General features: G+C 60.7%; 50 protein-coding genes, 1 pseudogene and 1 riboswitch (1 of these 52 running past the window's edge). Of the genes and pseudogenes, 25 read left to right on the top strand and 26 right to left on the bottom strand.

The window, feature by feature from the left end:
• Positions 1-219 precede the first annotated feature (219 nt).
• Together ACIQWP_RS24420 and ACIQWP_RS24415 are read left to right on the top strand one after the other, a co-directional pair.
• A complete protein-coding gene (locus ACIQWP_RS24420; RefSeq protein ID WP_402793173.1) occupies positions 220-2529 on the top strand; it encodes a Tex family protein in 2310 nt (769 codons plus the stop codon).
• Between the two features lie 145 nt (positions 2530-2674).
• Positions 2675-3934, top strand: a complete 1260-nt coding sequence (locus tag ACIQWP_RS24415) for a class I SAM-dependent methyltransferase (RefSeq protein WP_402793171.1) — start codon at positions 2675-2677, stop codon at positions 3932-3934.
• A 92-nt stretch (positions 3935-4026) separates the two neighbouring features.
• On the opposite strand, the gene ACIQWP_RS24410 is transcribed toward ACIQWP_RS24415, so the two are convergent.
• Positions 4027-4461: a hypothetical protein gene (locus ACIQWP_RS24410; RefSeq protein ID WP_402793169.1), complete on the bottom strand. Its 435-nt coding sequence runs from the start codon at positions 4459-4461 to the stop codon at positions 4027-4029.
• A 264-nt stretch (positions 4462-4725) separates the two neighbouring features.
• Between ACIQWP_RS24410 and ACIQWP_RS24405 the strand changes: the two genes are divergently transcribed.
• Together ACIQWP_RS24405 and ubiA are read left to right on the top strand one after the other, a co-directional pair.
• The gene (locus tag ACIQWP_RS24405; RefSeq protein ID WP_402793167.1) at positions 4726-5535 is read left to right on the top strand and encodes a MipA/OmpV family protein; all 810 of its coding nucleotides are present in this window, start codon (positions 4726-4728) and stop codon (positions 5533-5535) included.
• A 67-nt stretch (positions 5536-5602) separates the two neighbouring features.
• Positions 5603-6565, top strand: coding sequence for a 4-hydroxybenzoate octaprenyltransferase (gene ubiA, locus ACIQWP_RS24400; protein ID WP_402793165.1), 963 nt, complete (start codon positions 5603-5605; stop codon positions 6563-6565).
• A gap of 117 nt (positions 6566-6682) precedes the next feature.
• Here the strand turns inward: ubiA and ACIQWP_RS24395 are convergent, their stop codons facing one another.
• Positions 6683-7249, bottom strand: coding sequence for a DUF6101 family protein (locus tag ACIQWP_RS24395; protein ID WP_402793163.1), 567 nt, complete (start codon positions 7247-7249; stop codon positions 6683-6685).
• A gap of 317 nt (positions 7250-7566) precedes the next feature.
• Here ACIQWP_RS24395 and ACIQWP_RS24390 point away from each other — a divergent pair, with 317 nt between their 5' ends.
• Both ACIQWP_RS24390 and ACIQWP_RS24385 read left to right on the top strand, forming a co-directional pair.
• A complete protein-coding gene (locus ACIQWP_RS24390; protein ID WP_402793161.1) occupies positions 7567-10083 on the top strand; it encodes a DUF1217 domain-containing protein in 2517 nt (838 codons plus the stop codon).
• Positions 10084-10302: 219 nt separating this feature from the next.
• Positions 10303-13281: a DNA translocase FtsK gene (locus ACIQWP_RS24385; protein WP_402793159.1), complete on the top strand. Its 2979-nt coding sequence runs from the start codon at positions 10303-10305 to the stop codon at positions 13279-13281.
• A 301-nt stretch (positions 13282-13582) separates the two neighbouring features.
• Here the strand turns inward: ACIQWP_RS24385 and ACIQWP_RS24380 are convergent, their stop codons facing one another.
• On the bottom strand, positions 13583-14134 hold the full coding sequence (locus ACIQWP_RS24380; RefSeq protein ID WP_402793495.1) for an MOSC domain-containing protein: 552 nt from the start codon (positions 14132-14134) through the stop codon (positions 13583-13585).
• Positions 14135-14206: 72 nt separating this feature from the next.
• On the opposite strand from ACIQWP_RS24380, the gene phnF reads away from it, so the two are divergent.
• Positions 14207-14941 carry a phosphonate metabolism transcriptional regulator PhnF gene (phnF, locus tag ACIQWP_RS24375; protein WP_402793156.1) on the top strand — a complete coding sequence of 245 codons (735 nt, stop codon included), beginning with the start codon at positions 14207-14209 and terminating at the stop codon, positions 14939-14941.
• A gap of 4 nt (positions 14942-14945) precedes the next feature.
• Here phnF and ACIQWP_RS24370 read toward each other — a convergent pair whose 3' ends face one another.
• The 3 genes from ACIQWP_RS24370 to ACIQWP_RS24360 are packed head-to-tail and all read right to left on the bottom strand — an operon-like array spanning position 14946 to position 18057.
• On the bottom strand, positions 14946-16376 hold the full coding sequence (locus ACIQWP_RS24370; RefSeq protein ID WP_402793154.1) for an FAD-binding oxidoreductase: 1431 nt from the start codon (positions 16374-16376) through the stop codon (positions 14946-14948).
• A gap of 30 nt (positions 16377-16406) precedes the next feature.
• The gene (locus tag ACIQWP_RS24365; protein ID WP_402793152.1) at positions 16407-17381 is read right to left on the bottom strand and encodes an L-threonylcarbamoyladenylate synthase; all 975 of its coding nucleotides are present in this window, start codon (positions 17379-17381) and stop codon (positions 16407-16409) included.
• A 58-nt stretch (positions 17382-17439) separates the two neighbouring features.
• Positions 17440-18057, bottom strand: coding sequence for a DUF6656 family protein (locus ACIQWP_RS24360; protein ID WP_402793151.1), 618 nt, complete (start codon positions 18055-18057; stop codon positions 17440-17442).
• Between the two features lie 101 nt (positions 18058-18158).
• Between ACIQWP_RS24360 and ACIQWP_RS24355 the strand changes: the two genes are divergently transcribed.
• The 4 genes from ACIQWP_RS24355 (at position 18159) to ACIQWP_RS24340 (ending at position 22987) form a co-directional block, all read left to right on the top strand.
• Positions 18159-18590 (top strand): ACT domain-containing protein, encoded by a 432-nt coding sequence (locus ACIQWP_RS24355; protein WP_402793149.1) that lies wholly within the window; start codon positions 18159-18161, stop codon positions 18588-18590.
• Between the two features lie 199 nt (positions 18591-18789).
• A riboswitch (cobalamin riboswitch) is annotated at positions 18790-18995 on the top strand.
• Between the two features lie 96 nt (positions 18996-19091).
• On the top strand, positions 19092-20336 hold the full coding sequence (locus ACIQWP_RS24350; RefSeq protein ID WP_402793147.1) for an SRPBCC family protein: 1245 nt from the start codon (positions 19092-19094) through the stop codon (positions 20334-20336).
• Positions 20337-20338: 2 nt separating this feature from the next.
• Positions 20339-21427, top strand: coding sequence for a 2Fe-2S iron-sulfur cluster-binding protein (locus tag ACIQWP_RS24345; protein ID WP_402793145.1), 1089 nt, complete (start codon positions 20339-20341; stop codon positions 21425-21427).
• A gap of 252 nt (positions 21428-21679) precedes the next feature.
• Positions 21680-22987 carry a serine hydrolase gene (locus ACIQWP_RS24340; protein WP_402793143.1) on the top strand — a complete coding sequence of 436 codons (1308 nt, stop codon included), beginning with the start codon at positions 21680-21682 and terminating at the stop codon, positions 22985-22987.
• A 149-nt stretch (positions 22988-23136) separates the two neighbouring features.
• Here ACIQWP_RS24340 and ACIQWP_RS24335 read toward each other — a convergent pair whose 3' ends face one another.
• On the bottom strand, positions 23137-24141 hold the full coding sequence (locus ACIQWP_RS24335; RefSeq protein WP_402793141.1) for a glycoside hydrolase family 25 protein: 1005 nt from the start codon (positions 24139-24141) through the stop codon (positions 23137-23139).
• Between the two features lie 246 nt (positions 24142-24387).
• On the opposite strand from ACIQWP_RS24335, the gene ACIQWP_RS24330 reads away from it, so the two are divergent.
• Complete coding sequence (locus ACIQWP_RS24330; protein ID WP_402793139.1) at positions 24388-24858, top strand: BA14K family protein; 471 nt, start codon at positions 24388-24390, stop codon at positions 24856-24858.
• A gap of 68 nt (positions 24859-24926) precedes the next feature.
• On the opposite strand, the gene ACIQWP_RS24325 is transcribed toward ACIQWP_RS24330, so the two are convergent.
• Entirely contained in the window at positions 24927-25928 is a 1002-nt protein-coding gene (locus ACIQWP_RS24325; protein ID WP_402793137.1) for a transporter, read from the bottom strand.
• Between the two features lie 287 nt (positions 25929-26215).
• Here ACIQWP_RS24325 and ACIQWP_RS24320 point away from each other — a divergent pair, with 287 nt between their 5' ends.
• Positions 26216-27994 carry an acyl-CoA dehydrogenase gene (locus ACIQWP_RS24320; RefSeq protein ID WP_402793135.1) on the top strand — a complete coding sequence of 593 codons (1779 nt, stop codon included), beginning with the start codon at positions 26216-26218 and terminating at the stop codon, positions 27992-27994.
• A 9-nt stretch (positions 27995-28003) separates the two neighbouring features.
• Positions 28004-28756: a crotonase/enoyl-CoA hydratase family protein gene (locus tag ACIQWP_RS24315; protein ID WP_402793133.1), complete on the top strand. Its 753-nt coding sequence runs from the start codon at positions 28004-28006 to the stop codon at positions 28754-28756.
• Positions 28757-28839: 83 nt separating this feature from the next.
• On the opposite strand, the gene ACIQWP_RS24310 is transcribed toward ACIQWP_RS24315, so the two are convergent.
• The gene (locus ACIQWP_RS24310; protein ID WP_402793131.1) at positions 28840-30090 is read right to left on the bottom strand and encodes a class I SAM-dependent RNA methyltransferase; all 1251 of its coding nucleotides are present in this window, start codon (positions 30088-30090) and stop codon (positions 28840-28842) included.
• The gene (locus ACIQWP_RS24305; RefSeq protein WP_402793129.1) at positions 30087-30827 is read right to left on the bottom strand and encodes a TlyA family RNA methyltransferase; all 741 of its coding nucleotides are present in this window, start codon (positions 30825-30827) and stop codon (positions 30087-30089) included. The genes ACIQWP_RS24310 and ACIQWP_RS24305 overlap by 4 nt, the downstream gene beginning before the upstream one ends.
• A gap of 111 nt (positions 30828-30938) precedes the next feature.
• Between ACIQWP_RS24305 and ACIQWP_RS24300 the strand changes: the two genes are divergently transcribed.
• Both ACIQWP_RS24300 and ACIQWP_RS24295 read left to right on the top strand, forming a co-directional pair.
• Entirely contained in the window at positions 30939-31946 is a 1008-nt protein-coding gene (locus tag ACIQWP_RS24300) for a DUF4424 domain-containing protein (protein WP_402793127.1), read from the top strand.
• 323 nt (positions 31947-32269) lie between these two features.
• Positions 32270-34225, top strand: a complete 1956-nt coding sequence (locus ACIQWP_RS24295; protein WP_402793125.1) for a methyl-accepting chemotaxis protein — start codon at positions 32270-32272, stop codon at positions 34223-34225.
• Positions 34226-34357: 132 nt separating this feature from the next.
• Here the strand turns inward: ACIQWP_RS24295 and ACIQWP_RS24290 are convergent, their stop codons facing one another.
• Entirely contained in the window at positions 34358-35155 is a 798-nt protein-coding gene (locus tag ACIQWP_RS24290; RefSeq protein WP_402793122.1) for an NAD(P)H-dependent oxidoreductase, read from the bottom strand.
• A 95-nt stretch (positions 35156-35250) separates the two neighbouring features.
• On the opposite strand from ACIQWP_RS24290, the pseudogene ACIQWP_RS24285 reads away from it, so the two are divergent.
• Positions 35251-36176, top strand: a pseudogene (locus ACIQWP_RS24285) (LysR family transcriptional regulator).
• A 161-nt stretch (positions 36177-36337) separates the two neighbouring features.
• On the opposite strand, the gene dxs reads toward ACIQWP_RS24285, so the two are convergent.
• Positions 36338-38254: a 1-deoxy-D-xylulose-5-phosphate synthase gene (gene dxs / locus ACIQWP_RS24280; protein ID WP_402793120.1), complete on the bottom strand. Its 1917-nt coding sequence runs from the start codon at positions 38252-38254 to the stop codon at positions 36338-36340.
• A gap of 125 nt (positions 38255-38379) precedes the next feature.
• Complete coding sequence (locus tag ACIQWP_RS24275; protein WP_402793117.1) at positions 38380-39303, bottom strand: pirin family protein; 924 nt, start codon at positions 39301-39303, stop codon at positions 38380-38382.
• 140 nt (positions 39304-39443) lie between these two features.
• Between ACIQWP_RS24275 and ACIQWP_RS24270 the strand changes: the two genes are divergently transcribed.
• Positions 39444-39977 (top strand): hypothetical protein, encoded by a 534-nt coding sequence (locus ACIQWP_RS24270; protein WP_402793114.1) that lies wholly within the window; start codon positions 39444-39446, stop codon positions 39975-39977.
• A gap of 36 nt (positions 39978-40013) precedes the next feature.
• Here the strand turns inward: ACIQWP_RS24270 and ACIQWP_RS24265 are convergent, their stop codons facing one another.
• Both ACIQWP_RS24265 and ACIQWP_RS24260 read right to left on the bottom strand, forming a co-directional pair.
• Complete coding sequence (locus ACIQWP_RS24265) at positions 40014-40262, bottom strand: exodeoxyribonuclease VII small subunit (protein ID WP_169644658.1); 249 nt, start codon at positions 40260-40262, stop codon at positions 40014-40016.
• A gap of 2 nt (positions 40263-40264) precedes the next feature.
• Positions 40265-41206 carry a histone deacetylase family protein gene (locus ACIQWP_RS24260; protein WP_402793111.1) on the bottom strand — a complete coding sequence of 314 codons (942 nt, stop codon included), beginning with the start codon at positions 41204-41206 and terminating at the stop codon, positions 40265-40267.
• A gap of 168 nt (positions 41207-41374) precedes the next feature.
• Here ACIQWP_RS24260 and ACIQWP_RS24255 point away from each other — a divergent pair, with 168 nt between their 5' ends.
• Positions 41375-41776, top strand: coding sequence for an acyl-CoA thioesterase (locus tag ACIQWP_RS24255; protein ID WP_402793109.1), 402 nt, complete (start codon positions 41375-41377; stop codon positions 41774-41776).
• A gap of 6 nt (positions 41777-41782) precedes the next feature.
• On the opposite strand, the gene ACIQWP_RS24250 is transcribed toward ACIQWP_RS24255, so the two are convergent.
• From ACIQWP_RS24250 to ACIQWP_RS24240, 3 genes are read right to left on the bottom strand one after another with little or no spacing between them, the layout of a single operon-like run.
• Positions 41783-42340, bottom strand: a complete 558-nt coding sequence (locus tag ACIQWP_RS24250; RefSeq protein ID WP_402793107.1) for a biotin transporter BioY — start codon at positions 42338-42340, stop codon at positions 41783-41785.
• Positions 42341-42368: 28 nt separating this feature from the next.
• A complete protein-coding gene (locus ACIQWP_RS24245; protein ID WP_402793105.1) occupies positions 42369-42971 on the bottom strand; it encodes a CbiQ family ECF transporter T component in 603 nt (200 codons plus the stop codon).
• Positions 42971-43648, bottom strand: a complete 678-nt coding sequence (locus tag ACIQWP_RS24240; protein ID WP_402793102.1) for an energy-coupling factor ABC transporter ATP-binding protein — start codon at positions 43646-43648, stop codon at positions 42971-42973. Before ACIQWP_RS24240 ends, ACIQWP_RS24245 begins: the two co-directional genes overlap by 1 nt.
• Positions 43649-43755: 107 nt before the next feature.
• Here ACIQWP_RS24240 and ACIQWP_RS24235 point away from each other — a divergent pair, with 107 nt between their 5' ends.
• Positions 43756-44946 carry a winged helix-turn-helix domain-containing protein gene (locus ACIQWP_RS24235; RefSeq protein ID WP_402793100.1) on the top strand — a complete coding sequence of 397 codons (1191 nt, stop codon included), beginning with the start codon at positions 43756-43758 and terminating at the stop codon, positions 44944-44946.
• A 162-nt stretch (positions 44947-45108) separates the two neighbouring features.
• Positions 45109-45657 (top strand): GNAT family N-acetyltransferase, encoded by a 549-nt coding sequence (locus ACIQWP_RS24230; protein WP_402793098.1) that lies wholly within the window; start codon positions 45109-45111, stop codon positions 45655-45657.
• 114 nt (positions 45658-45771) lie between these two features.
• Here the strand turns inward: ACIQWP_RS24230 and ACIQWP_RS24225 are convergent, their stop codons facing one another.
• Positions 45772-46233 carry an Lrp/AsnC family transcriptional regulator gene (locus ACIQWP_RS24225; protein ID WP_402793096.1) on the bottom strand — a complete coding sequence of 154 codons (462 nt, stop codon included), beginning with the start codon at positions 46231-46233 and terminating at the stop codon, positions 45772-45774.
• A gap of 138 nt (positions 46234-46371) precedes the next feature.
• Here ACIQWP_RS24225 and ACIQWP_RS24220 point away from each other — a divergent pair, with 138 nt between their 5' ends.
• The gene (locus ACIQWP_RS24220) at positions 46372-47616 is read left to right on the top strand and encodes an argininosuccinate synthase (protein ID WP_402793095.1); all 1245 of its coding nucleotides are present in this window, start codon (positions 46372-46374) and stop codon (positions 47614-47616) included.
• A 173-nt stretch (positions 47617-47789) separates the two neighbouring features.
• Here ACIQWP_RS24220 and ribB read toward each other — a convergent pair whose 3' ends face one another.
• Positions 47790-48893 carry a 3,4-dihydroxy-2-butanone-4-phosphate synthase gene (ribB, locus tag ACIQWP_RS24215; protein ID WP_402793093.1) on the bottom strand — a complete coding sequence of 368 codons (1104 nt, stop codon included), beginning with the start codon at positions 48891-48893 and terminating at the stop codon, positions 47790-47792.
• 10 nt (positions 48894-48903) lie between these two features.
• On the bottom strand, positions 48904-50001 hold the full coding sequence (gene aroC / locus ACIQWP_RS24210) for a chorismate synthase (RefSeq protein ID WP_402793091.1): 1098 nt from the start codon (positions 49999-50001) through the stop codon (positions 48904-48906).
• 423 nt (positions 50002-50424) lie between these two features.
• Between aroC and ACIQWP_RS24205 the strand changes: the two genes are divergently transcribed.
• Positions 50425-50685: a DUF1344 domain-containing protein gene (locus ACIQWP_RS24205; RefSeq protein ID WP_402793089.1), complete on the top strand. Its 261-nt coding sequence runs from the start codon at positions 50425-50427 to the stop codon at positions 50683-50685.
• Between the two features lie 113 nt (positions 50686-50798).
• Here ACIQWP_RS24205 and ACIQWP_RS24200 read toward each other — a convergent pair whose 3' ends face one another.
• The 4 genes from ACIQWP_RS24200 to ACIQWP_RS24185 form a co-directional block, all read right to left on the bottom strand.
• Positions 50799-51395, bottom strand: coding sequence for a histidine phosphatase family protein (locus ACIQWP_RS24200; protein WP_402793087.1), 597 nt, complete (start codon positions 51393-51395; stop codon positions 50799-50801).
• A 17-nt stretch (positions 51396-51412) separates the two neighbouring features.
• Positions 51413-52231, bottom strand: coding sequence for an enoyl-ACP reductase FabI (gene fabI / locus ACIQWP_RS24195; protein ID WP_075855547.1), 819 nt, complete (start codon positions 52229-52231; stop codon positions 51413-51415).
• A gap of 122 nt (positions 52232-52353) precedes the next feature.
• Entirely contained in the window at positions 52354-53517 is a 1164-nt protein-coding gene (locus ACIQWP_RS24190) for a DnaJ domain-containing protein (protein ID WP_402793084.1), read from the bottom strand.
• Between the two features lie 317 nt (positions 53518-53834).
• The gene (locus ACIQWP_RS24185) at positions 53835-54293 is read right to left on the bottom strand and encodes an RT0821/Lpp0805 family surface protein (protein WP_402793081.1); all 459 of its coding nucleotides are present in this window, start codon (positions 54291-54293) and stop codon (positions 53835-53837) included.
• Positions 54294-54357: 64 nt separating this feature from the next.
• On the opposite strand from ACIQWP_RS24185, the gene pdxH reads away from it, so the two are divergent.
• Entirely contained in the window at positions 54358-54978 is a 621-nt protein-coding gene (gene pdxH / locus ACIQWP_RS24180; RefSeq protein ID WP_402793079.1) for a pyridoxamine 5'-phosphate oxidase, read from the top strand.
• Between the two features lie 3 nt (positions 54979-54981).
• Here the strand turns inward: pdxH and ACIQWP_RS24175 are convergent, their stop codons facing one another.
• On the bottom strand, positions 54982-56040 hold the full coding sequence (locus ACIQWP_RS24175) for a polysaccharide deacetylase family protein (RefSeq protein ID WP_402793076.1): 1059 nt from the start codon (positions 56038-56040) through the stop codon (positions 54982-54984).
• A 227-nt stretch (positions 56041-56267) separates the two neighbouring features.
• Here ACIQWP_RS24175 and ACIQWP_RS24170 point away from each other — a divergent pair, with 227 nt between their 5' ends.
• On the top strand, positions 56268-56478 hold the beginning of the coding sequence (locus ACIQWP_RS24170; protein ID WP_402793074.1) for a serine hydrolase. Its footprint extends 1076 nt past the window's final position; 211 of the gene's 1287 nt are visible here — the first part of the coding sequence; the start codon lies at positions 56268-56270; its stop codon lies beyond the right edge, outside the window.

Below are 56478 nucleotides of genomic sequence, written 5' to 3'. Positions count from 1 at the left end.
CGGTTAAGCGGGGTTGGGCCAAAGGTCAAGCGTCAAATCCTGTGGAGGTTTGCCTGGTAACATTGCCACGCCTTTTTCTATGGCTAAAGCGGAATGCGGTTTGGACGCGAGATCGCAGCTCCCCTGCCGGATGACATGATCCGCGTCGAAAACTGTTTCTTATACCAGCGGGATCGTGCTTATGGTCCCCTTTACGATTGTCCAGTTCAGAGAGTCACAATGGCCGCCGATATCCGTTCCCTTGCTGCAACCATCGCCGCTGAGATCAATGCTCGCCCGGATCAGGCCAAGGCCGCCATTGAGCTGCTGGACGAAGGCGCAACCGTGCCCTTCATCGCCCGCTACCGCAAGGAAGTCACCGGCGGCCTCGATGACACGCAGCTTCGCAACCTGGCCGAACGGCTTGTCTATCTGCGCGAACTGGAAGCGCGCCGCGCCGCGATCATCGAATCGATCACCGGCCAGGGCAAGATGACCGACGAGCTGATGGGCAAGGTCGCGATCGTCGCCACCAAATCCGAACTGGAAGATCTATATCTGCCTTACAAGCCGAAGCGTCGCACGCGTGCCGAGATCGCCAGGGAGCGCGGCCTTGGCCCGTTGGCCGATACGATCCTCGCCGATCGTTCGAAAGAGCCCGCCGTTCTTGCCGAAGGCTTCATCACCGCCGAGGTATCAGACGTGAAGGCGGCGCTGGAAGGCGCGCGCGATATCATCGCCGAAGGCATTGCCGAGAACGCCGATCTGCTCGGCAAGCTGCGTAATTACATGAAGACCACTGCGACCCTGAAAGCCGCCGTCGTCGACGGCAAGCAGGAGGCCGGCGCGAAGTTCTCGGATTATTTTGCGCATCAGGAACGTTGGGCAACGGCGCCGGGCCATCGCGCGCTCGCCATGCTGCGCGGCTGGAACGAAGAGGTCCTGACGCTGAATATCGAGGTCGACACTGATGCCGTCTCGCCCAACAAGCCGGTCGAGCGCATGGTCACCACGGCTTACGATATCGGCGCAAGCCGGCCCGGTGACCGCTGGCTGACCGAGGTTGCGAGCTGGACCTGGCGCGTGAAGCTTTCCATGTCGCTATCGCTTGACCTGATGCGAGAGTTGCGGGAGAGGGCGGAGGAAGAGGCGATCCACGTCTTCGCCCGCAATCTGAAGGATCTGCTGCTGGCCGCTCCCGCCGGTTCGCGTGCCACCATGGGCCTCGATCCCGGCATCCGCACCGGCGTCAAGGTGGCTGTTGTCGACGGCACCGGCAAGCTCCTGGAAACGGCGACGGTCTATCCCTTCCCGCCGAAGAATGATGTGCGCGGCGCGCAGGCGACGCTGGCGGCGCTTACCCGCAAGCACAAGGTCGAGCTGATCGCCATCGGCAACGGCACGGGCAGCCGCGAGACCGAAAAGCTGGTGGCCGATATGCTGACCGAGCTGCCAGCCCCGAAGCCGACCAAGGTCATCGTTTCCGAAGCCGGCGCATCGGTCTATTCCGCCTCTGAAACAGCGGCACTGGAATTCCCCGGCCTCGACGTTTCGCTGCGTGGCGCCGTTTCCATCGCCCGCCGCCTACAGGACCCGCTGGCCGAATTGGTGAAGATCGAGCCGAAGTCGATCGGCGTCGGCCAGTACCAGCACGATGTCGACCAGCTGAAGCTGTCGCGCTCGCTGGACGCAGTCGTCGAAGATGCGGTGAACGCCGTCGGCGTCGATCTGAACACGGCCTCGGCGCCGCTGCTTGCCCGCGTCTCTGGCCTTGGTTCGTCGATCGCCGATGCGATCGTCAAGCATCGCGACGGCGAGGGTGCATTCGCGACCCGCCGCGATCTCCTGAAGGTCGCCCGCCTCGGCCAGCGCACCTTCGAACAATGCGCCGGCTTCCTGCGCATTCCCAACGGCAAGGAGCCGCTGGATGCTTCCTCCGTGCATCCCGAAGCCTATGGCGTCGCCAAGAAGATCGTCGCCGCCTGCGGCCGCGATCTACGCGCGCTGATGGGCGATACGGTGACGCTGAAGGCCGTCGACCCCAGGCAGTTCATCGACGACAAGTTCGGCTTGCCGACCGTTCGCGACATCATCGCCGAATTGGAAAAGCCGGGCCGTGACCCGCGCCCGAGCTTCAAGACCGCAACCTTCGCGGAAGGCGTCAACGAGATCAGCGACCTGAAACCGGGAATGCTGCTGGAGGGAACCGTGACCAATGTCGCCGCGTTCGGCGCTTTCGTCGATATCGGCGTCCATCAGGACGGTTTGGTACACGTTTCGCAGTTGGCCGACCGTTTCGTGAAGGACCCACACGAAGTCGTCAAGGCCGGCGATGTGGTGAAGGTGAGGGTTGTGGAGGTCGATGCGAAACGTAAGCGAATCGGCCTCTCCATGCGCAAAGATGGCGACACTGTGGCAGCCCCATCCGGGCGGGAGTCGCGCGAACAGGGCGGTGCGCGCAACGCTGGCGCTAAAGGAACCCCCCGTCCGAAGACCGAGCAGCAGGGTAGCTTTGGCGCCGCCCTGGCCGATGCACTTAAACGAAAATAAGGACTTAGCGGAACTTCGTGCAAGAATGCCACACTCTGGCAGAGTTGTTGCCAGAGTGCCAATGACTGAGAGAAGGTGAGCTTGCCACAAGGCTGTGAGGCGTTAAAGTCTTCCTTAATGTCATGTCATAACATTCGGGGCGTCCATGGCGTCGACACTTTTTCCTCTCGTCAAGAAAATCATCCGTAAAGGTTCACTCAGGCTTACACTCGCGTCCGGCGAGACCCATATGGTCGGCGACGGAACCGGAGAGACGGTCGTTGCCCGCTTTGCCGATCAGCAGGCGGAAGATGCCGTTGCCCGCGATCCGACGCTCAAGCTCGGCGAAATGTACATGGAGGGCCGCTTCATCCTCGAGCAGGGGGACATTTACGAGTTCCTGTCGCTGGTGAAGCAGAATACCACCAATGAGATCTTCGATCTGCGCATGGCGGTGTTGCTGATCGGCCGCATCGCCTGGCAGCAAATCAAGAGCCGCTCGCCGATCAACCGCAACAGATACAATGTTGCGCACCACTATGACCTGTCGGCGAAACTGTTCGATCTCTTCCTGGATGAGGATTGGCAATATTCCTGCGCTTATTTCAATCCGCCCGGCATCAGCCTCTACGAAGCGCAGCTGGCCAAGAAACGTCATATCGCTGCCAAGCTGCTGGTCGAGCCCGGTCAGAAGGTGCTGGAGATCGGCTCCGGCTGGGGCGGCATGGCCATGTATCTCGCCGAGGCCTATCCCGGCCTCGACGTGACAGGCATCACGCTCAGCGAAGAACAGCTGAAAGTATCGCGCGAGCGGGCGGCCAAGCGCGGCCTTTCCGATCGCGTTCGCTTCGAGCTGCAGGACTATCGCTACATGACCGGCAAGAAGTTCGACCGCATCGTCTCGGTCGGCATGTTCGAACATGTCGGCATCGGCGACTACGGCAAGTTCTTCCGCAAGGTGTCGGAACTGCTTGACGATAACGGCGTCATGCTGCTGCACTCTATCGCCCGCCCGAAGCCGAGTTTTGCCACCAACGCCTTCATCGAGAAGTATATTTTCCCGGGCGGCTATATCCCGTCGATCGGCGAGACCACGCCGCCGCTGGAAAAGGCCGGGTTGCTCACAAGAGACGTCGAAACCCTGCCGATGCACTATGCCTATACGCTCAGGCATTGGCGCAACCGCTTCGTGGCGCGCAAGGCCGATGCGGTCGCGCTCTACGACGAGAAGTTCTTCCGCATGTGGGAGTTCTATCTGGCCGGCTCCGAAATGGGCTTCCGCTGGGATGAGCTGTTCATCATGCAGCTTCAGATCACCAAGAACCAGTTCGCCGTGCCGGATAACCGCAACTACATCGCCGAGCGCGAGGCGAAGCTGAAGGAATTCGAGGCAGGGCGCGCACCTTTGGAGAAGGTGACATTCTGAGCGCGGGTCGGGACGCGCAAACATAGATTGTTACGCCGGCGGCATGATAATAGGCGCCGGCGTTTCTCATTTACGGTTTATGTGGGTATCGCCTATTTGACCACGCGAATTTTCAGAGTGTGGTCGGCGACGCCGTTCGCCGCATTCAACCCTGTCATTCTAAGAGTGAATTGGTCATCGCCGGTGAAGCCGGCATCGGGCGTATAGTACACGATGGTGCCTTCGGCCGGCTTGCCGTTGCACATGTGCATGGGGTCATCGCTTGGGAAGTGAGCCTTGACGCTGCCGTGGATGATTTCAACCTTGCCATGGCTGCTGGGTTTGACGACGGCGGTATAGGGATAGGATGCAAATGTGCAATCGGGCTTCAGAAACGAAATCGATGTGACCTGGGTTCGCTTGCCGGCGCGGATGCTGCCTTTGCTCTCCGTCTGCTTTGCCCCGCCGATCGGCGCACTGACGCAGCCGGAAAGCGCGATGCCTGCACCCAGCAGCAGACCTAGGGAAATCACAGATATTGTCTTCATTCGATTCTCTTTTTGAAAATGGGGCCGCAAAACGGTCGGCAGCTACGTGCGTAACGATCATTACCTGTGATTGAATATCTCATTCAATAGTTGGATCGCCGCGACAGATCGGCGCACGCTCAAAGATGTTTATTAGAGCAACCTGAATTGGCATACTTATCGAATTCCGCGTCTTGTGGTTAAGAGAGCGGTAACGCGATCCGCATAATTTGAGGCAACTCTCGGGCCATGGGCCCTTTGTATTGCGTGTCATGGAGTTTCAGTTTGTTTACAAAGTTGCGCCCGTTCCTCACCCTCGGCCTTTTTGTCGCCTCTGCAGGCGCCGCCTCCGCCGGCGATGGCCAGTATTTCTGGTCGGGTAACTGGTACCTAAGCGTCGGCGCGGCTGGTTTCTCCGCGCCGAAGTTCGAAGGCGGCAAGCATAACAAGCTGCAGTGGTCACCGCTGGTCTCCATCGGCCGGCAAGGCCCAGGCCCGCGCTTCTCCTCGCGCAACGACAACCCCTCCTTTGCCCTGATCGAAAGCGACGCCTTTCGCGTCGGCATCGTCGGCAAGTTCGTTCCCAGCCGCGACAGCAGCGACGGCCACGAGCTGAAGGGGCTGAAGAAGGTCAAGTGGGGTGTTGAAGCTGGCGGCTTTGCCGAAGCCTACCCGACCGATTGGCTGCGCGCGCGTGTCGAAGTGCGCCAGGGAATTCGCGCCCATAGTGGCCTTGTCGCCGATGCTGCCGTCGATGCTTTCACCGACATCACCCCGGAATTTCGCGCCTCGGCTGGTCCGCGCATGACGCTTGCCACCAACGACTATTTCAACACCTATTACGGCGTCAATGCACGCGAGTCGGCCGCTTCCGGCCTCAGCCGTTACAATCCAGGCGGCGGCGTGAAATCCGTCGGTTTCGGTGGCGCGCTGACCTGGAAAGCCTCGCAGAACTGGACCACCAGCACTTTCCTGGAATACACCCGGCTCACCGGCCCTGCCGGCGACAGCAGCCTCGTGCGCGAGCGCGGCGACCGCAACCAGCTGCTGATCGGCATCTCCGCCAGCTACAAGTTCAACTTCACGATGAACTGAGAAATGAGCGGGGCTGCGGCCCCGCTGCCGCTTGACCTCCGGCGCCGGATGTCACTACTAATCGCCTATGCAAAAGACAGGTGACATCAACGGGCGCGTCGCCGACGCGCCTTCCGGTAACTGGGTCTATCGTATCCTGCCCCCGACGCTATGGCCCTATGCGCAGCTTGCGCGCTGGGACAGGCCGATCGGCTGGCAGCTCCTGATGTGGCCGTGCTTTTGGTCCGTAGCGCTCGCGGCCAATGCCTCCGCGACCACGGGACACGGCTCGCCGGGCTTCGTGGTGATCTACCACCTCATTCTTTACTTCATCGGCGCGGTTGCGATGCGCGGCGCCGGCTGCACCTATAATGATCTGGTCGACCACGAGATTGACATGTCCGTGGCGCGCACGCGCTCGCGCCCGCTGCCGTCTGGCCGCGTGACGCGTACCCAGGCCAAGGTGTTCATTGCGCTGCAGGCCCTGGTCGGCCTTCTGGTGCTACTGCAATTCAACTGGTTTGCCGTCATCCTCGGCGTGCTGTCGCTCGGCATCGTCGCGCTCTATCCCTTTGCCAAACGCTTTACCGACTGGCCGCAATTCTTCCTCGGCCTTGCCTTCTCCTGGGGTGCGCTGATGGGCTGGGCCGGGCTGTTCGGCAGCCTGTCGCTTGCTCCGATCGTGCTCTATCTCGCAGCCATCCTCTGGACGATCGGCTACGATACGATCTACGCGCATCAGGACAAGGAGGATGACGAGCTGATCGGCGTGCGCTCGACCGCCCGGCTTTTCGGCGATCGGACGCGCCTCTGGCTGGTCGGGCTTTACGGCGCGACGCTGCTGCTCATGCTGGTAGCCTTCGCTCTGGCCGGCACAGGCTGGCTCGCCTATCTCGGCCTCATCGTCGCCGGCGGCATGTTCGCCTATCAGATCGCCGTGCTCGACATCAACGACGGCGAGCAATGCCTGGCCCTGTTCAAATCGAACAATCGCGTCGGGCTGATTATCTTCGCCGGCCTCTTCCTGTCGTTCCTGTTTCTCGTGCCCTAAGAAAAGCTTTCCCGGGCGATCGCGAAACCTTTGTCGCAATAACAGAAGCTCGGCTGCGGAATCGTTCCTTCCGTGGCCGAGATCTTGGTGCACAGTCGGTTTTTGAGCCGATACGGCTTAGCGCCTTGCGATGATCTCGCGGCCCTGGATACTCATCTTGACGCCGAGCTTGCCGGTCGTGCGGCGCACGAGGAAGCGTGGACGGCGATTTGCGAAATAGGAATGGCGGCGACGCGGCTGGCTGTCCTGTGAACGGACGCCGCCGAGATGCTCTTCGAGGGGACGGGCGACGCCGTCGGCCTCAATCATTAGCATGGGAATGCGGAAGGCTTCGGACCAGGAGCGCCAGTCGGCGGCGATGTCGCTGAGGTCGTGAGCGACGAGAAGGGGAATGCAGAGATCCGGATCGGAGTGGTGCAGTTCCAGCGTGACGGTCACTTCGCCATCGCCATGGTCTATGGCCCGGGCTGCAACGCCCTTGAATGCACGCTTGGGCAAGGCAACGGACAGCGGCAGGCCGCTGGACGGCAGGATCTTGCGCAGCACGGCGCCGCGCTCGTCGATCGTAATGGTGACGTCACCTTCGGCACCTCGCATGGCATAGCTGACCTGTTGCGGGAAGCGCGCCGGATCAAGCCGCAGTGTGGTTCCAGCCCAATCGGGCTTCAGGACGGTATTAGTCATCGATTTTCTACCCTTGCTTTACCTGAGAGCCGGTTGTTCCGGTCTTCTCTCGGAGAACTTTTGTCCTCTCGTTGTTGGGCAGATTAGGCGCCGTCCCTTCCAGACAGCTTAAAAATCGAGGTTAAGAAAACTTTGCGTCCTCAAATGGTTAGCAAAGTCAACTCCATCAGGGTTTCCATAAGGTGAACACACGGCAGGGAAGTGCTTCAATGGTATACACGCATAGGGTGAGTTGGTGTAAGTCTCGGGTAAGGTTTGTATGAAATAATAAGAGCCAGATTCGTCCCCTTTATTAGAGATCTATTGGGATTCTGCTGATGATTTCCACTTATCTTGGTTATACGGTCGCAACCAGAGATATGACGACCTCGCTCAATCAGGTGGCGCAGCAGTCGCAAAACAAGCGTTTGATCGACTATTACAACGCCAATATCGGCAAAGTAACCAATGTCGATGACTTCCTGAATGACTATCAGCTATACAGTTACGCAATGGAAGCCTACGGGCTTTCGGACATGACCTACGCCAAGGCCTTTATGAAACAGGTGCTGACCAGCGACCTCAGCGACAGCAGCAGTTTCGCCAATAAGCTCACCGATCCGCGCTACAAGGAATTCGCTGCGGCGTTCAATTTCGGTACGAGCGCGACGGGCACGACGAATACGGCACAAACCAGCACGCAGGAAGACGATCTCATCGGGCTTTACCAGCAGTCGTTTACGAATGAAGAGACGTCGGCGGCGACCGAAACGAGTTATTACAGCCAGAACATCAGCTCGGTTAAGACGGTTGACGATCTTCTCGGCAATACGCGCCTGCGCAACTATGTGCTGCAGGCCTATGGCATCGATCCGACCTATGTATCGAATTCGTCTTTGAAGCAGATGCTGACGAGCGATCTCAGCGATCCGAACAGCTACGTCAACCAGAACGGCGGCACCGCCGACAAGGCTCTGGTGGCGGAATTCAATTTCAATGCCGACGGCACGATCAAGACGTCGACGCCGGACGGCGACACGGCCTATTACCAGGCCAATATCGGCAACGTCACCTCGGTCGACCAGCTGACGTCCAATCCGCAGCTGTTCCAATACGTCAAGACGGCATTCAATATCCCGTCCTACATTACGGCTGACCAGTTCAATGCTTCGGCCAAGGATGCCAGCACCGCAAGCTCGAACGGGCTGACCGCCGTCATGGCTGAGTTCAACTTCCAGAGCGACGGCACGGTTGCGTCCGGCTCGCAGGCTCAGACCTCTGACCAGATAAGCGCCACGACGGCGGGCTATACCGCGAACTATCCCGGAGGGCCGCAGACCCTCAGCCAGCAGGCCGACGTGATGAGCGCCTACAATTCCACCGTACCCTCGTTCACGACGAGTGTCGGTGCGACCGACAATGACCTTTATTACAAGAATCATATCGGCTCCATCACGACCGTCGACCAGCTGACATCGGACACGCGTCTTTTCGATTACATCAAGACGGCTTACGGCATCGACCCGACCACGCCCGCCGTCGTCTTCAAGAACGCTTTCGCCGATGCGACGACCGCCTCCATCTTCGGTCTGACCGACGTTGTCTCCCAGTTCAATTTCCAGTCGGACGGCACGCTTGCCTCCGGCCAGACGGCGCAGTCCCAGGACGAGATCGACGCGGCCTCCACGGCCTATATGAGCAACTACCAGTCGTCTCAATCGACCCTGACCACGGATGCGGTCAACAACTACAAGAACCGCATCGCCAGCGTGAAGACCATCAAGGATTTCTTTGCGAGCAATACGTCCGACAGCAGCACCGCTAACGACAGCGCGCCCGAACTCTATCAGATGGCGCTGCGCGCCTATGGCATCGGTGAGAACGAAGTCACCAAGTCTCAGCTGACGAAGATCCTCGAAAGCGATCCCTATGATCCGAAGAGCTACGTCAATTCTCTCAAGGACTCCCGCTTCACCGCGCTTGCCAAGGCGTTCAATTTCGACAGCAGCGGCAATCTGAAAGCGCCGGTGCAGTCCTTGTCGCAGACACAGATCAACAGCTATATCTCGCAATATTCCAGCCGCAGCACGGCAGGGCTGTCGGGCGCCGAGCTGACCAAGGCGACCAGCGATGCCAAGACCGCCGGCACCTATTTCGCCACCAATATCGTCAACGTGACCAGCGTCACGGATCTGCTGGCCGACAGCAAGCTCACGAACTTCATCCTGACGGCCAACGGCATTGATCCGAAGACGGTCGATACGGCGACGTTGAAGAAGGCTTTCGCCTCCGATCCGTCCGATTCGAAGAGCTTCGTCAACACCACCGATGGCGCCAAATTCAAGACCATCGTCGAAGACTTCAATTTCGGCACCGACGGCAACCTGACCGACAGCAAGCTCGGCACGGCGCAAAACCAGGGCGCTCTCGCCGCGACCAATGATCTCTATCTGCATCAGACGCTGGAAGACCAGGAAGGCGAGACCAACCCCGGCGTGCGTCTGGCGCTCTACTTCCAGCGCAAGGCGCCCGACATCAATTCGATCTATGACATCATGGGTGATTCCGCGCTTTATGAGGTCATCACCACGACCTACAATCTGCCGAGCTCGATCTCCAACATGGATGTCGATACCCAGGCCAGCATGCTGAGCAAGTTCGTCAATGTGAGCGACCTGCAGGACCCGACCAAGGTCAACCAGCTGCTGCAGCGATTCTCGGCGATGTACGACATGGAGAACAACACGACCGCCTCGACGTCGCCGGCGCTGTCGATTCTCACGGGCTCGTCTTCGGGCACCGGCATCAGCGCCGACACGCTGCTTTCCATCGCGCAGCTATCCTCGTCGCGGTAACAGGTCTCGCAAAAAATTTAACCTGCCCCCTTGTCGCGTTCTCACGCGGCAGGGACCCGTCATGCGCTTGTTTCCGCAAGGTTTCCGAACATTTGCGGATGTGTTTGGCGGGTGCGGAATGGCTGCTTTCCACAACGGCAGGAAGGAACTTATTAACCATCCTTGCCCTATTCGATTTGAGAAGCCATCGGCAATATCAATGACTGGGTTGCAGGTCTCATGCGTCTTTCCCGAACGACACTTTCAAACGCATCACAAGGCGTCCAGCCTGAGGGCGATCTCGACCCGGAACAGGTAGCCGAAGAGGCTCGCCGTGCCGAGCAGATCGCCGCTCGCCGCGCGTTCCTGGAAGAGAAGATTCGCAACGTTCGTGAAGCCAAGCGCAAGACTGAAGAGCAGCGCCAGGCCGAGGAAAAGCGCCTCGCCGAAGAGGTGAGGAAGCGGACCGCCGCAGCACCCCCGCCGGTCGTGGAGGCGCTGCAGGCCGCCGCGGTGACGAGCGAGCAGGAAATGCCTGTTCTCCCGCAGGGGATCTCTGCGGAAGATCTCGCATCGCCCGGCTGGCAGAATGCCTTTCTGATGGGGCCGAATGTGCGGTTTACCCGCACGCGCGAAAACGAGATCATCAGCCGCCGGCCGCCTGCAGAGCCACAGGTCGACGTCAGGCCGCAGGTCGCCTCGCATGCGGCCATGCGGGTGATGGATCAGCCGGCCGTCGAGGCTCCGGTTGTTGCCGCTGCTCCGCAGCCCATGCACTTCGCCGAGTTCCATCTGCCGCCGCTGGAGGACATGCCCTTTGCGGTGCAACACTACATACCGACAGTAATTCAGAGTTCTCCGGCAACCGAGCCGGACGCATTGGAGATGACCGTTATCGCTACCGCATTCTCGAAAGCTCCCGCGATTGCGCTGGATGCTTCCCCTGTTCAGTCAAGTGTTCCCGAGTCCGTAGCCGCGCCTGTGGTCGAGTCGCGTCTTGTCCATCTCTCCGATTTCGCCTTCTGGGATGCGATGCCGTTCGACGGCGAGTTCGTCTCTGCCCTCAAGGGTGAGCCGAAGCAGCCGGCGACGCCGCAGAGGCCGGAAGTCGATGCCGAAGCGATCATCGCCAAGTTCCGCGTCGTCGAATGCCGCCGCCCGGCTGCGGCTGTCGAGCCCCAGCTCGCTGTCGTGCCGTCCCCGGCGATCGAAATAGCAGCGCCGCTCGAAGCCGTTTCCAGCCAGCCGACGGCAGATCTCAGCACGCCAGCCATGGACGAGCTTGTAGCGCTTGAGGCCGCCGTTCTGGCTCCGGTCGTCGAAGCGACACCTGTCGTTATCGAAGCACCTGAAGCCGAGCAGCAGCCTGTGGCGGCGCCGGCCGAGACATTCGTGCCGCCCGCGTTTGTAACGGCAGTCTATGGTGCTGATGTAACTCCCGCAGCCGAAACCCGTCCCGCTCCGGTCATGGTCTTGGCACCGATGCCGATGAAGGTTGCAGCACCTGCGCCGGTCGCGCCCGTTGCCAGGGCAGCGCCGATCCTTCCGGCCGTCGAAGCTGCCGCCCAGCGGCTGATCGATGCGCCGCCGTCGCCATCGCGGATCTCGCCGCGCCGTCCTGCGTCCCTGACACCGCCCGAGTGGCGCCCGATCGCTCCCAGCGTCGATGGCGAATACGAGCTGCCGCCGCGCGAGCTGCTGCAGGAGCCCGCCGTCCGTTCCGGCGTGATCATGACGCAGGAAACGCTGGAGCAGAATGCCGGCCTGCTGGAAAGCGTGCTTGAGGATTTCGGCGTCAAGGGCGAGATCATCCATGTCCGCCCCGGCCCGGTCGTCACGCTTTATGAATTCGAACCTGCGCCCGGCGTCAAATCCTCGCGCGTCATCAATCTTGCCGACGATATTGCCCGCTCGATGTCGGCGCTGTCGGCTCGTGTCGCCGTCGTTCCCGGCCGCAACGTCATCGGCATCGAATTGCCGAACGTCAACCGCGAGACCGTCTATTTCCGCGAGATGATCGATTCGCCCGATTTCGAGAAGAGCGGCTACAAGCTGGCGCTCGGCCTCGGCAAGACGATCGGCGGCGAGCCCGTCATCGCGGAACTCGCGAAGATGCCGCATCTGCTCGTCGCCGGCACCACCGGCTCGGGCAAGTCCGTCGCGATCAATACGATGATCCTGTCGCTGCTCTATCGCATGACGCCGGAACAGTGCCGCCTGATCATGGTCGATCCGAAGATGCTGGAACTCTCCGTTTATGACGGCATTCCGCACCTGCTGACCCCTGTCGTCACCGATCCCAAGAAGGCCGTGATGGCGCTGAAGTGGGCGGTGCGCGAAATGGAGGATCGCTATAAGAAGATGTCGCGCCTCGGCGTGCGCAATATCGACGGCTATAACAGCCGCGTCGCCTCCGCCAAGGAAAAGGGCGAGACGATCCACGTCATGGTCCAGACCGGCTTCGACAAGGGCACGGGTGCCCCGATCGAAGAGCAACAGGAAATGGACCTGACGCCGATGCCCTATATCGTCGTCATCGTCGACGAGATGGCAGATCTGATGATGGTCGCCGGCAAGGAAATCGAAGGCGCGATCCAGCGCCTGGCGCAGATGGCGCGTGCCGCCGGTATTCACCTGATCATGGCGACACAGCGTCCTTCGGTCGATGTCATCACCGGCACGATCAAGGCGAACTTCCCGACACGCATCTCCTTCCAGGTGACGTCGAAGATCGACAGCCGCACCATTCTCGGCGAGCAGGGTGCCGAACAGCTCCTCGGCCAGGGCGACATGCTGCACATGGCCGGCGGCGGTCGCATCTCCCGCGTCCACGGCCCCTTCGTGTCCGACGAGGAAGTCGAAAAGGTCGTCGCGCACCTGAAGCTGCAGGGCCGTCCGGAATATCTCGACACGGTCACCGCCGACGAGGATGAGGAAGACGAGGAAGAAGATACGGCTGTCTTCGACAAGGGCGCGATTGCCTCGGAAGATGGCGACGATCTCTACGAACAGGCGATCAAGGTGGTCATGCGCGACAAGAAGTGCTCGACCTCCTACATCCAGCGCCGCCTCGGCATCGGCTACAACCGCGCGGCATCGCTCGTCGAGCGCATGGAAAAGGACGGTCTGGTCGGCCCCGCCAACCATGTCGGCAAGCGCGAGATCATCTCTGGCAACCGCAATGGCGGCGGCAATTCGGGTAGTGAGGATTTCGATTGATGTAGTTGGGGGATGACGCCAGCTGCGATCGTCGCGGAGAGTGCGCACCCCCCTCTGTCCCTTTCGGGACATCTCCCCCACAAGGAGGGAGATCGGTAACTGGCGGCACGTGCGTGCCTCAAACAAACATCTCGCCCGCGGAAACTAAAATGCGATGACTTAGCGAAGCGGTGCGACATGCTCCCAACAATCTCCCCCCTTGTGGGGGGAGATGTCACGAAGTGACAGAGGGGGGTATCAAGCCCTCGGCGTATTCAGAGCCAACTTGTCTCTATGCGGCCGCGTCAAATTAATCCCAATATCAAACCCGCTCGAGCTTGATATGCGGCAGTGGCGGCAGCTCGACGCGGATGGCATCGTCGCGCTGCACGCGGCCACCCTGCGAGACGATGCCCATGATGCCGGCCTTGCGGATCAAGCCGCCGTTGGCATCCTTGTCGAGCACCGCATGCAGCAGACCCTTTTGGAAATCATCGATCTGCTTGCAGGGATTGCGCAAGCCGGTCACCTCGACGATGGCCTCATCGCCGATATGCAGGCGCGTGCCTTGCGGCAGCGAAAGCAGGTCGATCCCTCTGGTCGCGATATTCTCGCCCATGTCGCCCGGCGAAACGGAAAATCCCTTCTCCGTCAGTTCGTCGAACAGTTCTTCGTGGATGATATGCACCTGGCGCAGATTGGGCTGGGTGGGATCGACCGCGACGCGCGAGCGGTGTTTTACCGTCACCCCCATATGCGCGTCGCCTTCGACGCCGAGCCCCGTCAGCAGCTGAATGTGATCCTTGGTCTGCTTGCTGAAGCCGTGCATGCCGCTGCTGCTGACAGAAGTCACATATATCCGCTTGTCGCCCATGCCGAACCCTTCCATAAACGATCCAACTCTCTATAAATTGGTATATACCAATTTCAAGGCGACAGTATTGTGATGGACGAGAAAAATCTGCAGGGCGAAAGCTCAAAATCCGCGGGAGGCTGGGCGGCCGTAGCCGCGGAGCTCAGACGCGCCATCGATGGGGGCAAGCATGCCCCTGGCAGCCGCCTGCCGGGCGAACGCGCCTTGTCCGAACAATTCGGTGTTTCGCGGGTGACGGTGCGCCGCGCGATCGCCGAGCTGGAGGGGGAGGGCTTGCTGCGCGTGGCGCGCGGTAGCGGCGCCTATGTGCGCGCCGATATGCCTGTTCGCTTCCAGCTAGGCGACAAGGTTCGGTTCAGCAAGAACCTGACTGCTACGGACGCTAACCTCACGCGCAAGGTTGTCTCCGCGAAGGAGGTTCGGGCAACCGCCGATATCGCCGCGAGGCTGAATCTGCAGCCCGGCGAGGCGGTGCTTGACATGTGCGTGGTCGCCTATGCCGATGCGCTTCCCGTCTCGGTGGTCATGCGCAGTTGCTCGGCAAAGCGCTTCCCCGGTCTGGCGGAGAAATTTACCGCGACGGGCTCATTCACGGCCGCGCTGAAGGACTATGGCGTCATGGACTATTGGCGCCGCTCCACGGACATCACCGCGCGTATGCCCACGGAAGCCGAAGCGCGCCTTCTGCAGCAATCGCGTCTGGTGCCGGTGCTTGCCTATGCCGGTGAAGACATCGATGCCGATGGCACCGTTATCTCTTGTCAGATCGGCTGCTTCGCCTCCGAGCGGGTCGTCGTAACCGTCTGATATCTCAGACCTTCAAAACCTTCCCCGGGTTCATGATCCCCGCAGGGTCAAACGCCGTCTTGATCCGGCGCATCAGGTCCATCTCGATATTGGAGCGGATTGAAGCCAGCTCGTCGCGCTTCAGCTGGCCGATGCCGTGCTCGGCGGAGATAGAGCCGCCATGCTGCAGCACCAGCCCATGCACGATCTTGTTGATCTCGTGCCAGCGACCGATAAACTCCGCCTTGTCGGCGCCGATAGGCTGCGAGATGTTGTAGTGGATGTTGCCGTCGCCCATGTGGCCGAAAGCGCAGACGCGTGCGCCGGGTAGGGCTGCGGTAACGGCCTTTTCCGCCTCCGCCATGAATTGCGGGATCTGTGCCACGGGCACGGAAACGTCGTGCTTGATCGAACCGCCCTCCGGCTTCTGTGCATCCGACATGCTCTCGCGCATGCGCCAGATGGCCTTCTGCTGCGCTTCCGAGCTGGCGATGGTCGCATCCTGTATTAGGCCGGCCTCATAGCCCTGCTCGAGCAGGGCCGTCATCATCCGTTCTGCCGTCTCGGCCGAATCGGAGGTGGAGATGTCGATCAGGACGTACCAGGGATGCGCCGTCTCCAGAGGATCGCGCACGCCCGGAATATGCCGAGTGGTGAATTCGACGCCGATGCGCGGCATCAGCTCGAAACCCGTCAGCGCCGTGCCGCAGAGGCTGGAGGCATTCTTGAACAGGGTCAGCGCGTCGTCGACCGATTTCAGTCCGGCAAAGGCGACCTGATGGCCGAGGGGCTGCGGAAAGAGTTTTAGCACCGCGCCGGTGATGACGCCGAGCGTGCCTTCCGCGCCGATAAAGAGATCGCGCAGATCGTAACCGGTATTGTCCTTCTTGAGGCGGCGCAGCCCATTCCAGATCTCGCCCGTGGGCAGCACGACTTCAAGGCCAAGGCAGAGCTGGCGCATGTTGCCATAGGCAAGGACCGCCGTGCCGCCGGCATTGGTGGAAAGATTGCCGGCGATGCGGCACGAGCCTTCCGAGCCGAGCGACAACGGGAACATGCGGCCATGCTCGGCCGCCGCCTTGTGAACATCGGCGAGAATGCAGCCGCCTTCGACGATCATGGTATTGCCGACCGGATCGATATCGCGAACGCGGTTCATGCGCTCCAGCGACAGGAGGATGTCGGAGCCGCCCTCGCGCGGCGTCTGTCCGCCGACAAGGCCGGTATTGCCGGTCTGCGGAACGATGGCCGCGCCGGTCTCGCTCGCAAGCTTCAGGATCGCCGAAACTTCTTCCACCGAACCGGGCTTGAGCAGCAGGGGCGAAGCGCCATGATAGAGACCGCGGTTTTCCACCAGATGCGGTGCGATCTCCGCAGGGTCCCGCGATGCGTGCTTGTCTCCCACGATCGCAGCGAAGCGGTCGAGAAGGGCGGAGGAGGGGGCGGAGTTGCTCATGGCGTGTCCTTTGCCGATAGGTCGGGCTGATCAGTCTCTGGGTGCAGCTGCGCGGCGCAGCCGGTCATTGATGGCCTCGCCGAGGCCCTCGTCGGGAATATGCGAAAAGGCAATGGTCGCGGCACCCGTGGCGTCGGCGCGCTTCATGAAGTCGAAGAGGTTTGCGGCGGCTTCGGAGAGATCGCCGTCGGCGCTCAAATCAAGCACGGCAAGGGCTTTTTCGATGCCGGCGATGGCGGGTGTTCCGAAGCGGATCAGCGTCTCGTTCTCGGAAACCTCCGTCGCGTCCAGCCGCACCGCTGCTCCGGGTGCGTAATGCGAGGCGAGCATGCCGGGCGCTTCGATGGCAGCCGAAGCCTTCTTCTTGCGCTTCAGCGCCTTTCCCGCCACCCGCTCGATCTCGCTTGCCGCAAGGCCGCCGGGTCGCAGGAGGCGCATCTCGCCATCCTCGACCTTGACGATGGTCGACTCCACGCCCACGACCGAGGCACCCGCGTCGAGGATCAGCGTGATCCGCTCACCGAGATCGTCGTCGACATGATCGGCGCTGGTGGCGCTGATCTTGCCCGAGGTATTGGCGCTTGGTGCTGCAAGCGGCCGGTTGAAGGCGCGGATCAGCTCGCCGGCAAAGCCCTTGGGCACGCGGATGCCGACCGTGTCGAGCCCGGCCGTCGCCAGCGGATGAATGCCGCTATCGGGCTTGAGCGGCAGCACCAGAGTCAGCGGACCGGGCCAGAAAGCTTCCGCCAGCTTGCGCGAAATCGGATCGAAGATGGCATAGCGCTCCGCCATGGCGAGATCGCTCATATGACAGATCAGCGGATTGAAGCGCGGCCGCCCCTTGGTCTCGTAGATCCGGGTGATGGCGGCGGGATTGGTGGCATCGGCGGCAAGGCCATAGACCGTCTCCGTCGGCAGCCCGATCGGCAAACCCTCGGCAAGGGTTGCGGTCGCGACGTCTATCGCGGTTTGCGGATGTTCGAGAATGTCTATGTGTCGTGCCATGGCCTGCCTGCTTGCAGTTCAGGCCGTTCTTATGCTCTTCGAGTTTTCGGATCAATCGTCAAAGCTGGCGAATGATGTCGCGAAGCTGCTCGTTGCGGGCGCCGAGCAGGAGAACATTGCGGATGGCGATCTGCGGATCGTGGGTATGGAACAACACGCCGTTGCCCCTGATGTCGCGATTGATCGTCAGCTTCTTGTCTTCCGCCGCCTTGTCCGGATGGATGGCGACGGCGAAATACATCCGTGAATATTTGAGGCTGATGTCTTCGAAGAAGTTCTCTTCCTGACCGATGCGGGCAAAGAAGTTGGCGATATAGAAGGCCCAGTTCACGTCCTCATAGTGCGCGAACTGCGTCCGCGCGGCTGTCACGTGGCAATAGCCGAGATGCGGCGTGTCCTTCAGCGTGTGATGGAAGATGAGCTTCGGGAAGCGGATCGATTTGTGGAAGCTGTTGAGCCTGTCATGGGTCTTTTCGCCGGCATCCCTGAGCTTCAGCGCCGTGCGCTCGGCCACGTGCTCGTGACTGAGATATTCCCGCTCCTCGGCAAGCCAATGCGACCTGTTGCGGTTGATGCGGCCCGTGCGCAGGAATTCGCTGTAGCCCGTCGTCGATACCGGTGGCGTCGGTTCGGGCTCGGCGGGCTTCCCAGCGTCGAAATATCTGAGTTTGGCCATGCCGGATCTCGCTATATCAGTCTCTGGGCGGCATGATAGATCGAATAGCTTGAGCCGGGCTTAACCGTTTGGATGCCGAACCCTGGGGAAGACTGAGAAACATGTCGGGAATTATCGATCTCAAACAGCTCCTGTCCGCCATGAAGCCGAATCTCGCCGAGGGCGAATTTGTCTATTGCAGCGTTCCGGCGTCGGCACTGGCCGATTACATCCATCTGGAACCGATCGGGCTCTTTCGCGAAAGAGAAGGTGTGACGCTGATCCTGCCGCTGGAAGTGGCCCGAAAGGCGGGGCTTCCGGTCGCTCCCGCCATGCGCATGATCACGCTTGAGGTTCACTCTTCTCTCGAGGCCGTAGGTCTGACCGCAGCCTTCGCAACGGCTTTGGGAAACGAGGGTATCAGCGCCAATGTCGTCGCGGCCTTCTATCATGACCACATCTTCGTCCCGGCCCTCGATGCCGGTCGCGCGATGGCCGCTCTGCAAGCCCTTTCGTCCGCCCAATCGTCTGTTTCGTCACCCTCTGCCAGCTGATCCGTCGCAATCAGAATAAAGCGTCATCGGCGAGGGTCGGACGGAGCATCGCTTTCATTGCTGGCGCCGGAACATAAGCAATTGAATTGCTTTTCTATATTGTTTGTAAAGACGACCGTGTCGGCGCCCTGTTTTGCCTGTCGTCAATTTCGAAGCCGATGTCGCATTGTAGCGCAGCGGCTGATGCGGCCGAGCGCTATGATGTTATCAATCTCAAGGTGCCGTCTGCTAGGGAGATGGAGAATTGGGAAGCCGGTCAAAATCCGGCGCTGCCCCCGCAACGGTGGTGGAGTGAGGCATGGCGGATAAAGCCACTGGGTCTGGTCGGCCTGGGAAGGTGCCATGGGGTCCCGGAAACAGGGCCGCTCCAGAGCCCGGAAACCAGCCTTGGGCACATATGGTTTACTGACCGCGGCGGGCGGTCGGGGCATTGCTTTCGGCCGTTCCCACCGGCCTTGCATGTCCTCTGCTCGTCTTCCGGTATTGTGCAAGGATAGGCAAATGGATATCGGCAGCAAAGTTCTGCGGCAATTGAAGAACCACCGGACAGGCTTGAGCCTGGAGCAACCATTCTATACCGACCCGGATTATTTCAAGCTCGATATGGAGACGATCTACTATCGCGATTGGCTGTTCATCGGCCATGATTGCGAAGTGCCGCGCGCGGGCAATTACTTCACCGTCCAGATCGGCGATTATCCCGTCGTCATCGTCCGCGGCCGCGACCAGGTCATCCGCGCGTTCCATAATAGCTGTCGCCATCGCGGCTCGCGTGTTTGCAACACCGAGCGCGGCTCCTCGGCAAAGCTCGTCTGCCCCTATCACCAGTGGACCTACGAACTTGACGGCTCGCTGCTCTTCGCCCGGCAGATGGCGGAGGATTTCGACAAGAGCCAGCACGGGCTGAAACCGGTTCATTGTGAAAGCGTCGGCGGCTACATCTTCATCTGCCTTGCACAGAACGCTCCGGATTTCGCCCCGCTGCGCGCGACGGTCGAGCCCTATATGGCGCCGCATCGCATCAGCGAGGCCAAGATCGCCTTCCAGAGCACCATCATCGAGAAGGGCAACTGGAAGCTGGTCTGGGAAAACAATCGCGAGTGCTACCACTGCGCGGCCAATCATCCCGAGCTTTGCCGCACCTTCCCGGAAGCCCCGACCGTCAGCGGCGTGCAGGGCGCCATGAGCGACCCGGTCATCACCGAGCACTGGGCACGTTGCGAGGCCGCAGGCCTGCCGAGCGAATTCAAGCTTTCTCCGGACGGCCAGTTCCGTGCGACGCGCATGCCGCTGATCGAAGGCGCGGAAAGCTACACCATGTCCGGCCAGAATGCCGTCAAGCGGCCGCTCTCGTCCGATGTAACGATCAACGGCATCGGCACGATGCTGCTGTTCCATTATCCGACGACGTGGAACCACATGCTCGGCGACCACGCGATTTCCTTCCGTGTTCTGCCGATCAGCGCCGAGGAAACGGCCGTCACCACGAAGTGGCTCGTTCACAAGGATGCCGTCGAAGGCGTCGACTACGATCTGGAAGAGCTGACCCACGTCTGGACCGAAACCAACGACCAGGACCGCCGTATCGTCGAGGAAAATGCCTTCGGCATCCGCTCACCGGCCTATGAGCCCGGTCCCTATTCGGAGATCCATGAAGGCGGCGTCATGCAGTTCGTCGAATGGTACACGACTTTCATGATCAACCGGCTGCAGGGCGACCAGGCCAAGCTGTCGGCGGTTGCCTGAGTATGAACATGGCCGTCTCCCTCCGTCATAGACACCTCGACCAGATGCAGCCCTGGAGCGACAGGCAGCATCTGCTTGAATGCCTCTCGGTCACGCCCGAAGCGCCCGATGTGATGACCTTCACATTCGGGTCCGACAAGGACAATTGGTTCCGCTACCTGCCGGGCCAGTTCGTGACGCTTGAGCTGCCGACGGCTTCGGAGCCGGTCATGCGTACCTATACGCTGTCCTCGACGCCGTCGCGGCCCTTCTCGGTCGCCGTGACGGTCAAGGCGCAGAAGGACAGCATCGGCACGCGCTGGATGTTCGAGAACCTCAAGCCGGGCATGCGCATCAAGGCTTTCGGCCCGCTCGGTGATTTCAGCCATATTCGCCATCCGGGAGAGAAGTACCTTTTCGTCTCGGCCGGTTCCGGCATCACGCCGATGATGTCGATGACGCGTTACATGTCCGATATCGCGCCATTGTCGGATATCACTTTCGTCAACTGCTCGCGCAGCCCCGCCGACATCATCTTCCGCTCCGAACTCGAATATCTCGCCCGCTTCATGCCGAACCTCAATCTCGGCCTGATCGTCGAGGGCTGTGGCCGTACCGATCTCTGGTCGGGATTGAAGGGCCGCATCGACAAGGCGAAGATTGGTCTGCTGGCGCCCGATTTCATGGACCGGACGATCTTCTGCTGCGGGCCGGAAGTCTTCATGGATGCGGTGCGATCCATGCTGGAAGCGCACGGTTTCGACATGTCGCGCTACCACCAGGAAAGTTTCCAGCCGGCGAATGCGGCAACGCCGCTTGCGGAAGTTGCCGACGATGCTTCCGGCGAGGCTGCGACCACGATCCGCTTCACCATGGCCGGCAAGGATGTCGTCTGCGCGGCGGGGCAGACTGTGCTTCAGGCGGCGCGCGGCGCGGGCGTTCGCATCGGGGCGGCGTGTGAATCCGGCCTTTGCGGCACATGCCGGGTGATGAAGCTTTCCGGCGAAGTCGACATGAGCCACAATGGCGGCATCCTCGATGACGAGATCGACGAAGGCTATATCCTCGCCTGCTGCTCGCGGCCGAAGACAGACGTGCAGATCGAGGCCTGAGGCCAGTTCGGCTAGGGTGTGTACCCATGAGCCAAGATACACTTAACGTATGCTGTCGCCGCAACGGCGGCGGCGAAGCGAAGACAGCCTGACCTCGCTTGCGGATCACGAAGGGCCGTGCCTTCCAGTGCCCGGTTCAAGCCGACTTGTCCCCTTGGAACCACCAAAATGATAGACGTTGGTGGTGGCGATCGATAATGATTGGCTCGATGATGTGAAAGGCAGGCGGCTCGGTCGACCTGCGTTGAGGTCATGATCGTGTCTGCATCTGTCGTCCCACCGCATGTCTTGTCCGACGACGCGATTCGCCGACTGCTTATTGAGCGTGTTGATGAGCGCCGCCTAAGCGTCGGCATGGTGGTCGGGGTCACTGAAGGCAACGGCCATCGGATCGTCGCCCATGGCCACCGCGACACAAGTGGCGCAGACCCTGTGACCGAAAAAACCGTGTTCGAGATCGGGTCGATCACTAAGTTGTTCACTGCGCTGTTGCTGTCCGACATGGCCAACCGGGGTGAGGTCTGGATGGATGAGCCGGTCGCGGAGCTGTTGCCGACCGAAACACGCGTGCCGGTTCGCGACGGCAAAGCCATCACTCTTCGCCACCTGGCCTCGCATTATTCCGGACTGCCGCGCGTGGCGACGAATGGGGACTCGCCATCTCGGCCAGGTGGCCCCTATGCCGCATACTCGGCGGAAAGGCTCTACGAGTTTCTCGCCGGCCACGAATTGAACCGGACACCTGGCGAGAGCTTTGAATATTCGAATGTTGGGGTCGGATTGCTGGGACACGCGCTGGTACTGCGTGCCGGGGCTGGCGGCTACGAGAGCCTGCTCCGTGCGCGCATCCTTGATCCACTGCGGATGGACGACACCGGCATCGCAATACCGTCGCGGTTGGCTGGAAACATTGCGTCGGGACACAATGATAGTTTGGAGCCAACCTTTGATTGGGCTTTCGACGCGCTGGCCGGGACGGGCGCGCTGCGCTCGACCCTGCCCGATCTGTTGTGTTTTGTCGACGCGGTGTGCGATGAGAGATCATCGCTCGCGTCCGTCATCCGTCCGTTGATGACACCGCGTGACCAAGGCGGCTTGGAACTGGCGACGCAGCATCTGGATGGCGTAGTTGCCCTATCGAAGCCGGGTGGTACCGGTGGTGCCCGCGCTTTTGTCAAATGCATTCCAGAATGGAAACGTGGAGTGGCTGTGCTCAGCAACGCGAGCATCGATGCCGTTGTCGATCTCGGCGCCCATGTGCTCAACCCGAGCCGCGACTTGATGTCGTATCCGAAGGAAGTCGCGATCACCCCCAACTGCCTCGCCCGTTTGGTGGGACGTTATCAAATGAACGATTGGGTGTTCGATGTTACATCGACGGGCGACCGGCTCCATGTTCCGATCGCCGATCAGCATCGGGTGTTCCCTACCTCGGAATGGCATTTCTTTCACAAGAGCGCGCCCATGCAGCTCACCTTCGAACCCGGCGGAGACGGCAGCGCCGCTCGCTTGATCCTGCACTACAACGGCGCCGATCAGGTGGCCGAAAGGATCGGGTAGTGCAAGAGTGATCTGCCGACCAACTTCGGTCCATGCACGGTCCGCTACAATCGCGTCGCGATCTTTCAGCGTCGCTCCTTGTGCCCTAAGCTCCCGATTTCCTGCATGTCGCTATCCGCAAAACCGCTGCATGCTTTTGCGCGGTTGCTTTAGAAATCCTGGTAGTTCAGTTCGTTGACCTCGACCGGCTTGGACTGCGGGGTCGAAGCGGTGACGACCGGGTCGAGCATGAGCGAAACGAGCGCTTGCCGTGGCCCGCTGCACATCGCTGCAAGCGCAATCGTCAGATCCGGCGCGGGCAGGGGCTTGGCCGGCAGGAGATCACCCTGCGGCCAGATCTTCGCGAGCTGAACCCTCGTCATCGGCACGACATTGACGTCGATGTCGCTGAGCGTGCCCGGCACCCGATAGGGGCAGCTCTTCTCCGAGCAATTGTCCGATGAAACGAACTGCCAGATGGCATAGTTGTCCCAGTTGCCGAGCGGGAAGGTGCCTTTCACATCGGGCTTGTACCGCGCATACCACAGGGGCAACCGCGACAGCAGCGGATAGGTGCCGCGGTGGTCTGCGATATAGCGCGCCGTGTTGTGATTGACGTAGAGAACGGGGTAGCGCCCGGTCCTGACCTTGATGTGCGCCACGAAGATCTGCGCATCGTCGAGCGACATGAACTGCGTCGTATCCATGCCGTCGATGTCAAGCACCATCAATTCGTCCGGCTGCGGGTCGGCGTAATCGAGAAAATGATTGGCTTGGTCGATCGGGTTGCCGGGCCGGCCCAGATGATAGGCGCCCCATAACAGGCCATTCGTCTTTGCCAGCATGCGGCGCGTCTGAAACAGCTCGCGGCTGACGGCGTATTTGCGCCACATCGTCCTGCAATGGGCCACGGTATCGCCGCCGTGATCGCCGGTGCAGCTGAAGCTTTCAGGCAGGCCGTCGGAGGCCTTGGAGATGAAGCCGGCGATCCGCTTGTCCTGCAGAAACGCGTTCCAGTCGATGGTGTTCAGCTCGTAAGCATCGACAATCAGGGCGTTTTTCGGATCGCTCCAGGGCTGGCTTTCACCGGCCGAAGGCTTGGAGACCGGCCCCATCAGGGTCAGGATCGTCAGCAAGCCGTAAATGAGGAGGTTACTCTTTCGGTATCCTTTCATGAAATAATAGTAAGGATTGCTGGTTAATCTTGGGTTAAGGATGAAATCACTATAAATTCATCGTGGAGCCCCGCATAACTCCTTAAATTGGTAGGGATTTGAGGAACCAAATAACGCGCTGTCGCGTTTCTTGTCGTCTACTCGGATATGCGACGAAGCAGGCAGCGAAACCTTGCTCGGGAAGCATTCCCGGCATGAAACGCCTATAGGCTTGAGCACAAGTCGAACCAGGGAATGGAGATGAAAATGCTTGGTTTCCGTGCAAAAATCGCGACCGTCGCCGTAACGGCTGCCGTCGCCCTGACGAGCTTCACACCGTCTTTTGCCATGCAGATGCCCACCGCGCCGATCGTTAATCAGTCCGCGCCTGCCCAGGCCGCGCCCGGCAATGTCGAACAGGTGCAGTGGCGCCATGGCGGTTACTATCGCCGCGGCTGGTATGGCGGCTATCGTGGTTATCGGGGAGGCTATCGTGATGGCTATCGCTACCATGATGGTTATTGGTTCCCGCTGGCCGCCTTCGGCGCCGGCGCCCTCATCGGCGGCGCGATCGCCAGCCAGCCGCGCTATTACGAGCCGGCTCCGGCTCCGAGCGCTGGTATCAATCCACGCCATGTCGAATGGTGCGAGTCGCGCTATCGTTCCTATCGCTCCTACGACAATACGTTCCAGCCCAATTCCGGCCCGCGTCGCCAGTGCTACTCGCCGTATTTCTAAACAGCGTCTCCTGAATGACCGATGCCAGCCGTCCGGTTCCCGCCGGGCGGCTTTTGCATGGTTGGACGTCAGAGAATGTTGACCCGCTTGAGTAGCCACCATGCCAGAAGCATGGATGCGATGATGAAGCACACCGCATATCCGGTACCGCCCGCTCCGCCCGAGAGTGGCAATGTCGATGTATTCATGCCGAAGAAACCGGTCACCAGTGTCGGCGGTAACAGAAATGCGGTCATGATCGAAAGGATGTAGAGATGCCGATTGATCTCGGAGGCGAGCTTCGAATCGATTTCTTCGTGCAGCAGCCTGGCCCGTTCCTGCAGTGCATAGACGTCATGTTCGACCGCTTCCAGCCGCCCCGTCAGCCGCCCCGCGACATCCTCGAAGCCGAGCGGCATTTCCTCGTCGTCGGAGGCGGCGGCATGGCGCATTAGCGAGAGAACGGTCCGCAGATGGCGATGCAGGCGCACGATCGTCCGGCGGATCGGCGGAAGCTTCGAGCGCTCGTCGCGCGACGTATTCCCGTGGACGAAATCCTCGATAGCATTCAGCTCTTCGCTGATCTCGATGACGACGGAGATCAAGCTGCGTTGGAATTCGACGACGATCAGCTCGAAAATGTCCACCGGGTTCGTGAATCGCGCGGCATTCTTCTCGATCAGCACGCGAGCCCGATCCAGGCTGCGGAGCGGCTGCAGACGGCTGGTGATGAGAAGGCGATCGGTCATGGCGAAATGCAGCCAGCCGATGTCATGGGTGTTGTGCGCGAAGTCGCGCTGGAAATCGACCAAAGTGCCGAAAAGCATTTGTTCGTCAACGGTGAGCGTCGCATGGGTCTCATGCGTCGTCAGAGCTATGCGAGCGGCTTCGTTCAGTTCGGGCGCCTCCTCGAGGAAGGCCGGCACGCGCGCATCCACGAGATTGAGATGCAGCCAGAGAAAACCGTCGCCGCTGAAAAGCGCCGAACGATCGGTATCGTCAGGCAGGCGCTCCGGTTTGGCTGCGCCGGGACGGAGACGGTAGGCCCAGATAAAGCCGGGTATCGTATTGGCTGACGTGAGCGTGTTCATGGCGGTATCGTTCGCATTGTCTGAACAGTTGCCTTAGTCTTCGTTCATGACGATTGTTTATGCAAGTCCATGCCCTGGTGGAATAATCGGGGACATGAGCGGCGATGTCACGGCTACGCGGCGCGCGCAAGACGTATGCGGCGCTCGAATTCGCGAGATGGTGGAAATCGGCATCTTTGCAATCTGAAAAATTGACGTTTACGTAAAAATAAATTAGCTATAGCCACAAATGACCGATGGTCCGGGTGAGGCGGATCATCGCCTGCAGCGATCCGGAGGAAATCATCATGTACAAGGCGCCTGTCGAAGAAATCGCGTTCACGCTCAAACATGTCGCCGGCATGGAGCGCGCGATGGAAGAGGGCATGCTTGGCGATCTCAGCACCGATCTCGTCGATGCCATCCTGTCCGAAGCCGGGCGTTTCGCCGGCGAGGAAATGGAGCCGCTTGCCGAGGTCGGTGACAGGCAGGGCGCAAGGCTGGTGGATGGCAAGGTGGTTCTCCCCGACGGCTGGGAGCAGCTTTATCGCGATTGGATCGCCGGCGGCTGGAACGGCCTGACCGCTCCCGAGGAGTTCGGCGGGCAGGGCCTGCCGCATATGCTGAACATCGCGACGCTGGAAATGTGGAATTCCGCCTCGATGGCCTTCGGTCTCGCGCCAACCTTGACCATGGGTGCCGTTGAGGCCTTGCACGCTCATGGCAGCGCCGATCTCAAGAAAAAATATCTTGCAAAGCTCATATCCGGCGAGTGGTCCGGCACGATGAACCTGACTGAGCCGCAGGCCGGTTCCGATGTCGGCGCTCTGCGCACGCGTGCCGAACGCCGCGATGACGGCACCTATCGCCTCTTTGGTCAGAAGATCTTCATCACCTGGGGCGATCACGAGGCGGCGGAAAACATCATCCATCTTGTTCTCGCGCGTCTGCCGGATGCGCCTGCCGGCACGCGCGGCATTTCGCTGTTCCTCGTGCCGAAATTCCTTGTCAACGACGATGGCTCGCTCGGCGCCCGCAATGATTATTTTGCCCATTCATTGGAGCACAAGCTCGGCATCCATGGCTCGCCGACCTGCACGATGATCTGCGGCGATGGCAAGCATGGCAGCGAGAAGGGGGCTATCGGCTGGCTCATCGGCGAGGAGAACAAGGGCCTCGCCTGCATGTTCACGATGATGAACAATGCGCGGCTCGCCGTGGGCATCCAGGGTGTCGCCATTGCCGAGGCCGCGACCCAGAAGGCGATCGCCTATGCCAGGGAGCGCACGCAGGGCCGGGCGCCGGGCACGACATCGTCGGGCATGAGCCCGATCATCGAGCATCCCGATGTCGCCCGCACGCTGCTGACGATGAAAGCTTTGACGCAAGGGTCGCGCGCCATCTGCTACGCCTGTGCGGAGGCGATCGACATGTCGCACCGCGACCCGCAGAAGGCCCGTTTCTGGCAGGAGCGCGCCGCATTGCTGACGCCGATCGCTAAGTCCTTTTCGACCGACGCCGGCGTCGATGTCGCCTCGCTCGGCATCCAGGTCCATGGCGGCATGGGCTTTATCGAAGAGACCGGTGCGGCACGCCTGCTGCGTGATGCGCGCATCGCACCGATCTACGAGGGCACCAACGGCATCCAGGCGATCGACTTGGTGACGCGCAAGCTGACGCTTGCCAACGGCGATCACGTGCGCGGCTTCATCGCCGAATTGCGAGAGATTGCCGATAGCGTCGCGAAATCCAATCTCGAAGGTTTCGGTGAGACGGCGCCGGTGCTGCAGGCGGCCATCGCCGATCTGGAAAAGACGACCGAATGGCTCCTGTCGAAGCAGGCGGAAGGCGCCGTTGCCGAAGCGCTGGCTGGCGCGACCCCTTACCAGCGGCTCTTCGGCCTTGTGCTGACCGGCTCCTATCTGGCCAAGGGAGGCCTTGCCGATGCGGGAGACGGTGAAGGAGGCAAGCGCATCGCGCTTTGCCGCTTTGCCGCCGAGAACCTCCTGGCTGAAACCGCCGCCCTCTCTGATCGGGTCATCGCCGGCGCATCCAGCCTCGAAGCTGCCCGTGTCGCATTAGTCTAAGGAAAAGCCATGACCGACTACATCCTGATCGAACGCCCCGAGACCGCGCCGCACGTCCAGATCATCCGGTTCAACCGGCCGGAAAAGAAGAATGCCATCACGCGCGCCATGTATCAGACCATGACCGATGCAGTGACGGCGGCGGAAGCCGCGCCGGATATCCGCGTCCACGCCTTTCTCGGCAGCGAAGGCTGTTTTTCCGCGGGCAATGATCTCGCCGATTTCCTCGCTTTTGCCATGGGCGGCAGCATGGGGCGCGAAGTCATTGATTTTCTCGTTGCGCTGGCGAGCGCAAGGAAGCCGGTCGTCTCCGGCGTCGATGGCCTGGCGATCGGCATCGGCACGACGATCCACCTGCATTGCGATCTGACGGTTGCCTCTGATCGCAGCCTGTTCAAGACGCCTTTCGTTGATCTCGCCCTCGTTCCCGAGGCCGCATCGAGCTTGATCGCCCCGCGCGTCATGGGTCATCAGCGCGCCTTCGCCCTGCTTGCCCTCGGTGAAGGCTTTTCAGCGGCCGAAGCAAAGGATGCCGGACTGATCTGGAAGGTCACCGCGCCGGACGCTGTGGAGGCTGAGACCCTGTCTCTGGCCGCAAAGCTGGCGGCCAAGCCGCCCGAGGCCCTGCGGATCGCACGCGACCTGATGCGCGGCCCGCCGGATGCCGTCCTCGACCGCGTCCAGAAAGAGGCCGAGCATTTCGCCGCCCAGCTGAAAAGCGCCGAAGCCCGCGCAGCCTTCGAGGCATTCATGAAGCGGTAAATACCCTATCCGCCCTCGTGATGAGGAGGCCCAACGGGCCGTCTCGAACCAGGAGGGTCGGCCCCCACTTGCGGCGAGAAGACTTACTTCTCCAGCGCTACAACCACCTCGACATGCGAGGTCCACAGGAACTGGTCGATCGGCGTTACTTGCCTGATCCGGTAGCCGCCTTCGACCAGCAAAGCGAGATCGCGGGCAAGCGTCAGCGGATTGCAGGAGACGGCGACGATCTTTTTGACCTGCGAGCGCGCAAGCTCCTTGGTCTGGAATTCCGCGCCGGCGCGGGGCGGATCGAAGACGACGGCGTCGTAGACCTTCAGTTCCTGCGTCATTAGCGGCCGGCGGAAGAGATCGCGGCGTTCGACGGTAACAGGCTTCAATCCCGGTGTGTTGCGCGCGGCCTGGTCGAGTGCGGCCAGCGGCTTCTCTTCCCCTTCCACCGCATGCACCCGCCCGATGCGCGCCAGGCGAAGCGAGAAGGTGCCGCTGCCGGCGAAGAGATCGGCAATGCGCTTTGCCTTGCCGATATGGGAAACGACAAGTTCGGCCATGGCGTCCTCAGCCTGCTTGGTCGCCTGGGTGAAGGCGCCTGCCGGAGGCGAGACCTGTACGCCGCCGAAATCGATCATCGGCTTTAGCGGCTCCACCAGGATCTCGCCGTTCAGCGAGACGCGGGCGATGCCGCGCAGCGACAGCACGGTTTCGATCGTGCTGCGGCGCTGCTTGTCCGAAAGCGACTTGATGCCGTCGACGGCAAGGTCGAGACCGGTCGGTGTTTCCAGCACGGAAACGCGGAAGGCTTCGGCATTGATGGCGATTGCCGCCGCGATGGTCTTGATCGCCGGCAAGCGGGTCATGATGCCGGTCGAGGCGATGGGACATTCCTCGATCGCGACGATGTGGTGGCTCTCGGCCTGGTTGAAGCCGATGAGCATGTCCTTTTCGGTCTTGCGAGCGGCGAAGACGACCTTGCGGCGCTCGCCGGGATGCGCGGCAACGATATCGCCCACCTCGGGCGTCAAACCCTTCGAGCGCAATGCGTCGACGACGAGCTGCCGCTTGAAGGCGCGATAGGGCGCGTCGGCATAGTGCTGCAGCGTGCAGCCGCCGCAGGTGCCGTTGACGCCGTCAGGGCCGAAGTGGCGACAGTGCGGCTCCTGTCGGTCCGGCGAGGCCGACGCGATCGACATCGGCGTACCCTGGCTTTTTACCCGCGCGATGGCGACGCTTTCGCCTGGAAGGGTGAAGGGCACGTAGATCGGGCCATCGGCGCCCTGTGCGATGCCGTCGCCCTGGGCGCCGAGCTTCTGGATGGTGACGGTTTCGGTGCTCATGGCTTGATCCCTGCGAGAAGAAATTCCTGGTTGCCGTCGCCGCCCGTGATCGGCGAAGCGATGAGGCCGAGGCTTTGCCAGCCCATGTCTTCGGTGAACCAGCGCTCGAGTTCGGCCGCAACCGCCGGAGCGGAGGAGGGGTCCTTCAAAAGACCGGCCTTGCCGATCGCATCGCGCCCCGCCTCGAATTGCGGTTTCACCAGCAGGACCGTCCGCGCGCCCGGTTCGGCGAGCGCCAATGCCGGCGCCAGCGCCAGCTTCAGCGAAATGAAGGAGACGTCGGAGACGACGAAGGAGAAGGGTTCGCCGATATCCTCGGCGATCAGGTTGCGCGCGTTCAACCCCTCGATATTGGTCACGCGCGGATCGGCCGCTATGCGCGGATGCATCTGGTCGTGGCCGACGTCGATCGCCGTGACGTGGGCAGCGCCACGCTGCAGCAGGACCTCGGTAAAGCCGCCCGTCGATGCGCCGACATCGAGACAGTACTGTCCCCGCGGATCGAGGCCGAAATGGTCGAGCGCCGCCACCAGCTTCAGCGCCGCGCGCGACACGTAATCCTGTGCGGGATCGTCGATGCTGATCTGTGCATGTTCGCCAAACAGCGCCCCCGGCTTCGCCACGATCTTGCCGTTCACAGTCACCGTGCCGCGCTGGATCGCATCGCGGGCGCGCGAACGGCTGGCGAAGAGGGAGAGGCTGACGAGGAGCTGGTCGAGGCGTTGTGGTTCGGACATAGCTGTCCATGCCGGGCAACGGACTATGTTGCAAGCCTTTTATGCAGATATCGCCGTTGACGCCGGATCGCGGCCGGCGATAATCGCTGCGATCAACGGGCGAGGGGCATCATGCGGAAGATCTGTGGCTATGCGGCATTGGTGGCAATGGTCGCCGTTCCTGCTATGGCGAACGACACCATGGCCGAGCTGAGGACAGGCGGCCTCGCCTATGTGCGCACCGGCGATATCAGCATGGATCAGGAAAAGCTGTTCATCTCGCAGACCGAAGTCCGTGTCGACTACGTGTTCGAAAATACCTCCGACAAGGATGTCGAAAGCGTCGTCGCCTTTCCGATGCCTGACATCAAGGGCGACATAGACAGCATGGTCGATGCCGGTAACGTCGATTCCGACAATTTCCTCGGCTTCACCGTGACGCAGGACGGCACCGCCATCACCCCGACGCTGCAACAGCGGGTATCGGTGGCCGATGTCGATATGACGGATGAATTGAAGGCGCACGGCGTGCCGCTGCTGCCGCTCAGCAAGGCGGCGTCGGATGCCGTCGCCAGGTTACCGGTCGACGTGCTCGAGGACTGGACGGCCCGGGGTCTGATCGCCGATGACGAATACGACAATGACGGCCAGGGCATGAAGCATCATCCGACGCCGATGTGGACGCTGCATACGACCTACTGGTGGCGCACCAAGTTTCCAGCAAAGGCCAGGATCGCCGTTCAGCATCGCTACAAGCCGAGCGTCGGCGGCACGGTCGCCATCACCTTCGCCGGTGAGGAAGACTATCAGAAGCAGCAGTTGCAGGCCTATCGGGGCAAGTATTGCGTCGACGATGCCTTTATGACGACCGCGTTGAAGCTTGCAGCCGTAGCCGACAAAGGCGGCCGGGGCTATACGGAAAACTGGATCTCCTACGTGCTGACGACGGGAGCCAATTGGTCCGGTCCGATCAAGCATTTCGAGCTGACGGTCGATAAGGGCAGTCCTGAAAACTACATCAGCTTCTGCGGAACCAATGTGAAGAAGACCGGCCCGAGCACCTTCCAGATGACTGCGCAGGATTTCTATCCCGAACACGATCTGGATATCCTGATCCTGGCCGCTGCAACGGTGAACTAGAGTAGTTCCGGCAAAAGTGCGAAGCGGTTTTGCGTCTGCAATGGCTTGAAACGGAGAGGCAGAGCATTTCCGTCACGCCGCTAGAAGCGCACATGCTGTGGCGCGCGCCGGGCCGTCTGCGCAAGTTAAATAAATTTAAAGCCGAAGCCTCTACTCATGCCTGTGATTGCGGTGATCCTTTTTGAGATCATCGCCTGCCATGAAGGCTTCGCGCGTCTGCGTCCCAATCATGCCCCCCTGAATTCTCCGAGCAATGGCCGCGTCCCCTCCCAGGCGCGGTCGAATGGTGCTCGCCAGGACCGGCGCTCAGGAGGCGCTCGCTCATGTTTGCGAAGAAACTCTCTTTGAATGGCAAGCTTGCCATCACCTTTACGGCCCTGATCGCCATTTTCGCCTGCGTTTCCGCCTTCGTCTATTCCAAGGAAGAGGTCTCCGCAGGCGCCGCCGCCGAGCAGGCCCAGTCGCAGCAGCTCGTCAGCCTGATCGACGATTCCCTGCAGGCCATGCTGGAACAGGCCGTCAACCTGCGCGGCTTCCTGCTGCTGCGCAGCGACAGCACCTATGGAGATATCTTCGCCAATCGCGAACGCATGTTGAAAAGCATCACCGCCGCCAAGCAGGTCGCGGCCGGCTCTCCGGATCTGCTGCAGGCGATCGACAACATGCAGAAGGCTGCCGATCTCTATTTCCATCAGCTCGCGGAGCCGCAGGCCAAGGCCCGCAAGGAAACCGAGATGCCGCTCGATCAGATCGTCAAGATCGGTCAGAACGAAACCAGGGGACAGCTTGATGGCTTCCGTGAAGCCGCCGCCAAGATCAAGCAGGCCGCCCGCGCCCAGGCGGGCAACCTGGCCTCCATGCAGGAGGATGCCAACGGTGATCTGCGCCTGACCCTCATCCTGGGCGGCATCTTCGCCTCGCTCACTGCTGCCGTGCTTGCCTGGCTGCTGTCACGCATCATCGTGCGCCCGATCGTCGGCATGACGGCCGCAATGGGCCGACTGGCAAACGGCGAGCATGATGTCGAAGTGCCGGCCGTCGGCCGTGGCGATGAAGTCGGCCGGATGGCCGATGCCGTTCTGGTCTTCAAGCAGGCAGGGATCGAAAAGCTGCGCCTCGCCGGCGAGACTGATCGCATGCGTGGCGACGCAGAACGTCAGCGCCTGTTGAACGACGAGCAGAAGGCGCACGAAGAGGGTGAAATCCGTTTCGCCATGGAAACACTCGCCGGCGGCCTCTCGGCTCTGTCGTCTGGCAATGTCGCAATCCGCCTTCACAACAGCTTTGCGCAGCAATTCGACGGCGTTCGTGCCGACTTCAACAATGCCGTCGAGAAACTGGAAGCGGCCCTGCAGTCCGTCGGCTCCAATGCCCGCGCCATCAATGCCGGTGCCGGTGAGATCCGTTCGGCTGCCGACGACCTTGCCCATCGCACCGAGCAGCAGGCAGCCTCCGTCGAGGAAACTGCCGCCGCGCTGGAACAGGTGACGACAACGGTTCGGGATTCGGCCAAGCGCGCCGAGGATGTCGGCCATCTCGTCGAGCGTGCGCGCCTCGGTGCCGAAAAGTCCGGCGAGGTGGTACGCAAGGCGGTCTCCGCCATGCAGCAGATCGAAAAGTCTTCCGGCGAGATCAGCAACATCATCAGCGTCATCGACGACATCGCCTTCCAGACCAACCTGCTGGCGCTGAATGCCGGTGTTGAAGCCGCCCGCGCCGGCGACGCCGGCAAGGGCTTTGCCGTGGTTGCCCAGGAAGTCCGCGAACTTGCCCAGCGCTCCGCCAATGCCGCCAAGGAAATCAAGTCGCTGATCACCACCTCGAGCGATCAGGTCAATACCGGCGTCTCGCTCGTCGGCGAAACCGGCAAGGCGCTGGAGCTGATCGTCTCCGAAGTACAGGAAATCAACCGCCACGTCGGCGCGATCGTCACGGCGACCCGCGAACAGTCGATCGGGCTGCAGGAGATCAATACGGCGGTCAACACCATGGATCAGGGCACGCAGAAGAATGCCGCCATGGTCGAAGAGCAGACGGCTGCAAGCCATGCGCTCGCCCGCGAGGCTGCGGCGCTGAACGAATTGCTTCAGCAGTTTCGCCTTGGCAATTCCGCCCCGGCAGTCCCTGCTCAGGCAATCCCCGCCCGGCCTGTCACGGCAACGGCGCGTTCGAAGCCTGCCGTATCTCCCGCCCGCGCTCTCGGCCGCACGGTGGCGAAAGCCTTTGGCGGCAAGGCAACCGCGGCAGCCGCCGCTCAGGACGAGTGGGAAGAGTTTTGATGCTTCGATAGCCCTCCCCATGTGGGGAGGGCTATCGTATCTGGCAGAGGAATGCTTTCAGGCAGTACTACTCCACCCGGCTCTTGATCTCAGGCGCGACAGAGCTTCTTGCTTGATCCTTGTCCGGCGGACCTAGCCGTCTTTGCCTGCGCCGTTCAAGTGAAGCGCGAAGCCGGTCGTTTCCGGATCACCCAGCTCCGCGCGGAGCTGCATGCTGGGGATCAGATAACCGCCGCCATTTTGCTGCCGATAGGGGATGGGAGGGGTGGTCTCGATCGTCCTCATCCGCGCGCGCAGGCGCTCGACCGCCGATTGGAAGCCGGCCTCGTCCAGGCGATCGACCCTGTAGGTCACGAAGGGCGGAAGCACCTCGTAGCCCGGATAATAGAGGATGCCGTGATTGATCGGGAACAGCAGATCGTCGATCGGTCCATTGATTCCCCGGGGCGCATAGTGCTCCTCCCAGCCACCGGCAGTCACGATCAACATTGCGCGTTTTCCAACGAGCGTTCCTTCACCGTAGCGGTCGCCCCATCGCTTGTCGCTGTGCTCGCCGACTCCATAGGCAAAGCCATAGGCGAATACCCGGTCGACCCAACCCTTGAGGATCGCCGGCATGGTGAACCACCAGAGGGGGAACTGGAGAATCAGCATGTCGGCCCACAGCAGCTTTTCGATTTCGGCCTTGACATCCTCTGTCAGCGCATTGGTCTCGAATGCCTTTTTGGAAGCTGCGCCCGCCACGAACCGGTCATCCGGCGCCAGCCATGGAAAGTCGGCACGGTCAACCTCGGATTTCCAGCCGTCGGCATAAAGGTCCGACACGCGCACCTCATGGCCGTGAGCCTCGAGTTCCTTTATGGCGACGTCGCGAAGTGCGCCGTTGAGCGAGCGTGGCTCGGGATGGGCAAAAACAAGTAGAACTTTCATGGGTCAGCGATCCTAAGTTGGAAGGTCGACCTCTAAGCTAGATAGCACACCGGTAATCCGCTATATGTAGGAAATGCATAAGTTTATGCCGGATAGTGGATAAATTGAACGTCACTCTCGAACACATGCGCACATTTGTTCGCGTCGCCGAGCGCGGGAACCTGTCGGCGGTTGCGCGCGAGCTCGGAGTCGGTCAATCAACCGTCACGCGGCATCTGCGGGAGCTCGAGGAAGCCGTCGGTGTGCCTTTGCTCAGCAGGACCACCCGGCGTGTCACGATGACCGATGAAGGCAGCCGCTACTATGCCGATAGCATTCAGATCTTGCGCCTCGTCGAGCAGGCCGGCGACGAGGTGCGGGCCACGCGCGGCGCGCCCGCCGGCACGATCCGGATATCCTGCACGGCGGCGTTCGGGATCTTGCATGTCAGCCGGCTGATCTTCGCGTTTCAAGATCGCTATCCCGACATCGGCGTCGATCTCAGCCTCACCGACGAGCGCATCGATCTCGTGCGCGAAGGTGTCGATATCGCACTTCGCTTAGGGCCTCTCACCGATAGTTCCATGAAGCTGCGGGCTCTCGGCCAGTCCCGGCGCCTATTCGTCGCGGCACCGGATTATCTGGCGAAGCGAGGAACACCGGCTAGCCCGTTGGACCTTTCCAGCCATGAGGGTATCCGCATGTCAAACGTGGCCGGCAGCGATCTGCTAAGCCTGCAGGGACCGGATGGTAGGCACCACGCCGTTCCGTTCGGCGGGCGGTTTCGCGTCGATCATGGCCTTGCCGCGCGCGAAGCACTGGTCGCGGTGTCGCGCCCGCCCATCGATGGCTTGTCGATGATCTCCTGACCACCGGTCGGCTGGAGGTGATCCTGCCGGACTATTCGCTGCCGCCTACTCCGCTCAGCATGCTGATTGTCCCAGAGCGTGCGGGCATAGCGCGCGTCCGGCTGCTGGTCGACTTTTTCGTCGGAGAGATCGGCACCATCCCAGGAATCGAAAAGCCGCAATCGGGGCGTTAGATGCGCACAACCGGCATCTCCTTCAACCGGCTCGGTATCCAGCGATTTCTTCCACCATAGCTGTATTTCGTCGAGTGAGCTGACCTATTTGACTGAGCAATCATGGTCGGCTGTATCGGCTCGAGGCGTTCGTTGCCGCTTCGGCTGCGCCGAGTCGCTCGTCACCCGGCGGCTTCGACGATCCGGCCATGACCGAGCGCCCTGAACACCGTCTGCACGATGCCGGCGCGGTCGAGGCCGGCCATGGCGTTCATAGCCTCGGGCTTGGCCTGTTCCACCCAGATATCAGGCATGACCAGCGAACGGATCTTCAGGCCGTTGTCGAGCAGGCCCTGATTGGCCAGGAACTGCATGACCTGGCTGCCGAAGCCGCCGACCGATCCTTCCTCTATGGTGATCAGGATCTCGTGGTGGGCGGCAAGCTGGCGGATGAGGTCGTGGTCGAGCGGCTTGGCGAAGCGTGCATCGGCGACCGTTGTCGACAGCCCGGCGGCGTCGAGATCTTCCGCAGCGGCGAGGCTATCGGCCAGCCGCGTGCCGAAGGACAACAGCGCGACCTTCGAGCCCTGCTTGATGACGCGTCCCTTGCCGATTTCCAGGATCTGGCCGCGTTCGGGCATTTCGATGCCGACGCCTTCTCCGCGCGGATAGCGGAAGGAGATCGGGCCGAGATCGTAGGCCGCCGCAGTGCGCACCATATGCTTGAGTTCGGCCTCGTCGGCAGCGGCCATGACCACGAAACCGGGCAGGGTGGCAATGAAGGTCGTGTCGAAGGAGCCGGCATGCGTCGGACCATCGGCGCCGACGAAGCCGGCACGGTCGATCGGGAAGCGGACCGGCAGGCCCTGGATCGCCACATCATGCACCACCTGGTCGTAAGCACGCTGCAGGAAGGTGGAATAGAGCGCGGCAAACGGCTTGTAGCCTTCCGCGGCAAGGCCGGCTGCGAAGGTCACGGCATGCTGCTCGGCGATGCCGACATCGAAACAGCGTTTGGGGAAGAATTCCTGCAGCTTGTCGAGGCCTGTGCCGTTCGGCATGGCGGCGGTGATGCCGACGATCTTGTCGTCGAGCGTCGCTTCCTGCACCAAAGCGTCCGCAAAGACGCTTGTATAGCTCGGCGCATTCGGTTTCACCTTGGTCTGCGCGCCGGTGATGACGTCGAACTTGTTGACGCCATGATATTTGTCCGCGGCGGCTTCGGCGGGCGGATAGCCCTTGCCCTTCTGCGTCACGACATGGATCAGCACTGGCCCCTGGGCATTGTCGCGGACATTGCGCAGCACGGGCAGCAGGTGCTCGAAGGCATGGCCGTCGATCGGGCCGATGTGATAGAAGCCCATCTCCTCGAACATGGTGCCGCCGGTCACATAGCCCCGTGCATGCTCGACTGCCCGGGTGATGGCGCGGTCGACCTTCTTGCCGAGATAGGCGGTCAGCTTCTTGCCGAAATCCCGGAAGCCCATGTAGGTGCGGCCGGATGCGAGGCGGGCGAGATAGGCGCTCATCGCTCCCGTCGGCGGGGCGATCGACATGTCGTTGTCGTTGAGGATGACGATCAGCCGCGCGTCGAGCGCGCCGGCATTGTTCAAGGCTTCATAGGCCATGCCGGCCGACATCGCGCCGTCGCCGATGACGGCGATCACGCGGCGGTCGGTATTGTCGAGCTCGGCCGCAACAGCCATGCCGAGACCGGCGGAAATGGAGGTCGAGGAATGTGCGGCGCCGAAGGGGTCATATTCGCTTTCGGCACGGCGCGTGAAGCCGGAAAGGCCGCCTTCCTGGCGCAGGGTGCGAATGCGGTCGCGCCGTCCCGTCAGGATCTTGTGCGGATAACACTGGTGGCCGACATCGAAGATCAGGCGATCGTTCGGCGTATCGAAGACGCTATGGATGGCGATGGTCAGCTCGACGACGCCAAGGCCGGCGCCGAGATGTCCGCCGGTGCGCGACACCGCATCGATCATCTCGTCGCGGACTTCGCGTGCGAGTTGCGGCAACTCCCGGTCCTCCAGCTGTCGCAGGTCGGAAGGATATTGGACCCGGTCCAGCAGTGGCGTCTCTGGCTTTTGTGTCAAGGCGGAAGCCTCTTTCTTGCTATTCTTGGGCGGTTGTCCGCCTTTACGTCAAAACAGATTGCGACAAAAGGCGCCGAATTCAAGGTGATCCCGAACAAGAAACATGTGGGATTGTTATGAACCCGTTAGCCCTCCGGCAATGGAATGAATTCTTCCTCATCGCCTGGTACGATGTCGAAGCGGCCCGTGCGCCATTCTTCCTTGGCCTTTTCGATGCGCTCCTTGGAAGATGACACGAAATTCCACCAGATATAGCGCTTCGAATTGAGCGCCGCACCACCAAAAAGCATGAGATGACAGCCTTTTTCCGCAGCTTCCAGGGTAATGGCATCGCCGGGGCGGAAAACGAGGAGCTGATCTTGCGCGAAGTGATCGCCGGCGACGATGAGCGAACCGGAGAGAATGTAAACGGCGCGCTCCTCATGAGCTGCGCCAAAAGGAAACGTCGCGTTCGGCTGAAGCTTTAGATCGACATAGAGCGTGTCGGTGAAGGATTTTACCGGAGATTTCAGGCCTTCAAAATCGCCGATCACCACACGCCCGGTCACGCCGCCATCGGCGATGACAGGCAATTCGTCTTTCTCGGTATGGGCGAAGGATGGATCGATCTCTTCCTTGTCGTCAGGGAGTGCTAGCCAGGTCTGCAGGCCCGACATCGCAAAGGGATGGTCGCGTAGGTTCTCAGGGGTGCGTTCGGAATGCACGATGCCGCGTCCGGCCGTCATCAGGTTGATGTCGCCGGGACGGATCACCTTCGCCGTGCCGAGGCTGTCAAGATGGCGGATCTCGCCGTCGAACAGGTAGGTGACTGTGGAAAGCCCGATATGTGGATGCGGGCGTACATCGACCGCCTGGCCCGGCCGAAAGATTGCAGGCCCCATGCGGTCGAAGAAGATGAATGGGCCCACCAGCCGCCGCCGGCTGCTCGGAAGTGCGCGCCGTACGGAGAAGCCGCCGAGATCGCTGGTACGCGGAATGATGAGGTTCTCGATCGCGTCACAGGCAAAGGCATCACCGGCCTGGGGATCGTTTCCTGGGAAGAAGGACATGAAGGCTCTCCTTTCGGTTAGCCCTTAACCTAACGAGAAAGGTTGGGAAACTCAAATTTCCTGTATGGAATGTGCGTGTAGGTTGTCTCGCATTTCAACTTGTGTGATTGGCGTGATGAAACCATCCGAGGTGAATACGCATGGACAATACGAGAAACAAAGCGTTGATCGCAGTTCTATTGGGAACAACGTTGATCGGATGCAGCACAACGAGCGACAAGTCGGCGACGACAGTTGCAAAGCCCTCAGGCCCAGTTGCAATGGATCGTGGAGTCGCCGCATTTCGCGATATCTGCTTCGCCTTCAAGGCACCCTATGCCGAAAGCTACGCTGCAGCGAAGCGATATGGCATAAAGAAATTTGAAACCAAGCAAAATTCGAGCTGGTTGTCTGGAAAATATACGTATTCCGAAGGTGCTACGGATGATGGATCGCTCATCGTGGGCATCAATCCAAAGGGATTGTGTACTGTTCGGGACCGTCGTCATCCCGGTATGGCCGACGACAAGACCATCGAAGATCAATTCGCAGCCGTAATTCACACGAAATACCCGCTCGCAAGCAGGTTGCGGGAAAATAGCGTTGCCTACACAACTGTAGAAAACTGGAAAAGCATCGATTTCGGGTTCGCGCTCAACTACAAGGGCTACAATATGTTCAGCTCGCCGCTGTGATATTGTTTACTCTTTAGCCAACCGCGCTCCGGCTCACTACCCGTCCAGTGCTTCCGTGCCCTGCGGCTTGCCGGCGCGGTCGAGCCTGATCTTCTCGATACGGTTTTCGGCCGCTGAGAGCAGTGCCTCGCAATGTTTCTTCAGCGCTTCGCCGCGCTCGTAGATGGAAATGGATTCATCCAGCGCCACGTCGCCGCGTTCGAGCCGGGCAACGATGCTTTCAAGTTCCGCCACGGCCTTCTCGAAGGAATAGCCCGAAACATCTGCCTTGGCGTTCTCGCTCATCGTCAACCTTTCATCATGCGTAGAATATGCATCCCCGCCGACTCGGCGAGGCCTTCCAGATCATAGCCGCCTTCGAGCAGGCTGACGACCCGGTTCTTCGCGCTGCGGTCGGCGACTTCGAGCAGGCGTCCCGTCGCCCAGTCGAAATCCTCGCCGGTGAGATTCAATTGGGCCAGCGGATCGCGGTGATGGGCGTCGAAACCGGCCGAGATGATGATGAGATCCGGGCGGAAGTCATTGAGCGCCGGCAGCACGCGAGACTTGAAGGCCTCGCGGAAATGATCGCCGCCGGTATTAGGCGAAAGGGGAGCGTTGACGATGGTGTTATGCGCGCCGCGCTCGTCCTTCTTGCCGGTGCCCGGATAAAGCGGCATCTGGTGGGTCGAACAGAAGAGCACGGACGGATCGTCCCAGAAAATGTCCTGCGTGCCATTGCCGTGATGCACGTCCCAGTCGACGATGGCAACGCGCTCGGCGCCATGGGCCCTTTGCGCATGACGGGCGGCGATCGCGGCATTGTTGAAGAAGCAGAAGCCCATGGCCTTGGTCTTCTCGGCATGGTGGCCGGGCGGGCGGGCCGCGACGAAGACATTGTCGGCCGCGCCGGTAAACACGTCATCGACCGCCGCCATGGCGCCGCCGACGCCGTGCATGATCGCCTGCAGCGTCTTCGGGCTGGCATAGGTATCTGCCTCGATCTGGTTGATCTCGCCCTCATCGCCCCTGTCCGGCATCGAACGCAGCACGAATTCCAGATGCGCTTCGGGATGCGCGAGCAGGATCGCATCTTCGTGGGCGGGCGGGGCTTTGCGCCGATCCAACCGCTCGAAGTTCGGGTGCTCCAGCGCAATGTTCAGCGAGCGCAACCGATCCGGCCGCTCCGGGTGGCCGGGTGGAACAATATGTTCAAGGAAGATCGGGTGTTCGTAAAGACGTGTGCTCATGGGACCAATCTATAAATGAGGTGTGACGCCTATTACAGGACATGGACCATGTCACTACAATGTCAACAATCCATCTTAACCACTTTGGGGTGGCGCCCGTTTACTTATCGAGACGCGGTGTTAAGCTTTCATTAAGGTCAGTATGGCGTCGGCCAGGGTTGTTGCGTGATGGCGAGAGTAGAACGATCCGATGTCATCGAGGTAAGGGTGCCGCCGCGCGATGTCGACCGCTACGGCCAGATGTTTATCGCCTCTTACATCTCGCAGGCGGAAACCGCGCTTTCGAATTTCTGGCGCACGCGGCCGCTGGTCGATGACGAGCCTGTTTATATTGCCAGGAAGGCGTCCTGTTCGCTGCACCGCGCCCTGCATTTCGACGATCTCGCCCGCTTCTCGGTCAGCGTCAACAAGATTGGTGGCAAGTCGATCGGCTTCATGGTCATGGTCGAGACCGGCAACGAACTGGCGGCGGAGATCGAGATACTCTGGCTCGCGGTGCGCGGCGACGAGCATGATCCGGTGCCGCTGCCGGAAGACACGCGCGACTGGCTCTACAAATATCTGGCTTGAGCTGACTTAGCCCCGCTGCGGCAGAAGCGGATAGCCAGCCATGACGGCGCGGCCGACGAGAGCTGCGACGACAGCCTTGATCACGTCGCCGGGAACAAAGCCCAGAGATCCGATAAAAGCCTTGCTGAAGCCGATATTGATGGCTAGCCAGGCAATGCCGAACGCATAGAGCACCACGACGCCGCCGATGACGGCAGCGATGAAGAACCCAACGCCTTGGACAAGGCTGCTCTGCTCTGCATTTACAAGCCGCTCCGAGAGATAGCCAGTGACGAAGGCGCCGAATATCCAGCCAAAGAAGAAGCCGGCTGTCGGGCTGACGAAGTAGGCAAGACCGCCGCGGCCTCCAGACAGTACCGGCAGGCCGATTACAATCAGCAGGCCGACGATCAGAACCGCGATCGTGCCACGCTTGGCGCCGAGCACGACTCCAGCCATCATAACACCGAGCGACTGGGCCGTGATTGGCACAGGAATAACGCCGATCGGGATCGGCGGCAGCAGGCCGAGCGCCACGATGATGGCGGCAAAAAGCGCCGAGAGGACGAGGTCGCGGGTGTTCATGGCGGCTCCTTCGCAAACAGATATCTGTTCAATGCCGCCGAATGCCGCGCGCGTCAATCGCAGCCGCGATATTGTCCGCATCCCGCAATGTCAGAATGATCAGCGGCGCGAGCGTCGTTACCAGACGTATCTTGATCCCCCGCGCCTGATGCGCTTCGCGGATGGCGCCATAACGGTCGAGAATCTCGGGCACGAAACGCATGACGAGGCCGACCGCAAGCCCGATATCGGCCGCTCTGAGCAGGCCGATTCTCTCGAGCGGCGTGGCAAGGGCGGTGATCTCGTCGATGAAAGCAGCCATCGATGTCGTCGCTGTTACCGCGGCTGCAAACAGCGCGAGCGCGGTCAGTCGCAGTGCCACGACGATGGCTAGCTGGAGCGGACCGACCAGGGCTGCGAAGACGGCGAGGACCGCAATCGAGATCAGAATGGGCCGCAGCCGCTTCAATGCCTCTCCGATCGACAGGCCGGTGCGAAAATAAAGTCCGGCGCCGGCAAGGTTTGCGCAGGCAAGCACGGCAATGGACTGGGTCAGGAAGAGCAGTATGCCGAGCGCGGCAAGCGCCAGCAGCTTCAGGCGCGGCGAGAGCCGGTGCAGCCAGGTATCGACGTCGACATGCAGCGTCTGCATCAGATGGCCAGCTCCCTGTAACGCGCAATCGCTTCGGCCGCCGGAGCATCGGCGATGAGCCGGCCCTGGTCGAACAAAAGCACACGCTCGAAATCCTCGAGCAGGGGCAGGTCGTGGCTGATGACGATGACATTCTCCGGCAGCCCCATGATGGTCTTCTGCACCAGCGCCCGGTTCTTGAGATCGAGCTGGTTGGTCGGCTCGTCGAGAATGAGAATGTCCGGGCCGGTGACCAGCACCGAGCAGAGGGCGGCCATCTGCAATTCGCCCCCGGAAAGTTCATGCGCCCGCCGCGCCGCCAGATGGCTGACGCCAAACCGGCCAAGAATGCCTTCGACCGCCGCATCGATCTCCGCCTTGTCATAGCCCCGCGCCTTCAGTCCATAGGCGATATCGTCGCGCACGATGGGCAGGATGATCTGGTTCTGCGGCGACTGGAATATATAGCCGACCTTGCCGAGCACCTTGGCCGCGTCCACGGCGGTATCGAGCCCGTCGACCACGACGCGCCCGGTCGTCGGCTTGACGAGCCCGTTGATCAGCCGCGCAAACGTCGTCTTGCCGGAGCCGTTGAGACCGATCACCCCGATGCGGCGCTCCCGAAGCGTGAGGTTCAGCGGAATGAGCGCGGTGCGCTTGCCGTAGTCGACGCCGGCGTTGTCGAAGCGGATATCCAAGCGGCTTTCCTGTTTCGTGGTGGTGTCGCGGAGCTATAGCGCATCGCCTGGATTTATCAAATCAGAGCCTCTTTGAAAGCATGGGAATTTATGCCTATGATCTGTCCATGACGAATCTGCTTTCGAATCGCGATGCCCGCCGCGTCTTCCTTGCCAAGCAGGGGCTCGCCAATCCGCCGAACCGCGCCTTGACCAAGGCGGGTCTGCTGCAGCTCATCCATGACATTGGTTTCGTGCAGGTGGATAGCATTGCCACCGTCGAGCGCGCCCATCACCAGATTCTGTTCTCGCGCAACCAGACCTATCGGCGCGAGCATCTGACGGAACTGCTGGAGAAGGATGGCGCGCTGTTCGAGAACTGGACGCACGACGCCTCCATCCTGCCGAGCGCCTTCTTCGTCTACTGGAAGCACCGCTTCCGTCGTGAGGACGAGGCGATCATCGAGCGCTGGCGCAAATGGCGCGGCGAGGGCTTCGAGGACGCATTCGAGGAAACCTATGAGCGCGTGCTGAAGAATGGCGCAATTACCGCCCGCGAGGTCAAGGCGGAGGATCATGTCTCCGGCGGCTGGTGGAACTGGCATCCAAACAAGACGGCGCTCGAATATTTCTGGCGTACCGGCAAGTTCGCCATTGCCGGCCGCACCAATTTCCAGAAGGTCTACGACCTTGTCGAACGCGTCTTGCCGAGCCATTTCCATGAGCCGGAAGTGGAGCACGACGAATTCGTCGACTGGGCCTGCCGCAGCGCGCTGCAGCGCCTGGGTTTCGCAACTTCAGGCGAGATCGCAGCCTTCTGGGACCTGGTGACGCCGCAGGAGGCCAAGAGCTGGGTCGAGACGCATCGAGACGAACTGACCGAAGTGCTGATCGAGCCAGCCGGTGACGGCAAGCCGCGCCCGTCCTTCGCCTTCCTCGATTTCCATGACACGCTCGATGGCCATGCGGAAGCGCCGGCGCGCATCCGCGTTCTGAGTCCGTTCGATCCGACCTTGCGCGACCGCAATCGTACGGAACGCCTGTTCGGCTTCTTCTACCGCATCGAGATTTTCGTGCCCGAGCCGAAGCGCGAATACGGCTATTACGTCTTTCCACTGCTCGAAGGAGACCGTCTGATCGGACGAATCGACATGAAGGCCGATCGCAAGACGGGGACGCTTGATGTCAAGCGCCTGTGGCTGGAGCCGGGCGTGAAAGCATCCGCCGGTCGGCTGGAGAAGCTGGAGGCAGAGCTGGAACGTGTCGCCCGTTTTACAGGGGTTGAGAAGGTCGTGTTTCTGGAGGGCTGGCGGGGATGATCACCTCCCCCTTGAGGGGGAAGGTCGCCGCATAGCGGCGGGTGGGGGTGATCGTTGGCTGGCTCTGGTGGCTGACGCAATCACCCCACCCCGGAGCTTCGCTCCGACCCTCCCCCTCAAGGGGAGGGTTAGGTAGAGACTCTTATGAAAAGGGAGGGTCTATTGTCGTCGCCAATTCTCGAAGGCCGTAATGTCAGGCTCCGCCCGCCATGCGCCGATGATGCCGATGTGCGTTTTGCCTTAGGCACGAATGCCGAGATCGCGGAGATGTACGGCATCAACAAGGAAGACATGAAGCCTGTCACCCGGGAAGGTGCCGCCCGGTGGGTGCAGTCGTTTGCAGAGCGCCCGCATGCCTGGGTGATCGAAATCAACGGCGCCTTCGCCGGCGAGATCAGATTGGACAACGTCAATCTCCAGGACAAGCGCGCGACAATGGCGATCGGCATCAGCAACCCGGCTTTGCTCGGCAAAGGCTTCGGCACCGAAGCAATCACTCTCCTGCTCAACCATGCCTTCGGCGAGATGGGCCTGCATCGGATTGGAATACGCGTGCTCGCCTATAACAAGCGCGCCATCCGCGCCTATGAAAAATGTGGCTTTGTGGTCGAAGGGCGAGAGCGGGAGACGGCCTATGTCAACGGCCGCTGGCACGACGACATCATGATGGGTCTGCTGGATCGCGAGTTTGTGTCGAGAAGCGACCACTAATTTGACTAGGAATCCAGTTGCCTGAAAAGCACCTCACGGTGCACGAGAGGGCAGATGCAGAACTTCCGCTCTACTCGGCAGTTTTGCAAACAAGGTTCGAGCAGTCCGTGTTACTCATCTCAATGGCAGTTCGAAGCTTTGCTTCAGCGTTTCCATCGGCACATCCGTCTTGACGTTCAGCACGCTGGGAATGCGTGTCAGATAGTCGGCCTGGAAGCGCCAATAGCTATGGAGATCCGCCGTGACGATCCGCAGGATTGCATCGCATTCCCCGGTCGTGAGGTAGCATTCCATCACTTCGGGAAACCGCCGTATTGCCTCGCCGAACTGGATCGTTATCTCGGCATCCTGTGTTTTAAACCAGACACGAGCAAAGACGGTAAGGCTGGCACCGACCTTTGTTGGATCAAGCACGGCCACGTAGCGATCAATGATACCGGCTTCCTCCAGCAATCGCACCCTTCGAAGGCAAGGTGAAGGCGATAACCCCACTTCTCTCGCCAACTCGACATTGGAGATGCGCCCATTTCGTTGAAGTACTCGCAAGATGCGACGGTCGATGTCGTCCAAGTTCATTGGCGTTTCCAGCCTCATAGTCCATGTATATTGGCATTTTATACCAAGATTTGATCTTTCCTTGCCTTCTTCGCAAGGTCATTGCGTAGAGGTTAGCCTAACATTCCATCCGTTCAACGCGAAGATGGAAACTCATTCATGCCGAAGAAGCTCAAGAAAATCGTACTCTCTTATTCAGGTGGCCTGGACACGTCGATCATCCTGAAATGGTTGCGGGAGACCTATCAATGCGAAGTTGTCACCTTCACTGCCGATCTGGGGCAAGGCGAGGAGTTGGAACCGGCACGCAAGAAGGCGGAAATGCTCGGGATCAAGGACGTCCGGATCGTGGATGTCCGCGAAGAATTCGTGCGCGACTTTGTTTTCCCGATGTTCCGCGCCAATACGCTCTATGAGGGCCAGTATCTCCTCGGCAGCTCCATTGCCCGCCCGCTGATCGCGAGGCACCTTGTCAGCATTGCCCAGGAGGTTGGCGCGGATGCCATTGCCCACGGGGCGACGGGTAAGGGCAACGACCAGGTTCGCTTCGAGCTGACCGTTAATGCCCTCGATCCCTCGATCTCGATTGTCGCTCCGTGGCGCGAGTGGGACATTCAGTCCCGGACGCAGCTCATTGAGTATGCCGAAAAGCATCAGATTCCCGTTCCCACGGACAAGCGGGGAGAAGCGCCCTTCTCGGTCGATGCGAATCTGCTGCATACCTCGACCGAAGGCAAAGTACTGGAAGACCCGGCAGATATCGCGCCGGATTATATCTATCAGCGAACGGTCGATCCCGTGCATGCGCCTGATGTGCCCGAAATCATCACGATCGGTTTCGAGAGAGGTGACGCGGTTTCTGTGAATGGTGAAAAACTGTCTCCGGCGGCACTTCTGACCGCACTCAACGAATTGGGCGGCAGGCATGGAGTCGGGCGGCTCGATCTGGTCGAGAACCGGTTTGTCGGCATGAAATCGCGCGGCGTCTACGAAACACCCGGCGGTACGATCCTGCTCGCAGCCCATCGCGGGATCGAGTCGATCACGCTCGACCGCGCAGCCGCTCATCTGAAAGACGAGATCATGCCGCGCTATGCGGAGCTGATCTATAACGGCTTCTGGTATTCACCGGAGCGGGAAATGCTGCAGGCGCTGATCGACCGCAGCCAAGCCTACGTCAATGGCGAGGTAACGGTGAGGCTCTACAAGGGTTCGGCGAGCGTTATTGCTCGCAGTTCGCCCGATTCGCTCTATTCTGCCGATCTCGTCACCTTCGAGGAAGGTTCGGGCAACTACGATCATCACGATGCCGAGGGCTTCATCAAGCTCAACGGGCTGCGTCTCAAAAGCTGGGCGACACGCAACAGGAAAACGGGCGGGCCTGGCTCGCTGCAAAATTTATAAGCGTTGCGGCGAAGCACCGGACTTAGGAGATGGAACTGCTATTCACCTCCCCCTCGAGGGGGAGGTCGCCGCATAGCGGCGGGTGGGGGTGACAATTGTTTGGCTCCGAAGGCCGACGCGATCACCCCACCCCGGAGCTTCGCTCCGACCCTCCCTCAAGGGGAGGGTGAAAGTCAGCAGATCTCCGTCTTGGCGATCTTGATGCCAAAACCTTCGAGGCCGACATAGTGGCGCTCGCGGCTGGTGAGCAGCTTGATCGAGCTGACGCCGAGATCCTTGAGGATCTGTGCGCCCAGGCCGATTTCCAGCCACTCGCTGTCGCGCGCCTGCGCCTCGGTATGGCTCTCGCGCTCGGCCTGGCGTGCCTTGCGGCCATTGTCGAAATGGCCGACGCCGACGGAACCTTCGCGCAGATAGACGATGATGCCGCGGCCTTCTTCGGCGATCTTCTTCATGTAGAAATCGACGGGCCGGCGCTTGCCGAAAATATCCTCGGCGACGCTTTCAGGATGCAGGCGCACCGGGATGTCGATGCCGTCACGAATATCCCCGAAGACGACGGCAAGATGCTGCATCGTGTCCCAGGGCAGGGAATAGGTATGGGCGCGAGCTTTGCCGAACGCCGTATCGATATCGAAGCTGGTGCCGAGTTCGATCAGCGTTTCCTTGCGCTGGCGATAGGCGATGAGATCGGCGACCGAGACCATCTTCAGCCCGTGCTGCTCGGCGAAACCGGCCACCTGCGGGCCGCGCATTACCGTGCCGTCGTCGTTGACCAGTTCGCTGATGACGCCGATCGGCGGCAGGTCGGCAAGCTTGCAGAGATCGACAGCGGCTTCCGTATGGCCCGAGCGCATCAGTACGCCGCCTTCGCGAGAAACCAGCGGGAAAATATGGCCGGGGCGAACGAAGTCTGTGGGGCCGACATTCGGATTGGCGAGATTGCGCACCGTCAGCGTGCGGTCGTCGGCGGAAATGCCTGTCGTCGTGCCGTGCTTGAAGTCGACGGAAACGGTGAAGGCCGTCGTATGGGCGGAATCGTTTTCCGCGACCATGGCATTGAGGTTCAGCCGCTTGGCCTCTTCTCGCGGCATTGGCGTGCAGACGATGCCGGATGTATGGCGAACGATGAAGGCCATTTTCTCGGGCGTGCAATGAACCGCGGCGACGATAAGGTCGCCCTCGTTCTCGCGGTCGTTATCATCCATGACGACGACGATTTCACCGGCTTCAAAAGCCCGGATGGCATCGACAACACGCTTCTGGTCGTAAGGCATCAAGAAATCCCTATCTCTGTTGGCCCGTCTGGCCGCGATCCCTCAGATAATGGTCGGCAACAGCACAGGCAACCATCGCTTCACCGATCGGCACGGCGCGAATGCCGACGCACGGATCATGCCGGCCCTTGGTGCGTACATCGACATTGTTGCCATCGGCATCGATCGACTGACGTTCCGTCAGGATCGACGAGGTCGGCTTGATGGCAAAGCGCGCCACGATCGGCTCGCCCGTGGAAATGCCGCCCAGGATGCCGCCGGCATGATTGGACAGGAAGATGCGTTTGCCGTCATTGCCCATGCGCATCGCATCGGCATTTTCCTCGCCGGTCAGCTCGGCGGATGCGAATCCCTCGCCGATTTCGACGCCCTTGACGGCGTTGATAGACATCAAAAGCGAGGCGATATCCTGGTCGAGCTTGCCGTAGATCGGTGCGCCGAGACCGGCCGGTACGCCCTCGGCGACGACCTCGACCACGGCACCAATCGAGGAGCCGGCCTTGCGGATGCCGTCGAGATACTCTTCCCAGATGGGGACGATTTCCGGATCAGGCGCGAAGAATGGATTTTGATCCACCTGAGCCCAATCCCAGTTAGCGCGGTTGATCTTGTGCTTGCCGATCTGCACCAGCGCACCGCGGATGGTGACGCCCGGCACGACGAGGCGAGCTATGCTGCCGGCAGCGACACGTGCGGCCGTTTCGCGCGCCGATGAGCGGCCGCCACCGCGATAGTCGCGAATGCCGTATTTGACGTCATAGGTATAGTCGGCATGGCCGGGGCGATAGCGCCTAGCGATCTCGCCATAATCCTTCGAGCGCTGGTCGGTATTCTCGATCAGCATCGAGATCGGCGTGCCGGTCGAGATCATCGTCTCGCCGTCCTCGTCCATCATCACGCCTGATAGTACCTTGACCAGATCGTCCTCGCGCCGCTGCGTGACAAAGCGTGATTGTCCCGGCTTGCGCTTGTCGAGCCAGACCTGAAGCTCCTCAAGCTTGAAGCGGAGGCCGGGAGGGCAGCCGTCGACGACGCAGCCGAGTGCCGGGCCGTGGCTTTCGCCCCAGGTGGTGACGCGGAAAAGGTGACCGAATGTGTTGTGCGACATGAAAAACGACCGGATTGGTGCAGCCTGGCGGGCAGGCCGCGTCTTGTCTCTTGTAATTTCGGCCCACTCATAGAGCATGATGCCGAAAAGTGTAAGCGGTTTTCGGGCGACATCATGCTCTACGTATTTGATTCCAATGCCGGATGATGATCGAGGCCGGTTCGGCCTTGATCATCATCCGGCGGAGGCCAAAATGCCGTAAGACAAAATCTTTCTTTCCGTTGTCACGGAAACGACGCTCTGCCCCATCTTGCGCTGGCCATCGGCATGGTAAACAAAGATTAATCCGAATTGTGGATTGTGACGATGCGTTCACCAATTGGGCGAGCATGGTCACCATTGTGGGCAACTTCCGCCATATTCGCAGTGTTTTCTACCGCGCATAAGAAATTACAGTAGATTTGACGTTAAGGGGTAACGACCATGCGCTTTTTTGTTGCGACGCTTTTGGCCACGGCAAGCTTGCTTGCTCCCGTCGCAGGCTTTGCCGAAAGCGCAGATGTCGAGGCAACGATCAAGAAGGTCGACACGAAGAACTTCAACATCACGCTGGATGACGGCAAGAACTATCAGGTGCCGGAGGACTTCGATTTCAGCGGCCTGCAGGCCGGCGTCAAGGTCGTGGTCTTCTACACCGAAGTCGACGGCAAGCGCGTCGTCAACGACCTTGATATCGTCCACTAAGTATCGTGGCCGCCGGATCACTGGTGGCCAACTGCAAATCCAGCACGTTGGAAACGATTATTCTACCGTAGTTTCCCGACCACAAAGCCGCTCGCGCTCAGTTGAGAGCCGCTCTACATCCAGCCGATGATCTTCATTTGCGGATCGACTTTGAGGATCTGGTCCTGATGGATCGGGATTTCCGCCGCCTCTTCCTTTTCGACATCGCCGATCAGACGGAACAGCGTGCGGATGACGCCGCCATGCGTGACACAGACGGTATGACGCTCGACGGATGTCAGCCATGAGCCGACGCGCCAGGACAGGATTTCGTAGCTTTCGGCGTCATCGCCAGGCGGGATGAAATCCCATTTGTTCGCCTTGCGCTCGGCAAGCCGGTCGGGTGCCGTTGCCTTCAATTCCTTGAGCGTAAAGCCCTCCCAGGCGCCAAAGGACAGCTCGACCAGCCTGTCGTCGGTACGATAGTCCTTGGGAGGCAGGCCCATGGCGTCGCGTGCGATTTCCATGGTTTCGCGCGTGCGCCGCAATGGGCTGGCGATAAAGTCGAAGGGCCGGTTTTCGAAGGCGAGGATTTCAGCCAGATCGATGCCGTTCTGCCGCGCCTGTTCGCGGCCGATCGAATTGAGGTCGATATCCTTCTGCCCTTGCAGGCGGCGCTCGGCATTCCAGTCGGTCTGACCGTGACGTATCACATAGAGGATGGGCGACACGGTCAGCTTCCTGTTGGTCAGTCCTTCGCGACGGAAATGTCGGGCGCGTCCACGGCCTTCATGCCGACCGTGTGGTAGCCGGAATCGACGTGGTGGATCTCGCCGGTAACGGCCGTCGACAGGTCGGACAGCAGGTAGAGGGCGGAATTGCCGACTTCGTCGATCGTGACAGTCCGCTTCAGCGGCGCATTGTACTCGTTCCACTTCAGTATATAGCGGAAATCGCCGATGCCGGAAGCGGCGAGCGTCTTGATCGGGCCCGCCGAAATCGCGTTGACGCGGATGCCGCGGCTGCCGAGGTCGACTGCGAGGTAGCGCACGCTTGCTTCCAGAGCCGCCTTTGCGACACCCATGACGTTATAATGCGGCATGACCTTTTCCGCACCGTAGTAGGTGAGGGTGATCATCGAGCCGCCGTCATTCATGATTCGCTCGGCGCGCTGTGCAACAGCCGTGAACGAATAGACGGAGATGTCCATCGTCTTGGTGAAGTTGTCGCGGCTGGTATCGAGGTAACGGCCGGTCAGCTCGTCCTTGTCGGAGAAGGCAATCGCGTGCACGACGAAATCGATCTTGCCCCATTTCGCTTCCAGCGTGTCGATGACGGCATCGATCGTTGCCGGCTCGGTGACGTCGCAATGGCCAGCCATGAAGGCGCCGAGTTCCTGAGCGAGCGGCTCGACGCGCTTCTTCAGAGCGTCGCCCTGCCACGTCAATGCGATCTCGGCTCCGGCATCCGAACAGGCCTTGGCAATACCCCACGCTATCGAACGGTTGTTTGCAACGCCTAGGATGACGCCGCGTTTGCCTGCCATGAGGCCAGTGGATTGAGCCATATTCTGCTCCCTTGAACTTTCGAATGACCCTGCCTATGGCATAGGCCGTTCCCCTGTTCAAGCATCGTAAAGATCATCAACTGTTAGGGATCGTAACAAAGGGTGCTGTTGTCACCAAAATTTCACAGGAAAAGTCCTTCGCGCATGCTGCGCATGAGATCCATGACCTTATCGTCGGGTTTTTCCCACAGCATCAGCCGCAATTCGACGATGAGATCGCCTTTTCCGCCATTGCCGTCGGGCAGTCCCTCGCCGGAAATGCGAACGACCTGATCCGAACCGGACCAGGCCGGCACCGTGATCTTGACCGGCCCGTTCAGTCCATCGACCGTGGTCTCGCAGCCGAGGACCGCATTCTCGATGGTAACGGGCAGGATCGTGCGCACATCGCTGCCGTCGAGCGTGAAGCGTCCGTCGGTCGACAGATGGACGGTAACGGCGACGTCGCCGCGCAGCATGCCCGGCAGTTTCAATCCCTGGCCCTTCAGGTGCAGCACCTGGCCATTGGAGATATCCGTCGTCGCCTGGAAGCGCGCCTCGCGGTTGTCGGGCAGCGGAACGGTGATCCAGCGGCTCTTCAGCATGTCCTCGATGGTCACTGTGGCTTCGGCGGCCACCTCCGGGGTTTTCTCCGGCGGCTTTTCAGGGGCATTGCCGCCCGTGATGCGTCGCACCAGCGAGCCGAGAATGCCGAAGGCGGAACGCGAGCCGGCCGAGGCGGCGGCCGTTACGAATTGCTCTTCTTCCATCTGCGGCTCTTCGGCTGCCGCGGTATTGGGTTGCTCGTGCGGTTTTTCTGCCTGCTGTGCGCTGGCTTCCGCCGTGGCTTGCGCCTGCTGCGCCTGGCCAGCCTTCACCCCAAAAATCCGCTCGACCACGTCTTCCGGAGATTCGGCGGCACTACCCTGTTGGCCGGAGGCGGCAGAGGCAGCCGCCTTGCGGGCGTTGGCTCGGGCAAGCTCTTCCATGATCTTCTCGGCTTTGGCGCGTGCCGCCTTCGCCCGCTCGGCGGCGTCGCGCGCGGCCTGCCGCTGCTGTATGATCGTCTTTTCCTGGCTCTGGCCTTTCGCCTCGGCCATGCGCGCGATCTGATCGTAGCGGCTCCGCTTGTGCGGGTCCTTCAGCGTTTCGTAGGCACGGCCGATTTCGGCAAAACGCTCCGACGCCGTCGGATCGCCCGGATTGTGATCGGGATGGGCAGTCTTTGCCAGGTTGCGCCAGGCGGCCTTGATTTCGTCCGCTCCAGCATCCTTCCTAACGCCCAGCACCTTGTACGGATCGCGCATCTTTCCCGCCATTATTCATGGGTGTGCTCAGTCCCATCGCAGCACCCCAAAGTAAAAATCCCGTTGATCGCGCTTCGCCACCTTGCTTCCTTTTGGGGGGAGGCAAGGCCGATGCGCGGATGAACCAATCCTGCGGGAAAAGTTGCTAATCAGGCGTTACGGCGGGCGGGGGCCGGCGATCCCCATTTCGAGGCATGGTTAGCCGATCGCTAACGGGTGGCGCCAGGAATTCGCACTCGGATACGGAGCGCCCGAGACAACATCATGCCCGCACGTCTGAAATGCTTTGAAGACCATGGTAAAGAGGAAAGCGGCGATCAGCCTGCCTGCTGGAAGCTGAGCAATTGCCATTCGCCCAGACCGACGAGGCAGGTTCTGCCGGAGAAGTTGGCGATGCCCTGATAGGAATGCCGGCTGGTGCGGAATTGTCGGCAGACCACGCCGGAGGCATTGCTTTCAACGATTGCGTCGATGACGCCGGCGCTGCCGGTCGAGGCATTGGCCCAGGGGACGGGCTGTCCGTTGAGCTTGTGAAGGTCCGCCGACGTGACGGCATTGCGCACCGTGGTTTCGTCGGACATGCTGTCTGTCGTTACCGGGGCGGTGGGTACCGTGCCGGTGGAAACGCTGCGATCCACCTTGGCGGAACTCAGATAGTCCATGCCGCCGCCGACGCAGCCGCCAAGAGCAAAAAGGGAGACTAGGGCGACTGCCATCGTCACGCCTTTTGCAAGCTTGCGCTTTGTATGAACGATCGACTTTGCTATGACTTCCACCCGAACATTTTGACCAGCCAGAGGGGCCAGCGGTTATTAGGAATTGCGGAGCATTTGAATTAATATGTCGGAAAACGAGTTAACAAGCGGTGACTTCACCGAGCAGAACGAGCCTTTCACTCTTTTTGCGTCCTGGCTGCGCGAGGCCGAGACCACCGAACCGAATGATCCGAATGCGGTTGCGCTGGCAACGGTGGATAAGGATGGTTTGCCAAATGTCCGCATGGTTCTTCTGAAGGGTTTCGATAGCGACGGATTCGTATTCTATACAAATTTCGAGAGCCAGAAAGGCCAAGAAATTCTTTCCCAGAAGAAAGCTGCCATGTGCTTCCACTGGAAGTCGTTGCGACGCCAGGTGCGCCTGCGCGGCCTGGTTGAAGTTGTGAGCGACAAGGAAGCGGACGAATATTTCAAGACCAGGGCGCGCGGCAGCCGCATCGGCGCCTGGGCCTCGAAGCAGTCCCGCCCGCTCGAGGGCCGGTTCGCACTGGAAAAGGCGGTTGCCGAATATACCGCCCGCTATGCCATCGGCGATATTCCGCGCCCGTCCCACTGGTCGGGCTTCCGCATCCGGCCGCTTTCGATCGAATTCTGGCACGACCGCCAGTTCCGTCTGCACGATCGCATCGAGTTTCGCCGGGCCATGCCGGAAGGCGCCTGGCAGAAGGTGCGGATGTATCCGTAAATCCTATGCTGTTTCCCGGCGCCCCATCAGCCGCATGGGGATGCCGGAGGCGAGAGCCGACGCATAGCGCGGCTTCTGGTAGTGACCGTTCAGCGATAGCCGCGGCAGCATTAGCGGCGCATGGCCGATCGTTGCGGTGATCGTGCCGGGGCGGGTGGTGACGCCGACCGAAAAGCCGAGTTCCGCCGCGAGCCGGCCCTCGCGCGGCGAGACGGCCTCGTCCGTGCCATAGGGATAGGCGATGGTCGCCGGGCGCTTTCCGGCGATGTCGGCGACATAATCCGCCGAAAGCGCCATTTCCGCTGCGGCCTCGGCTTCCGTGAGCCGCGCCAATGCCCGGTGGCTCACCGTGTGCGCGCCGAGCGACGCAAGCGGATGACGAGCCAGTTGCCTTAATTCGTTCCGATCCATGATCGATGCGCCGACGATGTCGAGCGGCTCCAGGCCGTGATGCCGGGTAAGCTCATCGATGCGGTCGACCGCTTCGCTTTCCTCTTGGCTATGGACGAAGGCGGCGAAGCGAGCAAATGCCGCGTGCTTCTGGCCGTCCCTGCCGAGCGGCAGAAATTCTTCCCCCGATCCGAAATCGAATCTCAGCCGATCCAGCCGACCAAGCAGCTCGGCGAGCGTCTCCCACCATATGCTGTGGCTTCGCTCCGAAAGCCCCTGGGCGACAAAGACGGTAAAGGGCGCATCGTGACGCGCAAAGACCGGCAGGGCGTGATCGAGATTGTCCCGGTTGCCGTCGTCGAGCGTGAAGGCGACGAAGGGCGGCTTGCCGAAGGCGTCCTTTGCTCGTGAGGGAAGGGCGTCGAGTGCGATGAACTCGTAGCCATCCCGTTTCAGCCGCGTGATCGCGCGATCGAGAAAGTCGGGCGAAACTTCCAGATGCGCATTGGGGGCAAAACGGCGGGAGAGAGGAGGACGCACGTGATGAAGGGTAAATATCGTGCCGAGGCCCGCAACGTCGCGCATCAGCCCCGCACCCTTCAGGATTGCGGCAGCCTCCAGCCCGCTGGAGATCATCGTGCGCTTGAGGCGGACCTTGATGCCCTGTTCCATGCGGCTCGACCCGGTTGATCAATGTCAAGGCTGTAGCGCATCCCCGTTAAACCTTACTGAATCTTTGTCATAATTTCCAATGCGTTAATGGTTATTTTACCAGGAACGGCAAAATTGAAGAACTATCGAGGCTGTTGCCTCAATATCGCACCGATATCAGGTTTTTTGTCGCAAAATCATACAGGGATTGATGCGGTGTGTTGGCATTCTTTCGGTTGGGGACAATTATGAAACGACTTCTGATGGCTTTGTCTGCAGCCGTCTTGCTATTGAGCGCTCCTGTGGCGAGCTTCGCGGGCAGCGCCTATTTCATCATGGATGCGAAGACCGGCAAGGTACTGGCATCAAGCAATGCGGATGACCTCAACCATCCGGCATCGCTGACGAAGATGATGACCCTGTACATGGCCTTCGAGGCGATCAATCGCGGCAAGCTGA

Origin of the sequence: Rhizobium sp. NPDC090279 (genome assembly GCF_044769665.1) — a bacterium.
In the GTDB taxonomy this organism is placed as follows: domain Bacteria; phylum Pseudomonadota; class Alphaproteobacteria; order Rhizobiales; family Rhizobiaceae; genus Rhizobium.
This window is presented reverse-complemented; position numbering and strand designations above follow the sequence as displayed.

Excerpts from the sequence above, each read along its gene's own strand:
- fabI (WP_075855547.1), bottom strand. The coding sequence starts at position 52,231 with ATGGCTCAATCCACTGGCCTCATGGCAGGCAAACGCGGCGTCATCCTA.
- ACIQWP_RS24365 (WP_402793152.1), bottom strand. The coding sequence starts at position 17,381 with ATGGCACGACACATAGACATTCTCGAACATCCGCAAACCGCGATAGAC.
- ACIQWP_RS24175 (WP_402793076.1), bottom strand. The coding sequence starts at position 56,040 with ATGGAACAGGGCATCAAGGTCCGCCTCAAGCGCACGATGATCTCCAGC.
- ACIQWP_RS24415 (WP_402793171.1), top strand. The coding sequence starts at position 2,675 with ATGGCGTCGACACTTTTTCCTCTCGTCAAGAAAATCATCCGTAAAGGT.
- ACIQWP_RS24360 (WP_402793151.1), bottom strand. The coding sequence starts at position 18,057 with ATGGCCAAACTCAGATATTTCGACGCTGGGAAGCCCGCCGAGCCCGAA.
- ACIQWP_RS24325 (WP_402793137.1), bottom strand. The coding sequence starts at position 25,928 with ATGAACACGCTCACGTCAGCCAATACGATACCCGGCTTTATCTGGGCC.
- ACIQWP_RS24250 (WP_402793107.1), bottom strand. The coding sequence starts at position 42,340 with ATGAACACCCGCGACCTCGTCCTCTCGGCGCTTTTTGCCGCCATCATC.
- ACIQWP_RS24225 (WP_402793096.1), bottom strand. The coding sequence starts at position 46,233 with ATGAACTTGGACGACATCGACCGTCGCATCTTGCGAGTACTTCAACGA.
- ACIQWP_RS24420 (WP_402793173.1), top strand. The coding sequence starts at position 220 with ATGGCCGCCGATATCCGTTCCCTTGCTGCAACCATCGCCGCTGAGATC.
- ACIQWP_RS24385 (WP_402793159.1), top strand. The coding sequence starts at position 10,303 with ATGCGTCTTTCCCGAACGACACTTTCAAACGCATCACAAGGCGTCCAG.
- ACIQWP_RS24335 (WP_402793141.1), bottom strand. The coding sequence starts at position 24,141 with ATGAAAGGATACCGAAAGAGTAACCTCCTCATTTACGGCTTGCTGACG.
- ACIQWP_RS24410 (WP_402793169.1), bottom strand. The coding sequence starts at position 4,461 with ATGAAGACAATATCTGTGATTTCCCTAGGTCTGCTGCTGGGTGCAGGC.
- ACIQWP_RS24355 (WP_402793149.1), top strand. The coding sequence starts at position 18,159 with ATGTCGGGAATTATCGATCTCAAACAGCTCCTGTCCGCCATGAAGCCG.
- ACIQWP_RS24350 (WP_402793147.1), top strand. The coding sequence starts at position 19,092 with ATGGATATCGGCAGCAAAGTTCTGCGGCAATTGAAGAACCACCGGACA.
- ACIQWP_RS24270 (WP_402793114.1), top strand. The coding sequence starts at position 39,444 with ATGGACAATACGAGAAACAAAGCGTTGATCGCAGTTCTATTGGGAACA.
- ACIQWP_RS24305 (WP_402793129.1), bottom strand. The coding sequence starts at position 30,827 with ATGTCCGAACCACAACGCCTCGACCAGCTCCTCGTCAGCCTCTCCCTC.
- ACIQWP_RS24235 (WP_402793100.1), top strand. The coding sequence starts at position 43,756 with ATGACGAATCTGCTTTCGAATCGCGATGCCCGCCGCGTCTTCCTTGCC.
- ACIQWP_RS24275 (WP_402793117.1), bottom strand. The coding sequence starts at position 39,303 with ATGTCCTTCTTCCCAGGAAACGATCCCCAGGCCGGTGATGCCTTTGCC.
- ACIQWP_RS24315 (WP_402793133.1), top strand. The coding sequence starts at position 28,004 with ATGACCGACTACATCCTGATCGAACGCCCCGAGACCGCGCCGCACGTC.
- ACIQWP_RS24370 (WP_402793154.1), bottom strand. The coding sequence starts at position 16,376 with ATGAGCAACTCCGCCCCCTCCTCCGCCCTTCTCGACCGCTTCGCTGCG.
- ACIQWP_RS24345 (WP_402793145.1), top strand. The coding sequence starts at position 20,339 with ATGAACATGGCCGTCTCCCTCCGTCATAGACACCTCGACCAGATGCAG.
- ACIQWP_RS24300 (WP_402793127.1), top strand. The coding sequence starts at position 30,939 with ATGCGGAAGATCTGTGGCTATGCGGCATTGGTGGCAATGGTCGCCGTT.
- ACIQWP_RS24390 (WP_402793161.1), top strand. The coding sequence starts at position 7,567 with ATGATTTCCACTTATCTTGGTTATACGGTCGCAACCAGAGATATGACG.
- ACIQWP_RS24290 (WP_402793122.1), bottom strand. The coding sequence starts at position 35,155 with ATGAAAGTTCTACTTGTTTTTGCCCATCCCGAGCCACGCTCGCTCAAC.
- phnF (WP_402793156.1), top strand. The coding sequence starts at position 14,207 with ATGGACGAGAAAAATCTGCAGGGCGAAAGCTCAAAATCCGCGGGAGGC.
- ACIQWP_RS24220 (WP_402793095.1), top strand. The coding sequence starts at position 46,372 with ATGCCGAAGAAGCTCAAGAAAATCGTACTCTCTTATTCAGGTGGCCTG.
- ACIQWP_RS24260 (WP_402793111.1), bottom strand. The coding sequence starts at position 41,206 with ATGAGCACACGTCTTTACGAACACCCGATCTTCCTTGAACATATTGTT.
- pdxH (WP_402793079.1), top strand. The coding sequence starts at position 54,358 with ATGTCGGAAAACGAGTTAACAAGCGGTGACTTCACCGAGCAGAACGAG.
- ACIQWP_RS24330 (WP_402793139.1), top strand. The coding sequence starts at position 24,388 with ATGCTTGGTTTCCGTGCAAAAATCGCGACCGTCGCCGTAACGGCTGCC.
- aroC (WP_402793091.1), bottom strand. The coding sequence starts at position 50,001 with ATGTCGCACAACACATTCGGTCACCTTTTCCGCGTCACCACCTGGGGC.
- ACIQWP_RS24320 (WP_402793135.1), top strand. The coding sequence starts at position 26,216 with ATGTACAAGGCGCCTGTCGAAGAAATCGCGTTCACGCTCAAACATGTC.
- ACIQWP_RS24255 (WP_402793109.1), top strand. The coding sequence starts at position 41,375 with ATGGCGAGAGTAGAACGATCCGATGTCATCGAGGTAAGGGTGCCGCCG.
- ACIQWP_RS24205 (WP_402793089.1), top strand. The coding sequence starts at position 50,425 with ATGCGCTTTTTTGTTGCGACGCTTTTGGCCACGGCAAGCTTGCTTGCT.
- ACIQWP_RS24380 (WP_402793495.1), bottom strand. The coding sequence starts at position 14,134 with ATGGGCGACAAGCGGATATATGTGACTTCTGTCAGCAGCAGCGGCATG.
- ACIQWP_RS24265 (WP_169644658.1), bottom strand. The coding sequence starts at position 40,262 with ATGAGCGAGAACGCCAAGGCAGATGTTTCGGGCTATTCCTTCGAGAAG.
- ACIQWP_RS24310 (WP_402793131.1), bottom strand. The coding sequence starts at position 30,090 with ATGAGCACCGAAACCGTCACCATCCAGAAGCTCGGCGCCCAGGGCGAC.
- ACIQWP_RS24295 (WP_402793125.1), top strand. The coding sequence starts at position 32,270 with ATGTTTGCGAAGAAACTCTCTTTGAATGGCAAGCTTGCCATCACCTTT.
- ACIQWP_RS24190 (WP_402793084.1), bottom strand. The coding sequence starts at position 53,517 with ATGCGCGATCCGTACAAGGTGCTGGGCGTTAGGAAGGATGCTGGAGCG.
- ribB (WP_402793093.1), bottom strand. The coding sequence starts at position 48,893 with ATGCCTTACGACCAGAAGCGTGTTGTCGATGCCATCCGGGCTTTTGAA.
- ACIQWP_RS24245 (WP_402793105.1), bottom strand. The coding sequence starts at position 42,971 with ATGCAGACGCTGCATGTCGACGTCGATACCTGGCTGCACCGGCTCTCG.
- ACIQWP_RS24340 (WP_402793143.1), top strand. The coding sequence starts at position 21,680 with ATGATCGTGTCTGCATCTGTCGTCCCACCGCATGTCTTGTCCGACGAC.
- ACIQWP_RS24395 (WP_402793163.1), bottom strand. The coding sequence starts at position 7,249 with ATGACTAATACCGTCCTGAAGCCCGATTGGGCTGGAACCACACTGCGG.
- ubiA (WP_402793165.1), top strand. The coding sequence starts at position 5,603 with ATGCAAAAGACAGGTGACATCAACGGGCGCGTCGCCGACGCGCCTTCC.